The 55,810-nt window shown below is 69.1% G+C and carries 59 protein-coding genes and 1 pseudogene (1 of these 60 cut by a window edge); 46 read left to right on the top strand and 14 right to left on the bottom strand.

Annotated elements, in window-relative coordinates; all coding sequences use genetic code 11:
• From rpoB to tuf, 6 genes are all read left to right on the top strand, one after another.
• On the top strand, window positions 1–3,295 hold the 3' portion of the coding sequence (gene rpoB / locus AC1DV7_RS09135; RefSeq protein ID WP_477596737.1) for a DNA-directed RNA polymerase subunit beta. It extends 182 nt beyond the left edge of the window; 3,295 of the gene's 3,477 nt are visible here — the last part of the coding sequence; its start codon lies beyond the left edge, outside the window; the stop codon is at window positions 3,293–3,295.
• 111 nt (window positions 3,296–3,406) lie between these two features.
• Window positions 3,407–7,294 (top strand): DNA-directed RNA polymerase subunit beta', encoded by a 3,888-nt coding sequence (locus tag AC1DV7_RS09130; RefSeq protein WP_477596735.1) that lies wholly within the window; start codon window positions 3,407–3,409, stop codon window positions 7,292–7,294.
• 420 nt (window positions 7,295–7,714) lie between these two features.
• Window positions 7,715–8,089 carry a 30S ribosomal protein S12 gene (rpsL, locus tag AC1DV7_RS09125; RefSeq protein ID WP_056883290.1) on the top strand — a complete coding sequence of 125 codons (375 nt, stop codon included), beginning with the start codon at window positions 7,715–7,717 and terminating at the stop codon, window positions 8,087–8,089.
• Complete coding sequence (gene rpsG, locus AC1DV7_RS09120; RefSeq protein WP_477596733.1) at window positions 8,089–8,559, top strand: 30S ribosomal protein S7; 471 nt, start codon at window positions 8,089–8,091, stop codon at window positions 8,557–8,559. The genes rpsL and rpsG overlap by 1 nt, the downstream gene beginning before the upstream one ends.
• Before the next feature lie 105 nt (window positions 8,560–8,664).
• Window positions 8,665–10,782: an elongation factor G gene (gene fusA / locus AC1DV7_RS09115; RefSeq protein WP_477596791.1), complete on the top strand. Its 2,118-nt coding sequence runs from the start codon at window positions 8,665–8,667 to the stop codon at window positions 10,780–10,782.
• A gap of 128 nt (window positions 10,783–10,910) precedes the next feature.
• Entirely contained in the window at window positions 10,911–12,107 is a 1,197-nt protein-coding gene (tuf, locus tag AC1DV7_RS09110; protein WP_477596731.1) for an elongation factor Tu, read from the top strand.
• Window positions 12,108–12,215: 108 nt separating this feature from the next.
• Here the strand turns inward: tuf and AC1DV7_RS09105 are convergent, their stop codons facing one another.
• Complete coding sequence (locus tag AC1DV7_RS09105) at window positions 12,216–13,520, bottom strand: alpha-hydroxy-acid oxidizing protein (protein WP_477596729.1); 1,305 nt, start codon at window positions 13,518–13,520, stop codon at window positions 12,216–12,218.
• Between the two features lie 449 nt (window positions 13,521–13,969).
• On the opposite strand from AC1DV7_RS09105, the gene rpsJ reads away from it, so the two are divergent.
• The 31 genes and pseudogenes from rpsJ to rplQ all read left to right on the top strand — a co-directional run bounded on the left by rpsJ (window position 13,970) and on the right by rplQ (window position 31,169).
• The gene (rpsJ, locus tag AC1DV7_RS09100; protein WP_009775966.1) at window positions 13,970–14,278 is read left to right on the top strand and encodes a 30S ribosomal protein S10; all 309 of its coding nucleotides are present in this window, start codon (window positions 13,970–13,972) and stop codon (window positions 14,276–14,278) included.
• A gap of 10 nt (window positions 14,279–14,288) precedes the next feature.
• Window positions 14,289–14,939 (top strand): 50S ribosomal protein L3, encoded by a 651-nt coding sequence (gene rplC, locus AC1DV7_RS09095; protein ID WP_477596726.1) that lies wholly within the window; start codon window positions 14,289–14,291, stop codon window positions 14,937–14,939.
• On the top strand, window positions 14,939–16,000 hold the full coding sequence (gene rplD, locus AC1DV7_RS09090) for a 50S ribosomal protein L4, sunset domain variant (RefSeq protein ID WP_477596724.1): 1,062 nt from the start codon (window positions 14,939–14,941) through the stop codon (window positions 15,998–16,000). Before rplC ends, rplD begins: the two co-directional genes overlap by 1 nt.
• The gene (gene rplW / locus AC1DV7_RS09085) at window positions 15,997–16,302 is read left to right on the top strand and encodes a 50S ribosomal protein L23 (RefSeq protein WP_477596723.1); all 306 of its coding nucleotides are present in this window, start codon (window positions 15,997–15,999) and stop codon (window positions 16,300–16,302) included. Before rplD ends, rplW begins: the two co-directional genes overlap by 4 nt.
• 34 nt (window positions 16,303–16,336) lie before the next feature.
• The gene (gene rplB, locus AC1DV7_RS09080; RefSeq protein ID WP_477596721.1) at window positions 16,337–17,173 is read left to right on the top strand and encodes a 50S ribosomal protein L2; all 837 of its coding nucleotides are present in this window, start codon (window positions 16,337–16,339) and stop codon (window positions 17,171–17,173) included.
• A gap of 15 nt (window positions 17,174–17,188) precedes the next feature.
• Window positions 17,189–17,470 (top strand): 30S ribosomal protein S19, encoded by a 282-nt coding sequence (gene rpsS, locus AC1DV7_RS09075; RefSeq protein WP_477596719.1) that lies wholly within the window; start codon window positions 17,189–17,191, stop codon window positions 17,468–17,470.
• 32 nt (window positions 17,471–17,502) lie between these two features.
• A complete protein-coding gene (gene rplV, locus AC1DV7_RS09070; protein WP_477596789.1) occupies window positions 17,503–17,871 on the top strand; it encodes a 50S ribosomal protein L22 in 369 nt (122 codons plus the stop codon).
• Window positions 17,871–18,689 carry a 30S ribosomal protein S3 gene (gene rpsC / locus AC1DV7_RS09065; RefSeq protein ID WP_477596717.1) on the top strand — a complete coding sequence of 273 codons (819 nt, stop codon included), beginning with the start codon at window positions 17,871–17,873 and terminating at the stop codon, window positions 18,687–18,689. Before rplV ends, rpsC begins: the two co-directional genes overlap by 1 nt.
• 1 nt (window position 18,690) lies before the next feature.
• Window positions 18,691–19,110: a 50S ribosomal protein L16 gene (gene rplP / locus AC1DV7_RS09060; RefSeq protein ID WP_056883301.1), complete on the top strand. Its 420-nt coding sequence runs from the start codon at window positions 18,691–18,693 to the stop codon at window positions 19,108–19,110.
• A pseudogene (rpmC, locus tag AC1DV7_RS09055) lies at window positions 19,110–19,322 on the top strand (50S ribosomal protein L29); the annotation flags it as partial. The gene rplP and the pseudogene rpmC, both read left to right, overlap by 1 nt.
• 32 nt (window positions 19,323–19,354) lie before the next feature.
• Window positions 19,355–19,645, top strand: coding sequence for a 30S ribosomal protein S17 (gene rpsQ, locus AC1DV7_RS09050; RefSeq protein WP_477596715.1), 291 nt, complete (start codon window positions 19,355–19,357; stop codon window positions 19,643–19,645).
• Window positions 19,646–19,743: 98 nt separating this feature from the next.
• Window positions 19,744–20,112: a 50S ribosomal protein L14 gene (rplN, locus tag AC1DV7_RS09045; protein WP_477596713.1), complete on the top strand. Its 369-nt coding sequence runs from the start codon at window positions 19,744–19,746 to the stop codon at window positions 20,110–20,112.
• 3 nt (window positions 20,113–20,115) lie between these two features.
• Window positions 20,116–20,469 carry a 50S ribosomal protein L24 gene (gene rplX / locus AC1DV7_RS09040; protein ID WP_477596711.1) on the top strand — a complete coding sequence of 118 codons (354 nt, stop codon included), beginning with the start codon at window positions 20,116–20,118 and terminating at the stop codon, window positions 20,467–20,469.
• Window positions 20,470–20,474: 5 nt separating this feature from the next.
• Complete coding sequence (gene rplE, locus AC1DV7_RS09035; protein WP_477596709.1) at window positions 20,475–21,044, top strand: 50S ribosomal protein L5; 570 nt, start codon at window positions 20,475–20,477, stop codon at window positions 21,042–21,044.
• Between the two features lies 1 nt (window position 21,045).
• Window positions 21,046–21,231, top strand: a complete 186-nt coding sequence (locus tag AC1DV7_RS09030; RefSeq protein WP_477596707.1) for a type Z 30S ribosomal protein S14 — start codon at window positions 21,046–21,048, stop codon at window positions 21,229–21,231.
• Window positions 21,232–21,324: 93 nt separating this feature from the next.
• Window positions 21,325–21,723 (top strand): 30S ribosomal protein S8, encoded by a 399-nt coding sequence (gene rpsH / locus AC1DV7_RS09025; protein WP_327443782.1) that lies wholly within the window; start codon window positions 21,325–21,327, stop codon window positions 21,721–21,723.
• An 11-nt stretch (window positions 21,724–21,734) separates the two neighbouring features.
• On the top strand, window positions 21,735–22,271 hold the full coding sequence (rplF, locus tag AC1DV7_RS09020) for a 50S ribosomal protein L6 (RefSeq protein ID WP_477596705.1): 537 nt from the start codon (window positions 21,735–21,737) through the stop codon (window positions 22,269–22,271).
• A 3-nt stretch (window positions 22,272–22,274) separates the two neighbouring features.
• Entirely contained in the window at window positions 22,275–22,649 is a 375-nt protein-coding gene (rplR, locus tag AC1DV7_RS09015; RefSeq protein WP_477596703.1) for a 50S ribosomal protein L18, read from the top strand.
• Between the two features lie 34 nt (window positions 22,650–22,683).
• The gene (gene rpsE / locus AC1DV7_RS09010; RefSeq protein WP_477596702.1) at window positions 22,684–23,337 is read left to right on the top strand and encodes a 30S ribosomal protein S5; all 654 of its coding nucleotides are present in this window, start codon (window positions 22,684–22,686) and stop codon (window positions 23,335–23,337) included.
• On the top strand, window positions 23,337–23,519 hold the full coding sequence (rpmD, locus tag AC1DV7_RS09005; RefSeq protein WP_035902503.1) for a 50S ribosomal protein L30: 183 nt from the start codon (window positions 23,337–23,339) through the stop codon (window positions 23,517–23,519). Before rpsE ends, rpmD begins: the two co-directional genes overlap by 1 nt.
• 2 nt (window positions 23,520–23,521) lie before the next feature.
• A complete protein-coding gene (gene rplO, locus AC1DV7_RS09000) occupies window positions 23,522–24,007 on the top strand; it encodes a 50S ribosomal protein L15 (RefSeq protein WP_477596700.1) in 486 nt (161 codons plus the stop codon).
• 234 nt (window positions 24,008–24,241) lie between these two features.
• Complete coding sequence (gene secY / locus AC1DV7_RS08995) at window positions 24,242–25,555, top strand: preprotein translocase subunit SecY (protein ID WP_477596698.1); 1,314 nt, start codon at window positions 24,242–24,244, stop codon at window positions 25,553–25,555.
• Window positions 25,555–26,130 (top strand): adenylate kinase, encoded by a 576-nt coding sequence (locus AC1DV7_RS08990; protein WP_477596696.1) that lies wholly within the window; start codon window positions 25,555–25,557, stop codon window positions 26,128–26,130. The genes secY and AC1DV7_RS08990 overlap by 1 nt, the downstream gene beginning before the upstream one ends.
• Window positions 26,130–26,972: a type I methionyl aminopeptidase gene (gene map, locus AC1DV7_RS08985; protein ID WP_477596694.1), complete on the top strand. Its 843-nt coding sequence runs from the start codon at window positions 26,130–26,132 to the stop codon at window positions 26,970–26,972. The genes AC1DV7_RS08990 and map overlap by 1 nt, the downstream gene beginning before the upstream one ends.
• Window positions 26,973–27,145: 173 nt before the next feature.
• A complete protein-coding gene (infA, locus tag AC1DV7_RS08980; RefSeq protein WP_006946284.1) occupies window positions 27,146–27,367 on the top strand; it encodes a translation initiation factor IF-1 in 222 nt (73 codons plus the stop codon).
• A 54-nt stretch (window positions 27,368–27,421) separates the two neighbouring features.
• Window positions 27,422–27,535 carry a 50S ribosomal protein L36 gene (gene rpmJ / locus AC1DV7_RS08975; protein WP_010148647.1) on the top strand — a complete coding sequence of 38 codons (114 nt, stop codon included), beginning with the start codon at window positions 27,422–27,424 and terminating at the stop codon, window positions 27,533–27,535.
• 215 nt (window positions 27,536–27,750) lie between these two features.
• Window positions 27,751–28,128: a 30S ribosomal protein S13 gene (gene rpsM, locus AC1DV7_RS08970; RefSeq protein ID WP_477596691.1), complete on the top strand. Its 378-nt coding sequence runs from the start codon at window positions 27,751–27,753 to the stop codon at window positions 28,126–28,128.
• Window positions 28,128–28,532, top strand: a complete 405-nt coding sequence (rpsK, locus tag AC1DV7_RS08965; RefSeq protein ID WP_477596689.1) for a 30S ribosomal protein S11 — start codon at window positions 28,128–28,130, stop codon at window positions 28,530–28,532. Before rpsM ends, rpsK begins: the two co-directional genes overlap by 1 nt.
• 25 nt (window positions 28,533–28,557) lie before the next feature.
• Window positions 28,558–29,166, top strand: a complete 609-nt coding sequence (rpsD, locus tag AC1DV7_RS08960; protein WP_477596687.1) for a 30S ribosomal protein S4 — start codon at window positions 28,558–28,560, stop codon at window positions 29,164–29,166.
• Between the two features lie 155 nt (window positions 29,167–29,321).
• Window positions 29,322–30,371 carry a DNA-directed RNA polymerase subunit alpha gene (locus AC1DV7_RS08955; protein ID WP_477596685.1) on the top strand — a complete coding sequence of 350 codons (1,050 nt, stop codon included), beginning with the start codon at window positions 29,322–29,324 and terminating at the stop codon, window positions 30,369–30,371.
• Window positions 30,372–30,440: 69 nt separating this feature from the next.
• Complete coding sequence (gene rplQ, locus AC1DV7_RS08950) at window positions 30,441–31,169, top strand: 50S ribosomal protein L17, sunset domain variant (protein ID WP_477596683.1); 729 nt, start codon at window positions 30,441–30,443, stop codon at window positions 31,167–31,169.
• 196 nt (window positions 31,170–31,365) lie between these two features.
• Here the strand turns inward: rplQ and AC1DV7_RS08945 are convergent, their stop codons facing one another.
• Complete coding sequence (locus AC1DV7_RS08945) at window positions 31,366–32,598, bottom strand: MFS transporter (protein WP_477596681.1); 1,233 nt, start codon at window positions 32,596–32,598, stop codon at window positions 31,366–31,368.
• A gap of 61 nt (window positions 32,599–32,659) precedes the next feature.
• On the opposite strand from AC1DV7_RS08945, the gene truA reads away from it, so the two are divergent.
• Complete coding sequence (gene truA / locus AC1DV7_RS08940) at window positions 32,660–33,544, top strand: tRNA pseudouridine(38-40) synthase TruA (RefSeq protein WP_477596679.1); 885 nt, start codon at window positions 32,660–32,662, stop codon at window positions 33,542–33,544.
• A 98-nt stretch (window positions 33,545–33,642) separates the two neighbouring features.
• On the opposite strand, the gene AC1DV7_RS08935 is transcribed toward truA, so the two are convergent.
• On the bottom strand, window positions 33,643–34,563 hold the full coding sequence (locus AC1DV7_RS08935; protein WP_477596677.1) for a hypothetical protein: 921 nt from the start codon (window positions 34,561–34,563) through the stop codon (window positions 33,643–33,645).
• A 171-nt stretch (window positions 34,564–34,734) separates the two neighbouring features.
• Between AC1DV7_RS08935 and AC1DV7_RS08930 the strand changes: the two genes are divergently transcribed.
• A complete protein-coding gene (locus AC1DV7_RS08930) occupies window positions 34,735–36,417 on the top strand; it encodes an ABC-F family ATP-binding cassette domain-containing protein (protein WP_477596675.1) in 1,683 nt (560 codons plus the stop codon).
• Window positions 36,418–36,532: 115 nt separating this feature from the next.
• Window positions 36,533–39,619, top strand: coding sequence for a pullulanase X25 domain-containing protein (locus AC1DV7_RS08925; RefSeq protein ID WP_477596673.1), 3,087 nt, complete (start codon window positions 36,533–36,535; stop codon window positions 39,617–39,619).
• Window positions 39,620–39,779: 160 nt separating this feature from the next.
• On the opposite strand, the gene AC1DV7_RS08920 is transcribed toward AC1DV7_RS08925, so the two are convergent.
• Genes AC1DV7_RS08920 through AC1DV7_RS08910 form a run of 3 tightly spaced genes read right to left on the bottom strand, consistent with a single transcriptional unit; the run spans window position 39,780 to window position 42,375 of the window.
• Window positions 39,780–40,439: an LmeA family phospholipid-binding protein gene (locus AC1DV7_RS08920; protein ID WP_477596671.1), complete on the bottom strand. Its 660-nt coding sequence runs from the start codon at window positions 40,437–40,439 to the stop codon at window positions 39,780–39,782.
• 23 nt (window positions 40,440–40,462) lie between these two features.
• Window positions 40,463–41,767, bottom strand: a complete 1,305-nt coding sequence (locus AC1DV7_RS08915; protein ID WP_477596669.1) for an MFS transporter — start codon at window positions 41,765–41,767, stop codon at window positions 40,463–40,465.
• On the bottom strand, window positions 41,764–42,375 hold the full coding sequence (locus tag AC1DV7_RS08910) for an ArsR/SmtB family transcription factor (RefSeq protein ID WP_477596667.1): 612 nt from the start codon (window positions 42,373–42,375) through the stop codon (window positions 41,764–41,766). The genes AC1DV7_RS08915 and AC1DV7_RS08910 overlap by 4 nt, the downstream gene beginning before the upstream one ends.
• A gap of 269 nt (window positions 42,376–42,644) precedes the next feature.
• Between AC1DV7_RS08910 and rplM the strand changes: the two genes are divergently transcribed.
• From rplM to glmM, 3 genes are all read left to right on the top strand, one after another.
• Window positions 42,645–43,088: a 50S ribosomal protein L13 gene (rplM, locus tag AC1DV7_RS08905; protein ID WP_477596665.1), complete on the top strand. Its 444-nt coding sequence runs from the start codon at window positions 42,645–42,647 to the stop codon at window positions 43,086–43,088.
• A 10-nt stretch (window positions 43,089–43,098) separates the two neighbouring features.
• Window positions 43,099–43,611, top strand: a complete 513-nt coding sequence (rpsI, locus tag AC1DV7_RS08900; protein WP_477596664.1) for a 30S ribosomal protein S9 — start codon at window positions 43,099–43,101, stop codon at window positions 43,609–43,611.
• 144 nt (window positions 43,612–43,755) lie between these two features.
• On the top strand, window positions 43,756–45,102 hold the full coding sequence (gene glmM, locus AC1DV7_RS08895) for a phosphoglucosamine mutase (RefSeq protein ID WP_477596662.1): 1,347 nt from the start codon (window positions 43,756–43,758) through the stop codon (window positions 45,100–45,102).
• 70 nt (window positions 45,103–45,172) lie between these two features.
• On the opposite strand, the gene lhgO is transcribed toward glmM, so the two are convergent.
• Window positions 45,173–46,372 (bottom strand): L-2-hydroxyglutarate oxidase, encoded by a 1,200-nt coding sequence (gene lhgO / locus AC1DV7_RS08890; protein WP_477596660.1) that lies wholly within the window; start codon window positions 46,370–46,372, stop codon window positions 45,173–45,175.
• A 128-nt stretch (window positions 46,373–46,500) separates the two neighbouring features.
• Between lhgO and AC1DV7_RS08885 the strand changes: the two genes are divergently transcribed.
• Window positions 46,501–46,923 carry an Ohr family peroxiredoxin gene (locus tag AC1DV7_RS08885; protein ID WP_477596658.1) on the top strand — a complete coding sequence of 141 codons (423 nt, stop codon included), beginning with the start codon at window positions 46,501–46,503 and terminating at the stop codon, window positions 46,921–46,923.
• A gap of 6 nt (window positions 46,924–46,929) precedes the next feature.
• On the opposite strand, the gene AC1DV7_RS08880 is transcribed toward AC1DV7_RS08885, so the two are convergent.
• Genes AC1DV7_RS08880 through glpX form a run of 4 tightly spaced genes read right to left on the bottom strand, consistent with a single transcriptional unit; the run spans window position 46,930 to window position 51,148 of the window.
• Window positions 46,930–47,448 (bottom strand): beta-class carbonic anhydrase, encoded by a 519-nt coding sequence (locus tag AC1DV7_RS08880; protein WP_477596656.1) that lies wholly within the window; start codon window positions 47,446–47,448, stop codon window positions 46,930–46,932.
• Between the two features lie 14 nt (window positions 47,449–47,462).
• Window positions 47,463–49,160 (bottom strand): fumarate hydratase, encoded by a 1,698-nt coding sequence (locus tag AC1DV7_RS08875; protein WP_477596654.1) that lies wholly within the window; start codon window positions 49,158–49,160, stop codon window positions 47,463–47,465.
• A 27-nt stretch (window positions 49,161–49,187) separates the two neighbouring features.
• Window positions 49,188–50,105, bottom strand: coding sequence for a carbohydrate kinase family protein (locus tag AC1DV7_RS08870; RefSeq protein ID WP_477596652.1), 918 nt, complete (start codon window positions 50,103–50,105; stop codon window positions 49,188–49,190).
• Window positions 50,102–51,148, bottom strand: a complete 1,047-nt coding sequence (gene glpX / locus AC1DV7_RS08865) for a class II fructose-bisphosphatase (protein WP_477596650.1) — start codon at window positions 51,146–51,148, stop codon at window positions 50,102–50,104. Before glpX ends, AC1DV7_RS08870 begins: the two co-directional genes overlap by 4 nt.
• A 96-nt stretch (window positions 51,149–51,244) precedes the next feature.
• Between glpX and AC1DV7_RS08860 the strand changes: the two genes are divergently transcribed.
• Window positions 51,245–51,802 carry a DUF4245 domain-containing protein gene (locus AC1DV7_RS08860; RefSeq protein ID WP_477596648.1) on the top strand — a complete coding sequence of 186 codons (558 nt, stop codon included), beginning with the start codon at window positions 51,245–51,247 and terminating at the stop codon, window positions 51,800–51,802.
• Between the two features lie 39 nt (window positions 51,803–51,841).
• On the opposite strand, the gene AC1DV7_RS08855 is transcribed toward AC1DV7_RS08860, so the two are convergent.
• Together AC1DV7_RS08855 and xseA are read right to left on the bottom strand one after the other, a co-directional pair.
• Window positions 51,842–52,090 (bottom strand): exodeoxyribonuclease VII small subunit, encoded by a 249-nt coding sequence (locus AC1DV7_RS08855; RefSeq protein WP_477596646.1) that lies wholly within the window; start codon window positions 52,088–52,090, stop codon window positions 51,842–51,844.
• Between the two features lie 10 nt (window positions 52,091–52,100).
• Window positions 52,101–53,351: an exodeoxyribonuclease VII large subunit gene (gene xseA, locus AC1DV7_RS08850; RefSeq protein WP_477596644.1), complete on the bottom strand. Its 1,251-nt coding sequence runs from the start codon at window positions 53,349–53,351 to the stop codon at window positions 52,101–52,103.
• A 107-nt stretch (window positions 53,352–53,458) separates the two neighbouring features.
• Here xseA and AC1DV7_RS08845 point away from each other — a divergent pair, with 107 nt between their 5' ends.
• Window positions 53,459–54,484 (top strand): 4-hydroxy-3-methylbut-2-enyl diphosphate reductase, encoded by a 1,026-nt coding sequence (locus AC1DV7_RS08845; protein ID WP_477596642.1) that lies wholly within the window; start codon window positions 53,459–53,461, stop codon window positions 54,482–54,484.
• Between the two features lie 11 nt (window positions 54,485–54,495).
• On the opposite strand, the gene AC1DV7_RS08840 is transcribed toward AC1DV7_RS08845, so the two are convergent.
• Window positions 54,496–55,689 (bottom strand): DNA recombination protein RmuC, encoded by a 1,194-nt coding sequence (locus tag AC1DV7_RS08840; RefSeq protein ID WP_477596640.1) that lies wholly within the window; start codon window positions 55,687–55,689, stop codon window positions 54,496–54,498.
• Window positions 55,690–55,810: the final 121 nt, after the last annotated feature.

Raw genomic sequence — 55,810 nt, 5'->3', positions numbered from 1 at the left:
CGAGGGCCGTGGAGACGTGCCGGATCGCTCCGGCCTCGAGGAGATCTTCGAGGAGATCTCCCCGATCGAGGACTTCAGCGGCTCGATGTCGCTATCGTTCCGTGACCACCGCTTCGAGGACGTCAAGTACTCCATCGAGGACTGCAAGGAGCGCGACCAGACCTACTCCGCGCCCCTGTTCGTCACCGCGGAGTTCATGAACACCACGACTGGCGAGATCAAGAGCCAGACGGTGTTCATGGGTGACTTCCCGCTCATGACCGAGCGCGGCACCTTCGTGATCAACGGCACCGAGCGTGTCGTCGTGTCGCAGCTGGTCCGCAGCCCCGGCGTCTACTTCGAGCGCACCCCCGACAAGACGTCCGACAAGGACATCTACACCGCCAAGGTCATCCCCAGCCGCGGTGCCTGGCTCGAGTTCGAGATCGACAAGCGCGACATGGTCGGCGTCCGCGTCGACCGCAAGCGCAAGCAGTCCGTCACGGTGCTGCTCAAGGCCCTCGGCATGTCCGAGGCGCAGATCCTCGAGGAGTTCGGCGACTACGAGTCGATGCGCCTCACCCTGGAGAAGGACCACACGGCCGGCCAGGACGACGCGCTGCTCGACATCTACCGCAAGCTGCGCCCGGGCGAACCGCCCACCCGCGAGGCCGCCCAGACCCTCCTGGACAACCTCTACTTCAACCCCAAGCGCTACGACCTCGCCAAGGTCGGCCGCTACAAGATCGACCGCAAGCTGGGCGTCGCCGCCGAGCTGAGCGCCTCGGTCCTGTCGGTGGACGACATCGTCGCGACCATCAAGTACATCGTGTCGCTGCACGCCGGTGAGTCCACCCTCAAGGGCAAGAACGGCGACGACGTGCCGGTCGAGGTCGACGACATCGACCACTTCGGCAACCGTCGCCTGCGCAACGTCGGCGAGCTCATCCAGAACCAGGTCCGCACGGGCCTGTCCCGCATGGAGCGCGTCGTCCGAGAGCGCATGACCACGCAGGACGTCGAGGCGATCACGCCGCAGACCCTGATCAACATCCGCCCCGTGGTGGCCTCGATCAAGGAGTTCTTCGGCACCTCGCAGCTGTCGCAGTTCATGGACCAGAACAACCCGCTCGCCGGACTGACGCACAAGCGTCGCCTGTCCGCGCTGGGCCCGGGTGGTCTGTCCCGTGACCGTGCCGGCATGGAGGTCCGTGACGTCCACCCGTCGCACTACGGCCGCATGTGCCCGATCGAGACCCCTGAGGGCCCGAACATCGGCCTCATCGGCTCGCTGGCCTCCTACGGTCGGATCAACGCGTTCGGCTTCATCGAGACCCCCTACCGCAAGGTCATCAAGGGTCAGGTCACCGACGAGATCCACTACCTGTCGGCTGACGAGGAGGACCGTCACGTCATCGCCCAGGCGAACGCCGTGATCGACGCCAAGGGCAACTTCACCGACGAGCGCGTCCTGGTCCGCACCAAGGGCGGCGAGGTCGACTACATCCCCGGTGAGGACGTCGACTTCATGGACGTCTCGGCCCGGCAGATGGTCTCCGCGGCCACCGCGCTGATCCCGTTCCTCGAGCACGACGACGCCAACCGTGCGCTCATGGGCTCCAACATGCAGCGCCAGGCGGTGCCGCTGGTCAAGTCCGAGGCGCCGCTGGTCGGCACCGGCATGGAGTACCGCGCCGCGCTCGACTCCGGTGACGTCGTGCGCGCCGAGACCGCTGGTGTGGTCACCGAGGTCTCCGCCGACCTCGTGACCGTCGCCGGTGACGACGGCTCGACGCGCACCTACCGGATCGCCAAGTTCGCGCGCTCCAACCAGGGCACCTCCTACAACCAGGTCGTCCTGGTCAACGAGGGCGACCGGGTCGAGGCCGGCGGCGTGATCGCCGACGGTCCCGCGACGGACGGTGGCGAGATGGCCCTGGGCCGCAACCTGCTCGTGGCGTTCATGCCGTGGGAGGGCCACAACTACGAGGACGCGATCATCCTCAGCCAGCGCCTGGTGCAGGACGACGTCCTCTCCTCGATCCACATCGAGGAGCACGAGGTCGACGCCCGCGACACCAAGCTCGGCCCCGAGGAGATCACCCGGGACATCCCGAACGTCTCCGAGGAGGTCCTGGCCGACCTCGACGAGCGCGGCATCATCCGCATCGGCGCAGAGGTCCGCGACGGCGACCTGCTCGTCGGCAAGGTCACGCCCAAGGGTGAGACCGAGCTGACCCCGGAGGAGCGCCTGCTGCGCGCCATCTTCGGTGAGAAGGCCCGCGAGGTCCGCGACACGTCGCTCAAGGTGCCCCACGGCGAGACCGGCACGGTCATCGGCGTCAAGGTGTTCGACAAGGACGAAGGCGACGACCTGCCCCCGGGCGTCAACCAGCTGGTCCGCGTGTACGTCGCCAACAAGCGCAAGATCACCGACGGTGACAAGCTCGCCGGCCGTCACGGCAACAAGGGCGTCATCTCCAAGATCCTGCCCGTCGAGGACATGCCGTTCCTCGAGGACGGCACCCCCGTGGACGTCGTGCTCAACCCGCTCGGTGTCCCCGGCCGCATGAACGTCGGCCAGATCCTCGAGCTCCACCTGGGCTGGGCCGCCTCCCGCGGTTGGGAGATCGCGGGCAACCCGGACTGGGCCAAGCTCATCCCCGAGGACGCCCGCACGGCTCCGGCCGGCACGCGCGTCGCCTCGCCGGTGTTCGACGGTGTGCGCGAGGACGAGATCGTGGGTCTGCTGGACTCCACGACCAAGACCCGCGACGACGTCCGCCTCATCGACGGCACCGGCAAGTCCCGGCTCTTCGACGGCCGCTCCGGCGAGCCGTTCCCCGAGCCGGTGTCGGTGGGCTACATGTACATCCTCAAGCTGCACCACCTCGTGGACGACAAGATCCACGCGCGCAGCACCGGCCCCTACTCGATGATCACCCAGCAGCCGCTCGGCGGTAAGGCCCAGTTCGGTGGCCAGCGCTTCGGTGAGATGGAGGTCTGGGCCCTCGAGGCGTACGGCGCGGCCTACGCGCTGCAGGAGCTGCTCACGATCAAGTCCGACGACGTCCAGGGCCGGGTCAAGGTCTACGAGGCGATCGTCAAGGGCGACAACATCCCCGAGCCCGGCATCCCCGAGTCCTTCAAGGTGCTCATCAAGGAGATGCAGTCGCTGTGCCTCAACGTCGAGGTGCTCAACAGCGAGGGCACCTCCATCGAGCTGAAGGAGTCCGACGAGGACGTCTTCCGCGCGGCGGAGGAGCTCGGCATCGACCTGTCCCGGCGCGAGCCCAGTTCGGTCGAAGAGGTCTGAGGCATGGGTGTGCCGCGTGGCCAGCACCGGGCAACCGGCGGACACGCGGACACCTCCTCTCCTCACGACCCACCCCTTAGTTCTAGCTAGAGACACGGAAGAAGGAACCACGTGCTCGACGTCAACTTCTTTGACGAACTGCGCATCGGCCTGGCCACGGCGGAAGACATCCGCCAGTGGAGCCACGGCGAGGTGAAGAAGCCCGAGACGATCAACTACCGCACGCTCAAGCCCGAGAAGGAGGGCCTGTTCTGCGAGCGCATCTTCGGCCCCACCCGGGACTGGGAGTGCAACTGCGGCAAATACAAGCGCGTCCGCTTCAAGGGCATCATCTGTGAGCGCTGTGGCGTCGAGGTCACCCGCGCCAAGGTGCGCCGCGAGCGCATGGGCCACATCGAGCTCGCCGCTCCGGTCACCCACATCTGGTACTTCAAGGGCGTCCCGTCGCGCCTGGGCTACCTGCTCGACCTCGCCCCGAAGGACCTCGAGAAGGTCATCTACTTCGCGGCCTACATGATCACGTCCGTCGACGACGAGCAGCGCCACAAGGACCTGCCGTCGCTCGAGGCGCAGATCGAGGTCGAGAAGAAGGAGTTCGAGAACCAGCGCGACTCCGCCATCGACACCCGCGCCAAGCGGCTCGAGGCCGACATCGCCGAGCTCGAGGCCGAGGGTGCCAAGGCCGACGCGCGCCGCAAGGTCCGCGAGTCCGCCGAGCGCGAGATGAACCAGATCCGCAAGCGCGCCGACCAGCAGATCGAGCGGCTCGAGCAGGTCTGGGACCGCTTCAAGAACCTCAAGGTCCAGGACCTCGAGGGCGACGAGATCCTCTACCGCGAGATGCGTGACCGCTTCGGTCTGTACTTCGAGGGTGRCATGGGCGCCGCGGCGATCCAGAAGCGCCTGCAGACGTTCGACCTCGAGGCCGAGTCCGAGCTGCTGCGCGAGATCATCGCCACCGGCAAGGGCCAGAAGAAGACCCGTGCGCTCAAGCGGCTCAAGGTCGTCACCGCCTTCCAGGCGACGACCAACAAGCCCGAGGGCATGGTCCTCGACGCCGTCCCGGTCATCCCGCCGGACCTGCGCCCGATGGTGCAGCTCGACGGTGGCCGCTTCGCGACCTCCGACCTCAACGACCTCTACCGCCGGGTGATCAACCGCAACAACCGCCTCAAGCGGCTGCTCGACCTCGGTGCGCCGGAGATCATCGTCAACAACGAGAAGCGCATGCTGCAGGAGGCCGTCGACAGCCTCTTCGACAACGGCCGTCGTGGTCGCCCGGTCACGGGCCCCGGCAACCGTCCGCTCAAGTCGCTGTCCGACATGCTCAAGGGCAAGCAGGGTCGCTTCCGCCAGAACCTCCTCGGCAAGCGCGTCGACTACTCCGGCCGTTCGGTCATCGTCGTCGGCCCCCAGCTCAAGCTGCACCAGTGCGGTCTGCCCAAGCAGATGGCGCTCGAGCTGTTCAAGCCGTTCGTGATGAAGCGCCTGGTCGACCTCGACCACGCACAGAACATCAAGTCGGCCAAGCGCATGGTCGAGCGCGCCCGTCCGGTCGTGTGGGACGTCCTCGAAGAGGTCATCACCGAGCACCCCGTGCTGCTCAACCGCGCACCCACGCTGCACCGCCTCGGCATCCAGGCCTTCGAGCCGCAGCTCGTCGAGGGCAAGGCCATCCAGATCCACCCGCTCGTCTGCTCGGCCTTCAACGCCGACTTCGACGGTGACCAGATGGCCGTGCACGTGCCGCTGAGCACCGAGGCGCAGGCCGAGGCCCGCATCCTCATGCTCTCGAGCAACAACATCCTCAAGCCGGCCGACGGCCGCCCCGTGACCATGCCCACCCAGGACATGATCATCGGGCTCTACCACCTCACCTCCGAGGTCGAGAACGGCAAGGGCTCCGGCCGCGCGTTCTCGTCGGTCTCCGAGGCCCGCATGGCGTTCGACGCCGGCGAGCTCGAGCTCGGCAGCCGGGTCAAGATCCGCCTGCTCGACCTCGTGCCCGTCCCCGGCACCGAGCTGCCCGAGGACGCCGAGGTGGCCGAGGACGGCCGCGTCGCGTCCCTCACGGTCGAGACCAGCCTCGGTCGCGCGCTGTTCAACCAGACGCTGCCGGTGGACTACCCGTTCGTGGACGCCGTCGTCGACAAGAAGCGGCTCTCCACGATCGTCAACGACCTGGCCGAGCGCTACAGCAAGGTCCAGGTGGCCGCGTCCCTCGACGCGCTCAAGGAGTACGGCTTCCACTGGGCGACCCGCTCGGGCACCACGGTCGCCATCTCCGACGTCGTGACCCCGCCGCGCAAGCTCGAGATCCTCGAGGGCTACGAGACCAAGGCCACCAAGGTCCAGGTCCAGTACGAGCGCGGTCTGATCACCGACGACGAGCGTCGCCAGGAGCTCATCGAGATCTGGACCCAGGCCACCAACGAGGTCGCCAAGGAGATGGAGGCCAACCTCCCGAAGACCAACACCATCTACAAGATGGTGTCCTCGGGTGCGCGTGGTAACTGGATGCAGCTGCGGCAGATCGCCGGTATGCGTGGTCTGGTGTCCAACCCGAAGGGTGACATCATCCCGCGACCGATCCGCGCGAACTTCCGCGAGGGTCTGTCGGTGCTCGAGTTCTTCATATCTACGCACGGTTCGCGTAAGGGTCTTGCCGACACCGCGCTGCGTACCGCCGACTCGGGTTACCTGACCCGTCGTCTGGTGGACGTGTCGCAGGACGTCATCATCCGCGAGGACGACTGTGGCACCGAGCGTGGCCTGACCATGCCGATCGCCCAGAAGACCGCCGACGGTGCGCTGGTCGAGCACGACGACGTCGAGACCTCGGTCTACGCCCGCACCCTGGCCGCTGACGTGGTCAAGGACGGCACCGTCCTCGCCGAGGCCGGCATCGACCTCGGTGACGTGGTCATCGACGCGCTCGTCGCCGCCGGGGTCGAGGAGGTCAAGGTCCGCTCGGTCCTCACCTGCGAGTCGCACGTCGGCACCTGTGCCGCCTGCTACGGCCGTTCGCTGGCCACCGGCAAGCTCGTCGACATCGGCGAGGCCGTCGGCATCATCGCGGCCCAGTCGATCGGTGAGCCCGGCACCCAGCTGACGATGCGTACCTTCCACACCGGTGGTGTGGCCGGTGACGACATCACGCAGGGTCTGCCGCGTGTCGTCGAGCTGTTCGAGGCCCGCACCCCCAAGGGTGTGGCCCCGATCGCCGAGGCGACCGGTCGGGTCAGCATCGAGGACACCGACAAGACGCGTCGCATCATGCTGACGCCGGACGACGGCTCCGAGGAGCACGCCTACCCGGTGAGCAAGCGCGCCCGTCTGCTGGTCGCCGACGGCGACCACGTCGAGGTCGGGCACCGCCTGACGCAGGGTTCGATCGACCCCAAGCAGGTCCTTCGCATCCTCGGCCCGCGCGCCGTGCAGATGCACCTGGTCGACGAGGTCCAGCACGTCTACCGCCAGCAGGGTGTGTCGATCCACGACAAGCACATCGAGGTCATCGTCCGCCAGATGCTGCGACGCATCACGATCATCGAGTCCGCCGATGCCGACCTGCTCCCGGGTGAGCTGGCCGAGCGTGGCCGGTTCGAGACCGAGAACCGTCGCGTCGTCTCCGAGGGTGGTCGCCCGGCCTCGGGTCGTCCCGAGCTGATGGGCATCACCAAGGCCTCGCTGGCCACGGACTCGTGGCTGTCGGCCGCCTCCTTCCAGGAGACGACCCGCGTGCTGACCGAGGCTGCGATGAACGCCAAGAGCGACCCGCTGCTGGGCCTCAAGGAGAACGTCATCCTCGGAAAGCTCATCCCGGCCGGCACGGGTCTCCCGCGCTACCGCAACATCAAGGTCGAGCCCACCGAAGAGGCGAAGGCCGCGATGTACACCATGCCGAGCTACGAGTACGACTACCCGGTGTTCGGCCCGGGCTCCGGCGAGGCCATCCGCCTCGACGACGCCGAGCTCGGTCTGGACCGCATGGACTGAGCCCCGGGGCAACCCGGGCTCGGCCCACACCGCTCACAGGGCGGGTATGCCGCGTGGTCACCACGCGGCCTACCCGCCCTGTGGCGTCGGCCGGGGGGTGGTCGGGCGGTCATGGCCGGTCCGCACCGATTTGGTGGGCCACCACGCAGGCGGTATCTTTGAACACTGTGTCTGAGGTCCGCTCAGGCATGCCCGCTGGAGTGGGCGACCGAGACGGTCCGCCAGCACCAGCACCACCTCTCGCCGGGCAATCCACCACGAACCTCCGGGTCTTGACCCAGGGTCTGTGCGTGGAGAGTGCAGGGGAGAGCGCCGAGCACGACACACCCGAGTGCGGGGGTCGGCGGAGCGACCACACCAAGGAGTGCCCGAGGACTGCGGTCCGACGGTGCAGAACATCAACTACGTACGGAGAACAGGTTGCCTACGATCAACCAGCTTGTGCGCAAGGGGCGTCAGGACAAGGTCACCAAGACCAAGACTCCTGCCCTCAAGGGCTCGCCCCAGCGCCGTGGCGTGTGCACGCGTGTGTACACCACCACCCCCAAGAAGCCGAACTCTGCCCTGCGCAAGGTCGCCCGTGTGCGCCTCACCAGCGGCATCGAGGTCACGGCCTACATCCCCGGCGTCGGCCACAACCTGCAGGAGCACTCCATCGTGCTCGTGCGTGGCGGTCGTGTGAAGGACCTCCCCGGCGTGCGCTACAAGATCGTGCGCGGCTCGCTCGACACCCAGGGTGTCAAGAACCGCAAGCAGGCCCGTTCCCGCTACGGCGCGAAGATGGAGAAGAAGTAATGCCTCGCAAGGGACCCGCGCCGAAGCGCCCCCTCGTCGTCGACCCGGTCTACCAGTCCCCGCTGGTGACCCAGCTGGTCAACAAGATCCTCCTCGATGGCAAGAAGTCCATCGCCGAGACCATCGTCTACGGCGCCCTCGAGGGCTGCCGCGAAAAGACGGGCACCGACCCGGTGGCCACCCTCAAGCGCGCGCTCGACAACATCCGTCCGACGCTCGAGGTCAAGTCCCGCCGCGTCGGCGGTGCGACCTACCAGGTCCCGGTCGAGGTCAAGCCCAACCGCGCCACGACCCTGGCCCTGCGCTGGATGGTCGGCTACTCGCGTCAGCGTCGTGAGAAGACCATGACCGAGCGCCTCATGAACGAGATCCTCGACGCGTCCAACGGCCTCGGCGCCGCGGTGAAGCGTCGCGAGGACACCCACAAGATGGCCGAGTCCAACAAGGCCTTCGCGCACTACCGCTGGTGACAGCGAGGTGTGCCGTCCGCTCGCTCGAGCGGACGGCATACCCCCTCGCGGTCGGAACGACCGCAACGCAGTACTTCCGCAACGAGCGAGATGAGAGCAATTACATTGGCACTCGACGTCCTGACGGACCTGACCAAGGTCCGCAACATCGGCATCATGGCGCACATCGACGCCGGCAAGACGACGACGACGGAGCGCATCCTCTTCTACACCGGTGTCAACCACAAGATCGGTGAGACCCACGACGGTGCCTCGACCACCGACTGGATGGAGCAGGAGAAGGAGCGCGGCATCACGATCACGTCTGCCGCCGTGACCTCCTTCTGGGAGGGCACCCAGATCAACATCATCGACACCCCCGGTCACGTGGACTTCACGGTCGAGGTCGAGCGCTCGCTGCGCGTCCTCGACGGTGCCGTCGCCGTGTTCGACGGCAAGGAGGGCGTCGAGCCCCAGTCCGAGACCGTGTGGCGTCAGGCCGACAAGTACGACGTCCCCCGCATCGCGTTCGTCAACAAGATGGACAAGCTGGGCGCGGACTTCTACTTCACCGTCGACACCATCAAGGACCGCCTCGGCGCCGAGCCCCTCGTGCTCCAGCTGCCGATCGGCTCCGAGAACGACTTCGTCGGTGTCGTCGACCTCATCTACCGTCGCGCGCTCGTGTGGCCCGGTGACGCCAAGGGTGACGTCACCATGGGTGCCAAGTACGAGATCCAGGAGATCCCGGCCGACATGCTCGAGAAGGTGGAGGAGTACCGCCACCACCTCGTCGAGCGCGTCGCCGAGTCCGACGACGTCCTCATGGAGAAGTACCTCGGTGGCGAGGAGCTGACGCCGGAGGAGATCAAGGGCGCGATCCGCAAGCTCACGGTCAACTCCGAGCTCTACCCGATCCTGTGCGGCTCCGCGTTCAAGAACCGCGGTGTGCAGCCGATGCTCGACGCTGTCGTCGACTACCTGCCGTCGCCGCTCGACGTCCCCCCGATGGTCGGCCACAAGCCGGGCAACGAGGAGGTCGAGATGACGCGCAAGCCGAGCAAGGACGAGCCGTTCTCGGCCCTGGCCTTCAAGGTCGCCTCGCACCCGTTCTTCGGCACGCTGACCTTCATCCGCGTCTACTCCGGCCAGATCTCCGCCGGCTCCGCCGTCGTCAACACGACCAAGGGCCGCAAGGAGCGCATCGGCAAGCTGTTCCAGATGCACGCCAACAAGGAGAACCCCGTCGACGAGGCCCTCGCGGGTCACATCTACGCGGCGATCGGCCTCAAGGACACCACCACCGGCGACACCCTGAGCGACCCGAACGAGCAGATCGTGCTCGAGTCGATGACGTTCCCGGACCCGGTCATCCAGGTGGCCATCGAGCCCAAGACCAAGGGTGACCAGGAGAAGCTCTCCACGGCCATCCAGAAGCTCTCCGCCGAGGACCCGACCTTCCAGGTCCACCACGACGAGGAGACCGGCCAGACGATCATCGCCGGCATGGGCGAGCTCCACCTGGACATCCTCGTGGACCGCATGAAGCGCGAGTTCAAGGTCGAGGCCAACGTCGGCAAGCCGCAGGTGGCCTACCGCGAGACGATCCGCCGCACCGTGGAGAAGTACGACTACACCCACAAGAAGCAGACCGGTGGCTCCGGCCAGTTCGCGAAGGTGCAGATCAGCATCGAGCCGCTGGACACCACCGAGTCGGGCGAGCTGTACGAGTTCGAGAACAAGGTCACTGGTGGCCGTATCCCGCGCGAGTACATCCCGTCGGTCGACGCCGGTATCCAGGACGCCATGCAGTACGGCGTGCTCGCCGGCTACCCGCTGGTGGGGATCAAGGCCTCGCTGCTCGACGGCGCCTACCACGACGTCGACTCCTCGGAGATGGCGTTCAAGATCGCCGGTTCCATGGCGCTCAAGGAGGCCGTCCGCAAGGCCGACCCCGTGCTGCTCGAGCCGATGATGGCCGTCGAGGTGCGGACGCCCGAGGACTACATGGGCGACGTCATCGGCGACATCAACTCCCGCCGTGGCCAGATCCAGGCCATGGAGGACATCAGTGGCGCCAAGGTCGTGCGCGGCCTGGTCCCGCTCTCGGAGATGTTCGGCTACGTCGGCGACCTGCGGTCGAAGACCCAGGGCCGGGCCAACTACTCGATGGAGTTTGACTCCTACGCCGAGGTCCCCAAGGCTGTGGCCGAGGAGATCATCAAGAAGACCCGTGGTGAGTGACCGGTAGCATTACCGGTCGGCACCGCGAGCAGCACGACAAGCACCACCCAGCACCACCCCCACAATCCGCGCCACGCCCGTCAGGTCGTAAGGCGTTTCACCAAGAAGAGTCCTGAGGAGGACATCAAGTGGCGAAGGCAAAGTTCGAGCGGACTAAGCCGCACGTCAACATCGGCACCATTGGTCACATCGACCACGGTAAGACGACGCTGACGGCTGCGATTTCCAAGGTCCTGCACGACAAGTACCCGGACCTGAACCCGCAGTTCGCGTTCGACGACATCGACAAGGCGCCCGAGGAGAAGCAGCGCGGTATCACCATCTCCATCGCGCACATCGAGTACCAGACCGAGGGCCGTCACTACGCCCACGTCGACTGCCCCGGGCACGCGGACTACGTGAAGAACATGATCACGGGTGCGGCGCAGATGGACGGCGCCATCCTCGTGGTCGCGGCCACGGACGGCCCCATGCCGCAGACGAAGGAGCACGTCCTCCTGGCCCGCCAGGTCGGCGTTCCCTACATCGTCGTGGCGCTCAACAAGGCCGACATGGTCGACGACGAGGAGATCCTCGAGCTCGTCGAGATGGAGGTCCGCGAGCTGCTGTCCTCCTACGAGTTCCCCGGTGACGACCTGCCGGTCGTCAAGGTCTCGGCGCTGAAGGCGCTCGAGGGCGACGAGGAGTGGGGCAAGTCGGTCCTCGAGCTCATGGACGCCGTCGACACCGCGATCCCCGAGCCGGAGCGCGAGATCGACAAGCCGTTCCTCATGCCCGTGGAGGACGTGTTCACGATCACCGGTCGTGGCACCGTCGTCACCGGTCGCATCGAGCGCGGTGTCCTCAAGGTCAACGAGGAGGTCGAGATCGTCGGCATCCACACCGGCCCGCCGGCCAAGACCACCGTCACCGGTGTCGAGATGTTCCGCAAGCTCCTCGACGAGGGTCGCGCTGGCGAGAACGTCGGCCTGCTCCTTCGTGGCACCAAGCGCGAGGACGTCGAGCGTGGCCAGGTCATCGTGAAGCCGGGTTCCATCACCCCGCACACGAACTTCGAGGCCAACGTCTACATCCTGTCCAAGGATGAGGGCGGCCGTCACACGCCGTTCTACGACAACTACCGCCCGCAGTTCTACTTCCGCACCACGGACGTGACCGGCGTCGTCTCGCTGCCCGAGGGCACCGAGATGGTCATGCCCGGTGACAACACCGAGATGAACGTCGAGCTCATCCAGCCGATCGCGATGGAGGAGGGCCTCAAGTTCGCCATCCGCGAGGGAGGCCGCACCGTCGGCGCCGGCCGCGTCACCAAGATCACCAAGTAACATTCGGCGACTTCGTCACCGGTGATCTGACACACCAGCATCACCAGGAGGGCCCCACAGCTTCGGCTGTGGGGCCCTCCTGCTTGTCCGGTATGCCGCGTGGCCGGGTCAGCGGGGCGTGGGCTGCAGCAGGTCGGGGGACAGGGCTGCCACCGAGGTCACCCCGGACAGCCCCAGGGTGAGGTCGAGCTCGGCGAGGACGTTGGCGATGACGTCGCGGACGCCCTCGGCCCCCGCGAGGGCGAGTCCGTAGACGTAGGGCCGCCCGAGGGCGACGGCGTCGGCCCCGAGCGCGAGGGCCTTGACGACGTCGGACCCCGTGCGCACGCCGCTGTCGAGGATCACGGTGGTGTCCGGGCCCACGGCCGAGCGGACGCCCGGCAGCGCGTCCAGCGAGGCCACGGCTCCGTCGACCTGCCGTCCGCCGTGGTTGCTCACGACGATGCCCGACGCCCCGGCGTCGACCGCCCGCTGGGCGTCCTCGGGGTGCAGGATCCCCTTGATGACGATCGGCAGCTCGGTGCGGTCGCGCAGGGTGCCCAGCTGCTCCCACGTGAGCCCCGGGTTGGAGTAGATGTCGAGGAACGTCTCGACGGCGGCTCTGGGTTCGGGTGAGCGCAGGTTGGAGCGCAGGTCACCGGGGTGCTCCCGGCTGATCGACAGCAGCGACCGGATCGCGGCGAGGGTCACCTTCACGTCGTCGCGGCCCTCGAGCGCCGCCTTCTCGGCCACCCGCTCAGCCACGATCTCGCGGAAGCGTGGGTCGGAGGTGTACTGCGCGATCCCGACGCCCTGCGAGAACGGCAGGCTGCCCAGGTTGAGGTCCTGCGGCCGCCAGCCGAGCATCGTCGTGTCCAGCGTGACGACCACGGCCCCCGCGTCGATGGCGGCAGCCCGGGCGAGCAGGCTGTCGACCAGCCGCTCGTCGGTCGACCAGTACAGCTGGAACCAGCGGGGCGCGTCGCCCATGGCTTCGGCGACCTCCTCCATCGGCGCGCAGCCCTGGTTGGAGATGACGTACGGCACGCCGGCCTGCGCGGCGGCCCGCCCGATGAGCACGTCGCTGTCGGCGTGGGCCAGGCCGGCCGCGCCGATGGGGGCGAGCAGCAGCGGGGTGGGCAGCGGCTGCCCCAGCACGGTGGCGGCGAGGTCGCGCCGGGTCGCCCCGGGGAGCATCCGGGGGACGATCTGCCACCGCTCGAAGGCCGCACGGTTGGCCCGCATCGTCGCGCCCTCGCCGGCGCCGCCCGCGACGTAGGCCCACGCCCTGGGAGACATGCACTGCTCGGCCCGGCGCTCGAGCTCGGCGAAGTCGGTGGGCACCTGGGGTCGGTGTCCCAGGACCCCCGCCCGGTAGATGAGTCCCTGCCGGGCGCGGCCGGGGCCGGCCGGAGTGGTCGACGGCGTCGTCATGCCGCGATCCTGCCACCGCGGCTCTGCCCGTGGGGGAGCGTCGGGGACCGGGGTCTCCCGCGTCCGGGGCCGCGCCGTGGCACGGCATACGGGCTGCTCGCGGCAGGCGCGACGCGCCACCTGCGCGGGTATGCCGGGTGCCCCGGCCTCGATTTGGTAGGTCGCCACCGCCTCTGGCACACTGGAGCGGTTGCTTGACGCGCGGCGACGACCCATGTCGTCTCCGCCACCCCCGGTGCCACACCTCGAACCGTGCTCCCACGCACGGGGCGACACTCCAGGGAAGCGCAAGCCCCGGCTCTGCCGGACTTCCGAATGATCCGCACGATCTGCGTGGAAACGCATGTCGTCGGGCCGCGAAGCGGGTGCGACACACCCGACCGCGGGGGTCGGAGGTCAGCAGAGGCGGCCACATGCTAGATGTTCGGCGAGAGAGAGACGTAACGGAGATGGCGGGACAGAAGATCCGCATCCGACTGAAGTCGTATGACCACGAGGTCATCGACAACTCGGCGCGCAAGATTGTCGACACGGTGACCCGTGCCGGTGCGACGGTGGTTGGCCCCGTGCCGCTGCCCACGGAGAAGAACGTCTTCGTGGTCATCCGTTCGCCCCACAAGTACAAGGACAGCCGCGAGCACTTCGAGATGCGCACCCACAAGCGCCTCATCGACATCATCGACCCGACGCCCAAGGCCGTCGACTCGCTGATGCGTCTCGACCTGCCGGCTGACGTCAACATCGAGATCAAGCTCTGAGGCTGACGAAATGACTGCTACCAAGACTGTGAAGGGTGTGCTGGGCAAGAAGCTCGGCATGACCCAGGTGTGGGACGCCGACAACCGGCTCGTCCCCGTCACCGTCATCGAGGCGGGCCCCTGCGTCGTCACGCAGGTTCGCGCCGCCGAGACCGACGGATATGCCGCTGTGCAGATCGCGTTCGGCGCGATCGACCCGCGCAAGGTGACCAAGCCCCTCACCGGCCACTTCGAGAAGGCTGGCGTGACTCCTCGCCGCCACCTCGTCGAGCTGCGCACCGCTGACGCCACCGAGTACGCGCTCGGCCAGGAGATCACCGTGGAGGCCTTCGAGGCCGGCCAGGAGATCGACGTCACGGGCACCACCAAGGGCAAGGGCTTCGCCGGTGTCATGAAGCGTCACGGCTTCCACGGCGTCTCGTCCTCGCACGGTGCGCACAAGAACCACCGCAAGCCGGGCTCGATCGGTGGCTGCGCCACCCCGGGTCGCGTCTTCAAGGGAATGAAGATGGCCGGCCGCATGGGCGGCGTGCGCCAGACCACCCAGAACCTCGAGATCCACGCCGTGGACACCGACAAGGGTCTGCTGCTCGTCAAGGGTGCCGTTCCCGGCCCCCGCGGCGGCACCGTCCTCGTCCGCACGGCCGCGAAGGGACGCTGATGTCTACGCGTACTGAAGCCACGCTGCCCGCCGAGATCTTCGACGTGCAGGTCAACGTGCCGCTGATCCACCAGGTCGTCGTGGCCCAGCTGGCCGCTGCGCGTCAGGGCACGCACTCCACCAAGACCCGCGGCGAGGTCCGCGGTGGTGGCCGCAAGCCCTACCGCCAGAAGGGCACCGGCCGCGCCCGTCAGGGCTCGACCCGTGCGCCGCAGTTCGCCGGTGGTGGCGTCGTCCACGGCCCGCAGCCGCGTGACTACGCCCAGCGCACCCCCAAGAAGATGAAGGCCGCCGCCCTGCGTGGCGCCCTCTCCGACCGGGCCCGTCACGACCGCGTCCACGTGGTCGACTCGCTCGTCACCGGTGACGCCCCGTCCACCAAGGACGCGCTGGCCATCCTCGCCGGTCTGACCGACCGTCCGAACCTGCTCGTGGTGCTCGACCGCAGCGACCTCGTGTCGATGAAGTCGGTCCGCAACCTCGACGGCGTGCACGTGCTCGCCGCCGACCAGCTCAACACCTACGACGTGCTCTGCGCCGACGACGTGGTCTTCACGACCTCCGCGCTCGACGCGTTCGTCAACAAGGTGCAGCCGGTGGGTGGGGCCGTCGTCGCCGCCGAGACCGAGGTCGTCGTGGACGCCCCAGCCAAGGTCGCCAAGGCTGACAAGCCTGCGAAGGCCGACAAGCCTGCGAAGGCCGAGAAGGTCGCCAAGGCGGACAAGCCGGCCAAGGCCGACAAGGTCGCGAAGGCGGACAAGCCCGCCAAGGCCGACAAGCCCGCGAAGGCTGCCGAGCCGGCCACCCTGGTCGACACGGACGCTGCCGACGGTGGCTTCGGCCCCGACTCGGCCGCTGCGCTCGAAGACGGCTCGGCCCCCGAGGGCTTCGACGTCAAGGGCAACAAGGACTCGATGAAGTACCACGTTCCCGGCTCCCGCTGGTACGACGCGACCATCGCCGAGGTCTGGTTCCGCACTGCGGATGCCGCCGCGGCTGCTGGTTTCGTCCCTGCCGGTGGCGAAGCCGCCCAGGACGTGGCTGAGGAGGAGACGAAGTGAGCACCCTCGCTGCTGGCAAGGACCCGCGCGACATCCTGATCGCGCCCGTCGTGTCGGAGAAGTCGTACTCGCTGCTCGACCAGGGCAAGTACACCTTCATCGTCGACCCCCGCGCCAACAAGACCGAGATCAAGATCGCGATCGAGCGCATCTTCGACGTCAAGGTCGACTCCGTCCACACCCTCAACCGTGTCGGCAAGACCCGCCGCACCCGGTTCGGCATCGGCAAGCGCAAGGACACCAAGCGTGCGATCGTCACCCTCCGCGAGGGCACGATCGACATCTTCGGTGCCGGCGCCTGACGCGAACGCTGAAGAGACGTAAGGGATTACGAACATGGGTATCCGCAAGTACAAGCCGACGACGCCTGGCCGTCGTGGCTCCAGCGTTGCCGACTTCGTCGAGGTCACGCGCTCCACGCCGGAGAAGTCGCTGGTCCGTCCACTGACCAAGTCCGGCGGGCGCAACAGCAACGGCCGCATCACGACGCGTCACATCGGTGGTGGCCACAAGCGCGCCTACCGCGTGATCGACTTCCGTCGTCACGACAAGGACGGCGTGCCGGCCAAGGTCGCTCACATCGAGTACGACCCCAACCGCACCGCCCGTATCGCGCTGCTGCACTACGCCGACGGCGAGAAGCGCTACATCCTGGCCCCCAAGGGCCTGGAGCAGGGCGCCAACATCGAGAACGGCCCGGCCGCCGACATCAAGCCCGGCAACAGCCTGCCGCTGCGCAACATCCCGACCGGTACGGTCATCCACGCCGTCGAGCTCAAGCCCGGTGGCGGCGCGAAGATCGCCCGTTCGGCTGGTGTCCGTGTGCAGCTCGTCGCCAAGGACGGCCCCTACGCCCAGCTGCGCATGCCGTCCGGTGAGATCCGCAACGTCGACCTGCGCTGCCGCGCCACGGTCGGTGAGGTGGGCAACGCCGAGCAGTCCAACATCAACTGGGGCAAGGCCGGCCGCATGCGCTGGAAGGGCAAGCGCCCGACCGTCCGTGGTGTCGCCATGAACCCGGTCGACCACCCGCACGGTGGTGGCGAGGGCAAGACCTCCGGTGGTCGTCACCCGGTCAGCCCGTGGGGTCAGGCCGAGGGCCGCACCCGTCGCCCCGGCAAGCCCAGCGACAAGCTCATCGTTCGTCGCCGCCGCACTGGCAAGAAGCGCTGATAGGAGCCTGGAAACATGCCTCGCAGTCTGAAGAAGGGCCCCTTCATCGACGACCACCTCCAGAAGAAGGTGGACGTCCAGAACGAAGCGGGTTCGAAGAACGTCATCAAGACGTGGTCGCGCCGTTCGGTCATCAGTCCGGACATGCTCGGTCACACCCTCGCCGTGCACGACGGCCGCAAGCACGTCCCGGTGTTCGTCACCGAGTCGATGGTCGGCCACAAGCTCGGTGAGTTCGCGCCGACCCGCACGTTCAAGGGTCACGTGAAGGACGACAAGAAGGGGCGTCGTCGCTGATGGCCGCCTCCACCGAGAACAAGGACAACGTGATGGAAGCCAAGGCGAGCGCGCGGCACGTCCGCGTCACGCCCCAGAAGGCCCGGCGCATCGTGGACCTCATCCGCGGCAAGCAGGCCGTCGAGGCCGTTGCCGTGCTGCAGTTCGCGCCGCAGTCCGCGTCGGAGCCGATCCAGAAGGTGCTCGAGAGCGCCATCGCGAACGCCCGGGTCAAGGCCGACAAGGCCTCCGAGGCCTTCGACGAGCGCAACCTGGTCATCAGCGCTGCGTTCGTGGACGAGGGCCCGACGATGAAGCGGTTCCGCCCGCGTGCCCAGGGCCGCGCGGCCCGCATCAACAAGCGCACCAGCCACATCACCGTGGTCGTCACGCCGAAGACCACCAAGGGAGGCACCCGCTAATGGGTCAGAAGGTCAACCCGCACGGCTTCCGCCTCGGTATCACCACCGAGCACAAGAGCCGCTGGTTCGCTGACTCCACCAAGGAGGGTCAGCGCTACCGAGATTACGTCAAGGAAGACGTCGCCATCCGCAAGCTCATGTCCGAGGGCATGGAGCGGGCCGGCATCTCCCGCGTCGAGATCGAGCGCACCCGTGACCGCGTCCGTGTGGACATCCACACCGCGCGTCCCGGCATCGTCATCGGTCGTCGCGGCGCCGAGGCCGACCGCATCCGTGGCGAGCTCGAGAAGCTCACGGGCAAGCAGGTGCAGCTGAACATCCTCGAGGTCAAGAACCCCGAGATCGACAGCCAGCTGGTCGCCCAGGGCATCGCCGAGCAGCTCTCGGCGCGTGTGTCGTTCCGTCGCGCCATGCGCAAGGGCATGCAGTCCGCCACCCGCGCCGGCGCCAAGGGCATCCGTGTCCAGGTGTCCGGTCGCCTCGGCGGCGCGGAGATGTCCCGCACCGAGTTCTACCGCGAGGGTCGCGTCCCCCTGCACACGCTGCGTGCGCAGATCGACTACGGCTTCTACGAGGCCCGCACCACCTTCGGCCGCATCGGCGTCAAGGTGTGGATCTACAAGGGTGACGTCACCGCTCGCGAGCTGGCCCAGCAGCAGGCTGCTGCGCCGCGCCCGAGCCGTGGCCCGCGTCGTGACGGCGCCGACCGTCCCGCCCGCGCTCGTCGCGAGCGTCCGGAGGCCGCCACCGAGACCGTTGCTGCTGAGGCGCCCGCCGTGGAGGCCACCGCCGCCAGCACTGAGGGAGAGCAGTCCTGACATGTTGATTCCTCGTCGAGTCAAGCACCGCAAGCAGCACCACCCGGGTCGCTCCGGGGCTGCCAAGGGTGGCACCAAGATCGCGTTCGGCGACTACGGCATCCAGGCCCTCGAGCCCGCCTACGTCACCAACCGTCAGATCGAGTCCGCTCGTATTGCGATGACGCGTTACATGAAGCGTGGCGGAAAGGTGTGGATCAACATCTACCCCGACCGCCCGCTGACCAAGAAGCCCGCCGAGACCCGCATGGGTTCCGGTAAGGGTTCCCCCGAGTGGTGGATCGCCAACATCAAGCCTGGTCGCGTGATGTTCGAGGTGTCCGGTGTGTCCGAAGAGGTCGCCCGTGAGGCCATGCGTCTGGCGATGCACAAGCTCCCCATGAAGTGCCGCTTCGTTCGGCGTGAGGGTGGTGACATCTGATGGCAGTCGGATCCAAGGACCTGACCTCGGAGAGCCTGCGTGGCTTCGACGAGGACCGCCTGGTCGACGAGCTCCGCAAGGCCAAGGAGGAGCTGTTCAACCTCCGGTTCCAGTCCGCCACCGGTCAGCTGGACAACCACGGCCGGCTGCGCGCGGTCCGCAAGGACATCGCCCGCATCTACACCGAGCTGCGCGAGCGTGAGCTCGGCATCGGTGGGCCCACCACGAGCACGGAGAAGTCGGCATGAGCAAGCACGTGAAGGAAGAGGCCGTGACGGCTGCAGACCGCAACTACCGCAAGACCCGTCAGGGGTACGTGGTGAGCGACAAGATGGACAAGACCGTCGTGGTCGAGGTCGAGGACCGCGTCAAGCACGCGCTCTACGGCAAGGTCATCCGTCGTTCCAGCAAGGTCAAGGCCCACGACGAGCAGAACGCCGCCGGTGTCGGCGACCGCGTGCTGATCATGGAGACCCGTCCGCTGTCCGCCACGAAGCGCTGGCGTGTGGTCGAGATCCTCGAGAAGGCCAAGTAAGCCACTGCCGTCAGGCAATCCCATCTGCCAACCAGGCAGTCAGTTCGGCAAGGCTCGCCCGCGAGGGTGAGAACCAGCACGACGAGTAGGAGTGAGAAGTGATCCAGCAGGAGTCGCGACTGCGCGTCGCCGACAACACTGGTGCCAAGGAAATCCTGTGCATCCGTGTTCTCGGTGGCTCGGGTCGTCGTTACGCCGGCATCGGTGACGTCATCGTCGCCGCCGTCAAGGACGCCATCCCCGGCGGCAACGTCAAGAAGGGCGATGTCGTCAAGGCTGTCATCGTGCGCACCACCAAGGAGCGTCGTCGCGCCGACGGCAGCTACATCAAGTTCGACGAGAACGCCGCGGTCATCCTCAAGGGCGACGGCGACCCTCGTGGCACCCGCATCTTCGGCCCGGTGGGTCGTGAGCTGCGTGAGAAGAAGTTCATGAAGATCATTTCGCTCGCGCCGGAGGTGCTCTGAGCCATGGCTGCGAAGAAGATGAAGATCAAGAAGGGCGACCTCGTCCAGGTCCTCACGGGCAAGGACAAGGCCAAGCAGGGCAAGGTCATCGCCGTCTACACCGAGACCGAGCGCGTGCTCGTCGAGGGTGTCAACCGCGTGACCCGCCACACCAAGGCCGGCCAGACCGCTCGCGGCAGCCGTACCGGTGGGCTCGTTGTCCAGGAGGCCCCGATCCACGTGAGCAACGTGGCGATCGTCGACCCGTCCGAGAAGAAGCCGACCCGGATCAAGACCCGGGTCGAGACCGTCGAGCGCAACGGCCGCGACAAGGCCACCCGCACCCGCGTTGCGGTGCGCTCGGGCAAGGACCTGTGAAAGACATGACTGAAACCGCAACCGTCACCTCGTCGCCGCGCCTCAAGACGCGCTACGCCGACGAGATCAAGGGTCAGCTGCGCGAGCAGTTCGGCTACGAGAACGTCATGCAGGTGCCCGGCGTCGTCAAGGTCGTCGTCAACATGGGTGTTGGTGACGCCGCCAAGGACGCCAAGCTCATCGAGGGCGCGATCAAGGACCTCTCGGCCATCACCGGTCAGAAGCCCCTGGTCACCAAGGCCCGCAAGTCCATCGCGCAGTTCAAGCTGCGCGAGGGCATGCCGATCGGTGCGCACACCACGCTGCGCGGCGACCGCATGTGGGAGTTCCTCGACCGTCTGGTGTCGGTGGCCCTGCCCCGTATCCGTGACTTCCGTGGTCTGTCGCCCAAGCAGTTCGACGGCAAGGGCAACTACACCTTCGGTCTCACCGAGCAGTCGATGTTCATCGAGATCGACCAGGACCGCATCGACCGCGTGCGTGGCATGGACATCACCGTGGTGACCACGGCCACCAACGACGACGAGGGCCGCGCCCTGCTCAAGGCGCTCGGCTTCCCCTTCAAGGAGAACTGACATGGCGAAGACCGCCCTGGTCAACAAGGCCAACAAGAAGCCGAAGTTCAAGGTTCGCGCCTACACGCGCTGCCAGCGCTGCGGCCGTCCCCACTCGGTCTACCGCAAGTTCGGCCTGTGCCGTATCTGCGTGCGCGAGATGGCTCACCGCGGCGAGCTGCCCGGTGTCACCAAGAGCTCCTGGTAAGACCCCCACACCCACCATTGAACTTTTCTACATCGCAGGTCGCCCCGCTCCCGCGGGCCAGCGAAACCACGGTGAGAGAGGGCGGAGAAGCCCATGACCATGACTGACCCGATTGCGGACATGTTGACCCGCGTCCGGAACGCCAACTCGGCGCACCACGACGCAGTCTCCATGCCGTTTTCCAAGCTGAAGTCCCACATCGCCGAGATCCTGCAGGCCGAGGGTTACATCGCCGGCTGGACCGTCGAGGACGCCGAGGTCGGCAAGACGCTGACCGTCGAGCTGAAGTACGGCCCCAACCGCGAGCGTTCCATCGCTGGCGTGCGCCGCGTCTCCAAGCCCGGTCTGCGTGTCTACGCCAAGTCGACCAACCTTCCCAAGGTGCTCGGCGGGCTCGGTGTGGCCATCATTTCCACCTCGTCTGGCCTCCTCACGGACCGCCAGGCCGCGACCAAGGGTGTGGGCGGGGAAGTCCTCGCCTACGTCTGGTAAGGGGATTCGACATGTCGCGAATCGGACGACTCCCGGTCGCCATCCCGAGTGGCGTCGACATCACCATCGACGGCCAGGCCGTCAAGGTGAAGGGCCCCAAGGGTGAGCTCTCCCACGTGGTGGCTGAGCCGATCACCGTTGAGAAGGGCGACGCCGGCCTCGAGGTCAAGCGCCCGAACGACGAGCGTCAGTCCCGTGCGCTGCACGGCCTGACCAGGTCGCTCATCAACAACATGGTCCTCGGTGTCACCGAGGGCTACGAGAAGAAGATGGAGATCCACGGCACGGGTTACCGCGTGGCCAACAAGGGCGGGAACCTCGAGTTCGCGCTGGGCTACTCGCACTCCATCACCGTGGAGGCCCCCGAGGGCATCTCCTTCGCTGTCGAGAACCCCACCCGCTTCGCGGTCCAGGGCATCGACAAGCAGCTGGTCGGCGAGGTCGCCGCGAACATCCGCAAGCTGCGCAAGCCCGACCCGTACAAGGGCAAGGGCGTTCGCTACGCGGGCGAGCAGATCCGTCGCAAGGTCGGAAAGGCTGGTAAGTAAGCCATGGCAATGATCGTCAAGCGCGCCAAGGGGAAGTCTGCTGCACGCGGACGTCGCCACCTGCGCCTGCGCAAGAAGGTCGCCGGTACCACCGCGCGTCCCCGTCTGGTCGTGTCGCGGTCGAGCCGCCACGTGTTCGTGCAGATCGTGGACGACACGATCGGCAAGACCGTGGCGTCGGCCTCCACCATGGAGGCGGACCTGCGTTCCTTCGACGGTGACAAGACCGCCAAGGCCCGCAAGGTCGGCGAGCTGCTCGCCGAGCGCGCCAAGAGTGCCGGTGTCGAGGCGGTCGTCTTCGACCGTGGCGGCAACAAGTACCACGGCCGCATCGCCGCGATCGCCGAAGGCGCCCGCGAGGGTGGTCTGGCCCTGTGACCACCATGACTGTTACTGAGATGAGGAACATCTGATGCCCGGACCCCAGCGTCGAGGCACTGGAGCCGTCGGTGGCGACAACGCCCGCGGCGAGCGTGGCGACCGCCGTGGCGGTCGTGACAACCGTCGCGACGGCGGTCGTGACCAGGCCGAGAAGAGCCAGTACGTCGAGCGCGTGGTGACCATCAACCGCGTCGCGAAGGTCGTCAAGGGTGGCCGCCGCTTCTCCTTCACCGCCCTCGTGGTGGTGGGTGACGGCGACGGCACCGTCGGCGTCGGCTACGGCAAGGCCAAGGAAGTCCCCGCGGCGATCGCCAAGGGTGTCGAGGAGGCCAAGAAGCAGTTCTTCAAGGTCCCGCGCATCCAGGGCACCATCCCGCACCCCATCCAGGGTGAGGCTGCCGCCGGTGTCGTCATGCTCCGTCCCGCCGCCCCCGGTACCGGTGTCATCGCCGGTGGCCCGGTGCGTGCGGTGCTCGAGTGCGCCGGCATCCACGACGTCCTGTCCAAGTCCCTGGGCTCGGACAACGCCATCAACATCGTCCACGCGACGGTCGCGGCCCTGCGTGGCCTCGAGCGTCCCGAGGCCGTGGCCGCGCGCCGTGGCCTGCCGGTCGACCAGGTCGCCCCGGCAGCCATGCTGCGCGCCCAGGCCGCTGGCCGCGAGGCCGCAAAGGCTGGTGCGTGATGGCACGTCTGAAGGTGACCCAGACCCGTTCCGAGATCGGCGGCAAGCAGAACCAGCGTGACACGCTGCGCAGCCTCGGTCTGAAGCGCATTGGCGACGTCGTCGTCAAGGAGGACCGTCCCGAGATCCGCGGGATGGTCAAGACGGTGACGCACCTCGTTGCCGTCGAGGAGGTTGACTGACCATGGCAGACAAGAAGGCCGCCAAGGCCGCTGCCGCGCCCGAGGGCACTGCCCTCAAGGTGCACCACCTGCGTCCCGCCCCGGGTGCCAAGACCGCCAAGACCCGCGTGGGTCGCGGTGAGGGCTCCAAGGGCAAGACCGCCGGTCGCGGCACCAAGGGCACGAAGGCCCGCTACCAGGTTCCGGAGCGCTTCGAGGGTGGCGCCATGCCGCTGCACATGCGCCTGCCGAAGCTGCGTGGCTTCAAGAACCCGTTCCGCGTGGAGTTCCAGGTCGTCAACCTGGACAAGCTGTCCACCCTGTTCCCCGAGGGTGGCGACGTGACCGTGGCCGACCTCGTGGCCAAGGGCGCGGTCCGCGACAACTCCCCGGTCAAGGTGCTCGGCACCGGCGAGATCACCGTCAAGGTCAACGTGACCGCTGACAAGTTCTCGGCCACCGCCAAGGAGAAGATCGAGGCCGCTGGCGGCTCGGTCACCTCCGCCTGAGGACCAGGAACCAAGCTCGGGGGTATGCCGCGGGCTCACCTCACCGGTGAGCCCGCGGCATACCTGTCGGGGGACCCTGAACCACCACCCCATCCAGCTCCACCGGGTGCTCCGGGCACGGCGACGGGCTCCCGCCCGTTGCACCCACCGGGTCGATGCCCGGGGTATCGTGCCTAGGATTGCCTGACCGTCATCACCGCGTGGCCACCTCGGCCCGCGTCACCAGGAGGACCTGTGCTCACCGCCTTCAGCCGCGCGTTCAAGACGCCGGACCTGCGCAGGAAGCTGCTGTTCACCCTCTTCATCGTCATCATCTTCCGGCTCGGCTCGCACGTGCCGGTGCCGGGTGTGAGCTACACCGCCGTGCAGGCCTGCATCAAGACCGCGGACTCCACGACGGGTGTGCTCGGCCTCGCCAACCTCTTCAGTGGTGGCGCGCTCCTGCAGCTGTCGATCTTCGCGCTCGGGATCATGCCGTACATCACTGCGAGCATCATCGTGCAGCTCCTCACCGTGGTCATCCCGCGGTTCGAGGCGCTGAAGAAGGAGGGCCAGCAGGGTCAGGCCAAGATGACGCAGTACACGCGTTACCTGACCATCGGCCTGGCGATCCTGCAGTCCTCCACGCTGATCACGTTCGCCCAGAACCCCTCGGCGCTCTTCGGCCCCCAGTGCACGAGCATCCTGCCCGACGACTCGATCCCGACGCTGGTCATCATGGTGCTCACCATGACCGCCGGCACCGGTGTCGTCATGTGGCTCGGCGAGCTCGTCACCGACAAGGGCATCGGCAACGGCATGTCGCTGCTGATCTTCACCTCGATCGCCAGCTCGTTCCCCAGTTCGCTGTGGGCCATCCAGCAGCAGGACGGCCGCTGGGACGTCTTCATCGGCGTGATCCTGCTCGGCTTCCTCATCATCGCGCTCGTCGTCTTCGTCGAGCAGAGCCAGCGGCGCATCCCCGTGCAGTACGCCAAGCGCCAGGTCGGCCGCCAGATGTATGGCGGCACCTCGACCTACATCCCGCTCAAGGTCAACATGGCCGGCGTCATCCCCGTGATCTTCGCCTCGTCGCTGCTCGCGCTGCCCTCCTTGCTGGCACAGTTCAACAGGTCGACCACCGGCGACCAGGCCGGCTGGGTGACGTGGATCGAGCAGCACCTCGTCCGAGGTGACCACCCGATCTACATGGTGGCCTACATCGGGCTGATCCTGTTCTTCACGTTCTTCTACGTGTCGATCACGTTCAACCCGACCGAGGTCGCCGACAACATGAAGCGCTACGGAGGCTTCATCCCAGGTATCCGCGCCGGGCGACCCACGGCCGAGTACCTCGACTACGTGCTCACCCGCATCACCGTTCCCGGGGCCATCTACCTCGGCCTCATCTCGCTGATCCCGCTCGTTGCACTGGTGCTCGTCGGCGCCAACCAGAACTTCCCGTTCGGTGGCACCTCCATCCTCATCATCGTCGGTGTGGGGCTGGAGACGGTGAAGCAGATCGAGTCCCAGCTCCAGCAGCGACACTACGAAGGGTTCCTTCGGTAATGCGCTTGATCATCCTCGGCCCACCCGGTGCCGGTAAGGGCACCCAGGCTGCCCAGATCGCCTCCTCGTTCGGGATCCCGGCGATCTCCACCGGCGACATCTTCCGCGCCAACATCAAGAACGAGACCCCCCTCGGCCTGCAGGTCAAGGAGGTGCTCGCGTCCGGTGGCTACGTCACCGACGACATCACCAACGCGATCGTCAAGGACCGGCTGTTCGAGGATGACGCCGAGCAGGGCTTCCTGCTCGACGGCTACCCGCGCACGGCGGCCCAGGTCGAGACCCTCGACCAGATCCTGGCCGAGCACGGGCACGAGCTCGACGCCGTGCTCGAGCTGACCGTCGACGAGGAGGCCGTGGTCGACCGCCTGCTCAAGCGAGCCCAGATCGAGGGCCGGGAGGACGACACCGAAGAGGTCATCCGCGAGCGGCRGGCCATCTACCGGCGCGAGACCGCCCCGCTCACCGACGTCTACTCCACGCGCGGGCTGCTCGTGCAGGTCGACGGCATGGGCTCGGTCGACGAGGTGTTCGACCGCATCTCCTCCGCCCTCGAAGGGGTTGCTGCTTCCTGATGTTCGGCAGGTCCCGCATCGACACGAAGTCGCCCGACCAGATCCTGCGCATGCGCAAGGCAGGACTGGTCGTCGGCCAGACCCTGCAGCTCATGGCGCAGACGGTCCGGCCGGGCATGACGACCAAGCAGCTCGACGAGCTGGCCGAGGAGCACATCCGGGGCAACGGTGCGACGCCGTCGTTCCTGGGCTACCACGGCTTCACTGGCACGCTCTGCACCTCCGTCAACCACGAGGTCGTGCACGGCATCCCCGGCTCGCGCGTGCTCGCCGAGGGTGACCTGATCTCGATCGACTGCGGTGCGATCGTCGACGGCTGGCACGGCGACGCCGCGATCTCCGTGATCGTGGGCGGCCGTGACGCCGGGCGGCCCGAGGACCTCGAGCTCATCGACGCCACCGAGGACTCCATGTGGGCCGGCATCGCGGCGCTCACCGCGGGCGACTCCCTGTATGCCGTGGGCGCGGCTGTCGAGGACAGCATCGTGGCCGCCCGGGAGCGGGACGGCCGGGACTACGGCATCGTCGAGGACTACGTCGGCCACGGGATCGGCACCGAGATGCACATGGACCCCCAGGTCCCGAACCACCGCGTCCGCGACAAGGGGCCGACCGTGCGCTCCGGCGTGACCGTGGCCATCGAGCCGATGGTGACCCTCGGCACCGCCGAGACGACCGTCCTCGCCGACGACTGGACCGTCGTCACCAACGACGAGTCGCGCGCGGCCCACTGGGAGAACACCGTGGCCGTGACGGACGCCGGCCTCTGGGTCCTCACCGCCCTCGACGGCGGCAAGGAGCGGTTGGAAGCCCTCGGCGCGGCATACGCCCCGCTGGGCTGAGCCGTACCCACCGCGGGGGGCTCCCACGTGGGTGCTGCCCGAGCACGATTTCGTGCTCACGGGGGGTCTGACGTAGACTGATCCGTCGGCATGCGTGTGTCTTCATTCGCGTGCTGGTTTCACGTGCGCCCGTTCCATCCTGGGAGGGGCCGACTCAGCAGATTGTGGAGGCTATGGCCAAGAAGGACGGTGTCATCGAGATCGAGGGCACGATCGTCGAGGCTCTCCCGAACGCCATGTTCCGGGTTGAGCTGACCAACGGTCACAAGGTTCTCGCTCACATCTCGGGCAAGATGCGCCAGCACTACATCCGGATCCTCCCCGAGGACCGCGTGGTGGTGGAGCTCAGCCCGTACGACCTGACCCGTGGCCGGATCGTCTTCCGCTACCGCTGATGCAGGACCCGCGGGCCGATCGGTCCGCGGCACAGATCGACTGAAGCAGAGGCTATGAAGGTTCAGCCGAGCGTCAAGAAGATCTGCGACAAGTGCAAGGTGATCCGCCGTCACGGTCGGGTCATGGTGATCTGCGAGAACCTGCGCCACAAGCAGCGCCAGGGCTGAGCAGAGCACCAACCCCGCACGACTCGCATCTCTTCGAGAAGCGCAGACAAGTGAATTGACCGCAGTACCCGGCCCCTGTGCGCGGCGTCATCGACGCAGCCCAGGACGTCACCCCCGGCCCGGAGGCCGAGGACCGGTGCCCCGAGGAAAGCTTCGGGAACCAGCCCGGAACGGTACTGCTCCAGACCTCCGGAGACATTAAGGAAACACACAAGATGGCACGTCTTGTCGGTGTCGACCTGCCGCGCGAAAAGCGCGTCGAGGTCGCTCTCACCTACATTTTCGGAGTGGGTCGCACCCGCTCCCAGCAGGCGCTGGCCGCCACGGGTGTCAGCCCTGACACCCGAGTCCGTGACCTCACGGACGCGGACCTGGTCAAGCTCCGTGACTACCTGGACGAGAACGTCAAGTACGAGGGTGACCTCCGTCGTGAGATCGCCGCTGACATCCGCCGCAAGGTCGAGATCGGCTCCTACGAGGGCCTTCGTCACCGTCGCGGTCTCCCGGTGCGCGGTCAGCGCACCAAGACCAATGCGCGCACCCGCAAGGGCCCCAAGCGCACCGTCGCCGGTAAGAAGAAGGTTGGTAAGTAATGCCCCCCAAGAGCCGTACTGCGGGCGCCAAGAAGGTGCGCCGCAAGGAGAAGAAGAACGTCGCCCACGGGCACGCTCACATCAAGAGCACGTTCAACAACACGATCATCTCGATCACCGACCCGACCGGTGCCGTCATCTCCTGGGCCTCCGCCGGCCAGGTGGGCTTCAAGGGTTCGCGCAAGTCGACCCCGTTCGCCGCCCAGATGGCTGCCGAGGCTGCCGCCCGCCGCGCGATGGAGCACGGCATGCGCAAGGTCGACGTCTTCGTCAAGGGTCCCGGCTCCGGTCGTGAGACCGCGATCCGCTCCCTCACCGCCACGGGCCTGGAGGTCGGCGCGATCAGCGACGTCACCCCCTCGCCGCACAACGGTGTCCGTCCGCCCAAGCGCCGTCGCGTCTGATTAACGGGAAAGGTAGATAAGAACAATGGCCCGTTACACCGGACCCATCACCAAGAAGTCGCGTCGCCTCAAGGTCGACCTGGTCGGCGGCGACAAGAACTTCGAGCTCCGTCCCTTCCCGCCCGGCCAGCACGGCCGTCGCCGGATGCAGGAGAAGGAGTACCTCACCCAGCTGCAGGAGAAGCAGAAGGCTCGCTTCACCTACGGCGTCATGGAGAAGCAGTTCCGCGGTTACTACGAGGAGGCCTCGCGCCGCTCGGGCAAGACCGGTGAGACCCTGCTGCAGATCCTCGAGTCCCGCCTGGACAACGTGGTCTACCGCGCCGGCCTGGCCCGCACCCGTCGTGCGGCTCGCCAGCTCGTCACGCACGGCCACTTCGAGGTCAACGGCGTGCGGGTGGACGTCCCGTCCTACCGCGTCGAGCAGTACGACATCATCACCGTTCGCGCCAAGTCCGTGAACACCTTCCCGATCGAGCTGGCTCGCCAGACCTTCGGCGAGCGCCCGACCCCGGCCTGGCTGCAGGTCGTCCCGGGTTCGCTGCAGATCCTGATCCACAGCCTGCCCGTCCGTGAGCAGATCGACACGATCCTCACCGAGCAGCTGATCGTCGAGCTCTACTCGAAGAACTGATGGTCTGAGGTATGCCGCGTGGCCCAGCCACGCGGCATACCTCACCGTCGTGCACATCCTTGGTCACGGCCCCGGACAGAGCGGGTCGCGACAGCCGATCGGATCGGCACTTCATCGGCGTCATATAGCGGTCGCCGACGGAAAGGAACACACCAGTGCTCATTGCACAGCGCCCCTCGCTCAGCGAAGAGGTCGTTGCGGACAACCGCAGCCGCTTCGTCATCGAGCCCCTCGAGCCCGGCTTCGGCTACACGCTCGGCAACTCCCTCCGCCGCACCCTGCTCTCGAGCATCCCGGGTGCCTCGGTCACCAGCATCCGCATCGACGGTGTGCTGCACGAGTTCTCCACGATCCCCGGGGTCAAGGAGGACGTCACCGAGATCATCCTCAACATCAAGGGCCTGGTCGTCTCCTCGGAGCACGACGAGCCGGTCGTGATGTACCTGCGCAAGCAGGGCTCCGGCCCGGTCACCGCCGCGGACATCGCGCCGCCGGCCGGCGTCGAGGTGCACAACCCCGACCTGCACATCGCCACGCTCAACGGCAAGGGCAAGGTCGAGATGGAGCTGACCGTCGAGCGCGGCCGTGGCTACGTCTCCGCCCAGCAGAACAAGTCCGGCGACCAGGAGATCGGCCGCATCCCGGTCGACTCCATCTACAGCCCGGTGCTCAACGTCACCTACAAGGTGGAGCTGACCCGTGTCGAGCAGCGCACCGACTTCAACAGCCTGGTGATCGACGTCGAGACCAAGAACTCGATGGCTCCCCGTGACGCCATGGCCTCTGCGGGCAAGACGCTCGTCGAGCTGTTCGGCCTGGCCCGTGAGCTCAACGTCGAGGCCGAGGGCATCGACATGGGCCCGTCGCCGACCGACGCCGCCCTGGCCGCCGACCTGGCGCTGCCGATCGAGGACCTCGACCTGACCGTCCGGTCCTACAACTGCCTCAAGCGCGAGGGCATCCACACCGTGGGTGAGCTCGTGGGACGCAGCGAGGCCGACCTGCTCGACATCCGCAACTTCGGTGCGAAGTCGATCGACGAGGTCAAGGCCAAGCTCGTCGGCATGGGTCTGGCACTCAAGGACAGCCCGCCCGGGTTCGACCCGTCCGCGATCGCCGACAACTACGGCGACTACGACGACGACTTCGTCGACGCCGACTCCGCTGACGACGGCCGTTCCCTGGCCGAGGACGAGCAGCTCTGACCAACCGCCGCTGAGGTGGCGGGTGGGCTCGCCCGCCCCGCCACCTCACAACCAAGGAGAACCTGAACCATGCCTACCCCCACCAAGGGTCCCCGTCTCGGGGGCGGTCCGGCTCACGAGCGGCTGATCCTGGCCAACCTGGCCACGTCGCTCTTCGAGCACGACTCGATCACCACCACCGAGGCCAAGGCCAAGCGCCTGCGTCCCCTGGCCGAGCGTCTCGTGACGTTCGCCAAGCGCGGTGACCTGCACGCGCGTCGTCGCGTCCTGTCGGTCGTGTCCGACAAGAGCGTCGTGCACCGCCTGTTCACCGAGATCGCGCCCGACATGGCCGAGCGCAACGGTGGCTACACGCGCATCACCAAGATCGGCGCCCGCAAGGGTGACAACGCCCCCATGGCCGTGATCGAGCTCGTCCGCGAGCCGCTGGCCAAGAAGGCGACCGTCAAGGAGGCCGAGGCCGCCACCAAGCGTTCCGCCAAGCAGGCCGAGGCCAAGGACGCTGCGGCTGCGACCAAGGCCGCCGAGGACGACGCCAAGGACGCCGAGGCTGCGACCCTGGTCGACGCCGAGGTCACCGAGACCACCGAGGCTGCGGCCGCGGAGGTCCCCGCCGGTGCGGTCGCTGCGAACGAGGACGGCTCGTCGCCCGACGAGGCCTACACGGTCAAGGGCAACGCCGACTCCGGCAAGTACCACGAGGCCGACGGTCAGTGGTACGACCAGACCGTTGCCGAGTTCTGGTTCAAGTCGGCCGAGGACGCCGAGGCTGCTGGCTTCACCAAGGCCGGCGCCTGAGGCTTCGCCACCCGGCACGACCTGGCACGACGCAGGGCCGTCCATCCCCTCGGGGGTGGGCGGCCCTTCGCCATGTCCAATGCCGTCGCCCCTAACCTCTGCTAGCAGGGCTTACCGAAATCAGGACAGCGTGCAACCTGTCCGGATCTAGCCAAACCCTGCTAGCAGAGGTTGGCGAGGCCGGCCTGTGGAAGCCTCACTCGGAGCGGAAGGCCCCTGCGAGCGGCACGATGGCGAGCACGAGGACCATCGGCACCGCGAACCCGATTCTCAGGTTGGACGAGCCCACCGCGCCGGTCAGCACCGCCCCAAGCAGGCCGCCGACGTAGTTGAACTGGTTGAACCTGGCGATGACCGCGTCGACCCGGGCGCGACGGGTCTGCTCGTCCACCCCGTGGCCGGCCACCGAGGCGGCTGCCGAGAAGCTGAGCGGCGCGATGACGGCCACCGCCCCGCCGACCACGGTGAAGCCGAGCACGGCCACCGGCCAACTCGGCGAGAACACGATCACGGCCAGGCCGACGCAGGCCACGACCGCGCCGACGCGCAGCAGCGGGACCGCGCCGACCCGTGCGACGGCCCGGTCGCCCGCCAGGCGGCTGACGCCGGTGGCCACGAGATAGGGCAACGTCGCGACGGGCAGCAGCCAGTCGGGGGTCTCGTGCGCCGACTTCAGGAAGACTGGCCCCCACGTCGTCGCCGCGGTGTCGACCATGTAGAAGAGCACCATCGCGGCACCGAGCAGCAGCAGCCTGCGCCACGGCACGTCGACGGGTGCCAGCGTCGGCACGTCGTCGGCCACGTCCGCCATGGCGCCGACGGGTGGGCCGGCCGCCGCCACGGATCCGACCGGCGGGCCGGCTCGATGGGGCAGCAGCGGCGCCGCGGTCACGAGCAGGGCAGTCACCGCCAGGGGCAGCAGCCCCGCCGTCAGGCTCACCCCCGTCACCGCGATGGCGACCAGCGTGGCGACGATGCCGCCGATGGTCCATGCGCCGTGGAACGACGGCAGGATGGTTCGGCCCCAGCGGTGCTCAAGGGCCACGGCCTGCATGTTGGTCGCGGCGTCCACGCCGCCCAGCCCTAGCCCGTAGACGGCCAGCCCGGCCACGAAGACGCCGCGGGAGGGCGCCACCGCCACCAGCGTGATGCCGACGGCCACCAGCGCGAAGGCGACCCGCAGCACGTGGGCGCTGCCGAGCCGCCGTGCTCCCGACTCGGTGACGGCCGACCCGGCGCCGGCGAGCAGCACGACCATGAGCAGCAGCCCGCTGACGAACAGCTCGGACAGGTCCCACCGCTCTTGGAAGCGCGGCAGCCGGGTCGTCACCGAGATGAACAGCAGGCCCTGCACCGCGAACCCGCCGGCGATGGCCAGGCGGTGACGGCGGAGGGTGGCGTCGACGGTGGTCGGGGGAGCGGACGTCACCGCGCCACTCTGGCAGAACCGGCCTCGATGGGGCGGGAGTTCGCGTCGCTACGCTGGCCACATGCCGCAGCCCAGCACCGAGTCGACCGCTGGGCAGGCGCAGTCCGTCCCCCTGCGGATCCGGCTCGACCTCGGCTACGACGGCACCGACTTCTCCGGCTGGGCTGCCCAGCCGGGGCTGCGCACGGTCGAGGGCGAGCTGTCGGCGGCCCTGACCACCATGCTGCGCAGTGCCGAGCCGGTGCGCCTCACGGTCGCCGGCCGCACCGACTCCGGCGTGCACGCGCGCGGGCAGGTGGCGCACGCCGACCCGGACCCGGCGGCGTGGGCAGCCCTGCCCGGCCGGTCGGACCGCACCCCCGAGGCCGCGGCACTGAGCCGGCTGCACGGCATACTCCCCGCGGACGTGGTGGTTCGGTCGGTGAGGGTGGCGGCTCCCGGTTTCGACGCGCGGTTCTCGGCGCTGCGGCGTCGCTACCTGTACCGGCTGTGCGACGACCCGGCGACGGCCGACCCGCTGCGGCGGCGCGACACGGTCGTGGTGAAGCGCGCGCTCGACGTCGAGGCGATGCACGCGGCCGCGCAGCGGCTGCTGGGGCTGCACGACTTCGGGGCGTTCTGCAAGCGGCGGGAGGGCGCCACGACGGTGCGGACCCTGCTCGACTACTCGTGGCGACGGGCCGGCGACGGCAGCCTCGAGGCCACGGTCGTGGCCGACGCGTTCTGCCACTCGATGGTGCGCTCGCTGGTGGGGGCGGTCGTGCCTGTGGGCGAGGGCCGTCGCCCGGTGGAGTGGCCGGCACAGGTGATGGCCGCGGCCGTCCGCGACCCCGCGGTCGCCGTCATGGCGCCGCACGGACTGTCGCTCGAGGAAGTCGTCTACCCGGCCGACGACCAGCTGGCAGCCCGGTCTGCGCAGGCGCGCGCGGTGCGCACCCTCGGCTGAGGCACGACCGCGAGACGTCGCGCCGCTGGCCGTGCCGCTGACCCGAAGATGTCGGGGCGAGCCGGCCGGGCGGGATCAGACCGGCTCGCCCCCGAGGCTCAGGGAGCCAGCGCCGCGTAGCCGCGGGAGTCGTGGATGGCCAGGCCCGCGAACCCCGGGTTGCCGCTGAACGCCGCGGTGACCGCGGCGAGCTGGACCTCCATCTGGGTCCGGGTCTGGCCGGCGAACGTCTGCTTCGTCTCGCTCGGGTCGGTGCCGAGGTGGTTGGTCTCCTGGCCGATGCGGACTGGCACCCCGAGGGCGGCCCCGGCAGCGACCTCCTTGGAGGCGAGGGCGATCGTGCCGTCAGGACCACTGGCCAGGTTGCGGTAGGCCATCACCGCGACGCCGTCGGTGCGGCGCATCACCTCGCGGTCCAGGGTGCTGCCGTTCGCGGGGATCTCGTCGAACCAGAACGGGATGTCTGCCTCGACGGGAGTCTGCCCCGCGGCGGCGGCGAGGGTGTCGTAGGTCGCGAGGTACTTCTTGACCACCTTCGCGCGCTGCGTCTGCCACGCCGCGGTCGTGTAGGGCTCGATGTCGACGTGGACCCCGCGGAACAGGCCGGTGGCGAGCGCGGGGCGCAGCCACTGGTCGACGACCCAGGTCTGGTTGTCGATCCAGCCCGGGTCGCCACCGAGCGCGTCCACGCGGATACCGGCGGACGCCGCCCGGTGGGACAGGTCGGTGAGCTCGGCGAGCTTCGGCGAGGACTGCACCTGCGGGGGCACGGCGGCATACAGCTGGGAGATGCCCCGGGCGACTGCGAGGTCGACGGTCGCCGCCGGGGTCGAGGTGTCCCACACCCACATGGCGCGGCCGGCCGGGGCGCTGCCCGCGGCGGCCACGGCGCCGGCGCCACCCACGGCGGCCACTGCCTCGGCGCGGACCGCGTCGGTCACGCCGACGACGGTCAGGCCGATGAGGGACACGACGGCGACCCTAGCCAGCAGGCGGGTGGCGCGGTGGGCGTGGGGCACTGAGGACCTCTGGGTCGATTCGGGCGGAAACACCATCGTGGGGGACCCGTCGACGTGCCCCTCGCCAACTTGGTGAACCCTTTACCTTTGAGGGGGCCGTTCGGACGATGGGGTCATCGGCCGCGAAAAGCGCGTGACGCAGGTGTCTGCCATGCCGGAGCATGGACCCCTGTGGGACACCTCGACGTCAACTCCGTGAGCTTCGTCCTGCCCGACGGCAGGCCGCTGCTCAGCGACGTCTCGCTGCGGGTGGGCGAGGGCGCGAAGATCGCGCTCATCGGGCCGAACGGCACGGGCAAGACCACCCTGGGCCGGATCATCGCCGGCGACCTCGTGGCACCCGAGGGCGCGGTCACCCGGTCGGGTGGACTCGGGGTGATGCGCCAGTTCGTCGGGTCGGTGCGTGACGAGTCGACGGTGCGCGACCTGCTGCTGTCGGTGGCGCCGGAGCCGGTGCGGCGGGCCGCGGCCGAGATCGATCGCACCGAGCTGCTGATGATGGAACGCGACAGCGAGGCCGACCAGATGGCCTATGCCCACGCCCTGGTCGCGTGGGGGGACGTGGGTGGTTACGACTACGAGACCCTGTGGGACGTCTGCACGGTGGCCGCACTCGGTATGCCGTTCGACAAGGCCCAGTGGCGCAAGGTCACCACCCTGTCGGGTGGGGAGCAGAAGCGCGTGGTCCTCGAGGCGCTGCTGCGCGGGCCGGAGGAGGTGCTACTGCTCGACGAGCCGGACAACTACCTCGACGTGCCGGCCAAGCGCTGGCTCGAGGACCAGCTGATCGCCTCGCCCAAGACCGTCCTGTTCGTGAGCCACGACCGCGAGCTCCTGCACCGCGTCGCCACCCGCGTCGCCACGCTCGAGCCGGGTGGGGCCGGGTCGACGCTGTGGGTCCACCCCGGCCGGTTCGCGACGTACCAGCAGGCGCGCGACGACCGGAACTCCAGGCTCGAGGAGCTGCGCCGGCGCTGGGACGAGGAGCACGCCAAGCTCAAGGCGCTCGTCGTGATGTACCGCCAGAAGGCGGCCTACAACTCCGACATGGCACCCAAGCTCCAGGCAGCCGAGACACGGCTTCGGCGGTTCGAGGACGCCGGGCCGCCCGAGGCCGTCCCCCCGCGCCAGAACGTCCGGATGCGGCTCACCGGCGGCCGCACCGCCAAGCGCGCCGTGATCGCCGAGCAGGTCGAGCTGACCGGCTTGATGAAGCCGTTCGACCTCGAGATCTGGTTCGGAGAACGCGTCGCGGTCCTCGGCAGCAACGGCTCCGGCAAGTCCCACTTCCTGCGCCTGGTCGCTGCTGGCGGGTCCGATCCCGATGCCGAGCACCGGCCGGTGGGCGACGTGCGCCCGGAGCCGGTGGCCCACACCGGTCGGCTGCGGCTCGGCTCGCGGGTGCGGCCCGGCTGGTTCGCCCAGACCCACGACCAGCCCGCCCTCGTGGGCCGGACCCTGCTCGAGATCCTCCACCGGGGCGACGAGCACCGAACCGGTCGTCCACGCGAGGAGGCGGCGCGCGTCCTCGACCGCTACGGCTTGGCGAGGGCGAGCGAGCAGACCTTCGACTCGCTGTCCGGCGGGCAGCAGGCGCGGTTCCAGATCCTGCTGCTGGAGCTGTCCGGCGCGACCTGCCTGTTGCTCGACGAGCCCACCGACAACCTCGACCTGCACTCGGCCGAGGCGCTCGAGGACGGCATCGCGGCCTTCGAGGGCAGCGTCATCGCGGTGACCCACGACCGGTGGTTCGCGAGGGGGTTCGACCGTTTCCTGGTGTTCGGTGCCGACGGCCGCCTCTACGAGTCCGACGAGCCGGTCTGGGACGAGGGACGGGTGGCTCGCGCGCGCTGAGCCGCCGGCCCGGCGGCGCTCCGCTGGGGATGCATGTAAAGGTTTTCGCAACTATCGTGCCGAGAAGCACGCTGCGCGCCGCCGGAGTCGCGCCGTGTTTCTCGGAGGAGCAGTCATGCGAGGTGCACGCCGTCTGTACGCCGTTCTGCTGGGGGTGGCCCTCGCCACCGGTACGGGGGTGGTGACGGGGTTGCCCGCGGTGGCGGCGACCGAGACGGTGACCCTCGCCGGTGACCTGCAGTTCGAGCTCGGCTGCTCCGAGGACTGGCAGCCCTCGTGCGACAGCTCGAAGCTCGCCCGTGTGGGGACGAGCGACACATACCAGAGCACCTTCACCGTCCCGGCCGGAACGTGGGCGTTCAAGGTGGCCATCAACGACTCCTGGGCCGTCAACTACGGCGTGGGCGGTGCGCCCGACGGCGCAAACTACTCCCTCAAGCTCATCCAGCCCCTCAGGCTCCAGTTCACGTACGACGACACCAGCCACCTGGTCACCTACACCCCCGCGGACCTGGCCGGCGGCACCACAGCCGCCGACGCGGCATACGCGAAGGACTCGCTGCGCGAGTCGTCGACGAGGGAGCGCTTCTACTTCGTCATGGCTGACCGGTTCGCCAACGGCTCGACGGCCAACGACGTCGGCGGGCTCACGGGTGGACCGCTGACGACGGGCTTCGACCCCACCCACAAGGGCTTCTACCACGGTGGTGACCTCAAGGGCATTCAGGGCAAGCTCGACTACATCAAGGGGCTCGGCACGACAGCCATCTGGCTGACCCCGAGCTTCAAGAACAAGGCCGTCCAGGGCCCGGAGGGCAAGCAGGATGCCGGGTACCACGGCTACTGGGTCACCGACTTCACCCAGATCGACCCGCACCTGGGCACCAACGCCGACATGGCGGCCCTCATCGACGCGGCGCACCAGAAGGGCATGAAGGTCTTCTTCGACATCATCACCAACCACACGGCTGATGTCATCGACTACCGCGACCCGGGGCTGTACGCGTACCGGTCCAAGAGCAGGTACCCGTACAAGGACGCCTCAGGTGTCGCCTTCAACGACCGCGACTACATCGACAAGCCCTTCCCCGCGATGGACCCGGCGACCTCGTTCCCCTACACCCCGTTCTTCCACCCCGGCGGAGAGACGGCCAAGGTCCCGGCCTGGCTCAACGACCCGTTGATGTACCACAACCGCGGCAACTCGACGTTCGCCGGCGAGTCCTCGACCTACGGCGACTTCTCCGGTCTCGACGACCTGTTCACTGAGCGGCCCGAGGTCGTCAAGGGCATGGGCGACATCTACAAGACCTGGGTCGACTTCGGCATCGACGGGTTCCGCATCGACACCGTCAAGCACGTCAACCTCGAGTTCTGGCAGAAGTTCATCCCCGACATCCTCGGCGCCGCCAAGAAGGCCGGCAACGACGACTTCTTCGCGTTCGGCGAGGTCTTCGACGGCAACCCCGCCGTCATGTCGGAGTACACGACTGCGGGCAAGCTCCAGGCGACGCTCGACTTCGGCTTCCAGCAGCAGGGGGTCGACTTCGCCAAGGGCAACCCGGCCAACGTCCTGGCCGACTTCTTCGCCAAGGACGACTGGTACACCGACGCCGACAGCAACGCCTACCAGCTGCCGACGTTCCTCGGGAACCACGACATGGGCCGAGTCGCGATGTTCCTCAAGGACTCGGCGGCCAACGAGGCAGAGCACCTCAAGAGGGTGCAGTTCGCTGACTCGCTGATGTTCACGACGCGCGGCAACCCGGTCACCTACTACGGAGACGAGCAGGGGTTCGTCAGCACCGGCGGCGACCAGGCGGCCCGCGAGGACATGTTCGCGAGCAAGGTCGGCCTGTACAACACGGAGACGGTCCTCGGTGGTCCGGACGGGTCGATGGACCGCTACGGCACCACGAACCCGCTCTATCAGCACATCAAGACGCTCTCGGCTGTGCGGGCCAAGCACCCCGCGCTCGCCGACGGCGCCCAGGTCAGCCGGTATGCCGCGAACGGGGCCGGCATCTTCGCCGTCTCCCGGGTCGACGCCCGGCAGAAGGTCGAGTACGTCGTCGCGGCCAACAACGACACCAAGAGCGCCACGGCGACCTTCCCCACGTGGAGCAAGGGCAAGGGCGTCGTCTTCACCCCGGTCTACGGCACCGACACGGCGGTGAAGCCGGCGGCCGACGGCGCGGTCAAGGTCACCGTCCCGCCGCTGTCGGTCTCGGTGTGGCGGGCGAACAAGCCGATCAGCACCTCCGGCGCCGCCCCGACCGTCGAGACCGTCGTGGGCGCCGAGGGTGGGCACGGGATCCTGGGCCGCGCCGAGATCAGGGCGAACGTGCAGGCCAGCACGTTCGCGCAGACCACGTTCCTCTACCGCCCGGTCGGGACGTCCGCGTGGACGACGCTCGGCACTGACGACAACGCGCCGTACCGCGTGTTCCACGACGTCTCCGGGTTCCCGGTGGACACCTACCTCGAGTACCGCGCCGTCACCAAGGACGCAGCGGGCCGGGTTGCCGCGGACTCCACGTGGGGCGTCGTGGCGGCGCCACCCAAGCCGGTGATCGACAACGGCGACCGGCCGGCAACCCAGCCTGGCGGCGTCGCGGTCGCGGGGACGCACAACTCCGAGATGGGCTGTCCCGACGACTGGATGCCCGCCTGCGCCCAGGCCGGGCTGGTGCTGGACACCAACGACGGCATCTGGAAGAAGGCCTTCACCCTGCCGGCCGGCTCGTACTCCTACAAGGCAGCTCTCAACGGCACCTGGACGGAGAACTACGGCGACAAGGGAGTTCGCGACGGTGCGAACATCTCGTACGACACCGACGACGGCACCGTGGCCTTCTACTACGACCCCACGACGCACTGGGCGACCTCGAACGAGCAGGTGCTCATAGTCACGGCGCCGGGGTCGTTCCAGTCCGAGCTCGGCTGCTCGGCCGACTGGGACCCCGCCTGCATGCGCCCGTGGCTGCAGGACAAGGACGGCGACGGCGTGTTCACCTGGTCGACGACGAAGATCCCTGCCGGCGACTACGAGTTCAAGGTGGCCTACGGGCTGTCGTGGACGGACAGCTTCGGCGACGGCGGCGGAGCGAACAACATCCCGCTGACCGTCCCGGCGGCGGGTGCGACGACGACGTTCAGCTTCGACTCGGCGACGCACCTGACGACGGTGAYCAGCGAGTGAGGACCTGAGGGCCGGCGCTGCCGACCCGCCCACCCCGGAGGCTCAGCAGAGGTTGCCGAAATGGGGACAGGTTGCAACCTGTCCCATTTCGGCAAACCCTGCTAACAGAGGTTGCGGACAGGGAGGGGTGGCTGGCGAAGGGGGAGGAGAGGAGCTCGGGTCAGCTGACGAGGGAGATGCGTCGGCCCTCGAGGTGCACCCGGAACCCATCGGCGACCACCTCGACGCGGGTCAGGCGCATCCCCTGCGGCAGGCCCTCGACCTGCTGGCGGACCGTCACGAGCTGTCGGACAGCGGCGGAGGCGGCCGCGTTCAGCAGGTCCGGGCCGCCCAGGTCGACCGTCTCCGGTTCGATGACCAGCAGGCCGTCCTCCGCCCGGACGGTGCCGGTCGCCGTCACGGGCACGTCGCGGCCCAGCAGGGTCAGCGTCCGGCGCAGACCCGCGCGACCCGACCCCGCGTCATACAGGACGACCCCGTCGCCGACCTGCGACGCCGCGGCGGAGAAGGGGAGGACGGCGTCGATGGCCAGGCTCCCGGCGGTGAGGCCGTCCTTCGTGAGGCTCACCTCGCGCCCGGTCGCACGCACCTGCGTGAGCGGGCCGTCACCGGTGAGGACGGCGGCGCTGTCGAGGGTGACCTGCGAGAGCCAGGTCTGTCCCTGCTCGACCCTGGTCGGCGCCCCGGGGATCGCCACCGGCGGCGGACCGGCCGGCGGTGGGTCCTGCGGGACGGACAGGACCAGGGCCGCGACACCGCCACCGAGGAGGAGGGCCGCGGCCAGCAGGCCGGTCAGGAGGCCGAGGAGGAACCTGCGCATGCCCCATCCTCTCCCGGCGGCTCCTAGGCCGCGGTGGTGGCGTCCTCGACCTCGACCACTCCCTCCTCCAGCCGGGTGCGCTCGCGGCGCCACGCGGGCAGGAAACAGACGAAGCCCATGGTGCTGATGGCTCCGGCGACGACCATGGCGGTCGCGATCGAGGTGTGCGCAGCCAGCAGACCGAGCAGAGGACCTGCGATCGCGCCACCCGCCTGCATGACCAGCGAGCCCAGCGACAGGATCGTCGCACGGTTCCTCGCACTCGCCTCGCGGTGCATCAGTCCCATGAAGGCCGGACTGGCAGCCCCGTGCAGCGAGTAGGTCACCAGGTAGGCCGCGACCAGGGCCACAGGTCCGAGGACCAGGCCCATGGCGACGACGCCCAGCCCGTTGAGCACACGTCCGAGCACGGCGGCCCGCACCAGGCCGAGGCGGTCGCCCGCGCGCCCGCCGAGCCACGAGCCCACCGAGAACAGCGCCCAGCCACCTGCCGCGGCCGGGCCCATCCACACGCCGGCCCTGGCCTCCGACCCGAGCAGGTCGGACAGCCGAAGGGGCATCAAGGTCTCGTAGGCCACCATCCCGATGACCCAGAAGAGCTCGACGAGGACCAGTCCGGCCAGCACCCGGTTGCGCGTCACGAGGCGCAACCCGTCGCGCACGACCACCGGGGTCTCACGGACGGAGTCGGCCAGTCGGGCGCGCAGCCGGGCGTCGGTGCGCGAGGGCTCGCGCAGCAGCACGATGGTGGCGACGAGGTGCACCACGCACAGGGCCACGAACACTTGGACCGGCAGGAGCAGGGCGCTCGACTCGCGGAAGGGGTGCCAGGCGACGAGGCCTCCGGAGACGAGGGCGCCCCCACCCATGCCGACGCCGACCAGGACGCCCTGAGCCGACATGGCGCGGTGGACGTCGGCGCCGGGCTCCCGCTCGTGCACCGTGTCGACGTACCAGGCCTCCAGCGGGCCGGAGTCGAGCGCGCGGTAGACGCCCATCAGACCCGCCGCCAGGGCGAACTGCCAGAACGACTGGGCGAAGAGGAAGGCCACGCCGGCGCCGATGTTGATCGCGCCGGCCAGGAGCAGCAGTGGACGCCGGCCGAGGGCGTCGGCGAACCCGCTGGTCGGGAGCTCGAGCAGGAACACCATGATCCCCTGCGCGGTCATGTAGAGGGTGATCTGCTGGATCGTGAGACCCCGCTCGCGCGCCACGAGGGTGAAGAGGCCGACGACGAAGCCGACGGGCAGCCAGCGGGTCGTGCTGAGGATGAGGAAGACGCGCTTGGCGGCAGTGGGGGAGAGGGTGGTCACGGTGGCGGGTGTCATGCCGGCTCCTCGGCGGTCGGGACCCGGTCGAGGTCCAGCGGGTAGATGGCCGAGTAGACGGCGAGGCGGCGGGCCTTGGGGTTGCCCTGGCCGACGCGGCGGTACTTCACGAGCAGCTCGTCGATCTCGGCCTTGAGCGACTCGACCTGCTCGGGGGTGGCGATGACGAAGGCGTCACTCATGCCGGCGGCGTCGCGCCAGGCCACCGGCCAGGTCCCCTCGACGTCGAGCCACCGGTCGAACTGCTCGCCGAAGTGCCGCGAGTAGTCGCGCACCAGCCAGTTGAGCGCGGTCTCGGAGTCCTCGTCGCCGTCGAAGTCGCTCACATCCCACGTGTGGAAGTCGGTGGACGCCTGCCAGAGGCGCCGCTTGCCCTCGCCGTCGCCGGTGTCGGAGACGAGGCCGACCGCCTCCAGCTTGCGCAGGTGGTATGACGTGGCGCCGGAGTTCGTGCTCAGCCTGGTCGCGAGGTCGGTCGCCGTGGCGGGGCCGTCGATGCGCAGGGCGCTGAGCAGGCGGGAGCGCAGCGGGTGGGCGAGGACCTTGAGCGCCGCGGCATCCAGGCGGAGCCCGGTCATGTCGCCGAGCTGGGTGCGTGAGGTGGCCATGTGTGCAGAATACCTTTGCACACTGTGTTTGCACAATAGTTGTGCATGAGAAGTCTGCATGCCTATCGCTGCAGGTCAGGGGCTGTTTCGGGGGGACGGCGGCGTGATTTGGGCGCCAGCCGTCCCACCCGTAGACTTGATCACTGTTGTGCCGTGCGCCTTCGTCAGGCGACACACCACCGGTCCGTCAGGGTCGGGCGCCTCGGGCGCACACGGCATACCGAACCATCGCATTCCTTCATGTACGCCTGATGTAAAGGTTCAGAACTTTGCGCACCTTCACCCCCAAGCCGGCCGAGGTCACTCGCACCTGGCACGTCATCGACGCCACGGACATCGTCCTGGGTCGCCTGGCGAGCCAGACCGCGATCCTCCTGCGCGGCAAGCACAAGACCACCTTCGCCCCGCACGTCGACGGTGGTGACTTCGTCATCATCATCAACGCCGAGAAGGTCGCCCTCACCGGCGCCAAGCTCGAGCAGAAGAAGGCCTACCGCCACTCCGGCTTCCCGGGCGGTCTGCGGAGCACGTCCTACACCGAGCTGCTCGCCAAGAGCCCGGCCAAGGCCGTCGAGAAGGCCGTCCGCGGCATGCTGCCGCACACCACGCTCGGCCGTGAGCAGCTGACCCACCTCAAGGTCTACGCCGGCCCCGAGCACCCGCACAGCGCCCAGAAGCCCGTCCCGTTCGAGATCACCCAGGTCTCCCAGTAAGGATTTGTCAGTGACTGAGAACACCACCGCAGACCTCGAGACCGTGCTCGACGAGAACGAGCCCGAGCTGTCCGAGTACACCTCCGAGTCCGAGGGCGCCGTCTCCGGCGAGCCCGTGCGTCGTCCGAGCGCCTCCGCGCCGGGAGCCGCCACCGGCCGTCGCAAGCAGGCCATCGCGCGCGTGCGCATCGTCCCCGGCACCGGCGAGTGGAAGATCAACGGCCGCACCCTGGAGCAGTACTTCCCCAACAAGGTGCACCAGCAGATCGTCAACGAGCCGCTGGCCCTGCTCGAGCTCGACGGCGCCTACGACGTGCTCGTCCGCGTGCACGGTGGCGGCCCCTCGGGCCAGGCCGGCGCGGTCCGTCTCGGCGTCGCCCGTTCGCTGAACGGTGTCGACGAGGAGCTCAACCGCCCCGCCCTCAAGAAGGCAGGCTTCCTCACCCGTGACGCCCGCGTCCCGGAGCGCAAGAAGGCCGGTCTCAAGAAGGCCCGCAAGGCTCCGCAGTACAGCAAGCGCTGACCTGCGACGCAGCATCTCCTCCGGAGGCGGCACCCATCACGGGTGCCGCCTCCGGCGCGTTGAGGGAGTAGGTTCACACAGATGCTCCTGCGGGTTCCCGGCGTGCGCCGGGGACCTGTCTGATGACTCGAAAGGTTCACCTCCATGGCTCGACTGTTCGGGACCGACGGCGTGCGCGGCTTGGCGAACGTCGACATCACCGCTGAGCTCGCCCTGCGGCTGAGCGTCGCCGCAGCCCACGTCCTCGGCGACGAGGCCCGGCGCAGCGGCAGGCGCCCGAAGGCCGTCGTCGGCCGAGACCCCCGCGCCTCGGGGGAGTTCCTCTCGGCTGCGGTCATCGCGGGCCTCGCCTCGGCGGGCGTCGACGTCTACCACGCCAACGTCCTGCCGACCCCGGCCATCGCGTTCCTGACCGACGACACCCACGCCGACTTCGGCGTGATGCTCTCGGCCTCGCACAACGCCATGCCCGACAACGGCATCAAGTTCTTCGCCGCCGGGGGGCACAAGCTCGACGACGCGGTGGAGGACGAGATCGCCGCACGGCTCGACCAGGAGTGGGACCGGCCGACCGGTGCGGGCGTCGGACGCGTGGTGACCATGCAGGACGGCCACACCCGCTACATCTCGCACCTGCTCGCCGTGCTGCCCAACCGGCTCGACGGCATCACCGTCGTCATCGACGGGGCGCAYGGTGCGGCCAGCTCCGTCTCGCCCGAGATCTTCCGCCTGGCCGGCGCGACGGTCCACGAGATCGGCACCGAGCCCGACGGCCTCAACATCAACGACGGCTACGGCTCGACCCACCTGGACCACCTCAAGGCCGCCGTGGTCGCCAAGGGCGCGCACCTCGGCATCGCGCACGACGGCGACGCCGACCGGTGCCTGGCGGTCGACGCCGACGGCAACGAGGTCGACGGCGACCAGATCATGGCGATCCTCGCGGTCGCGATGAAGTCGCGCGGGGCTCTCGCCAAGGACACCCTGGTCGCCACCGTGATGAGCAACCTCGGGCTGCTCCAGGCGATGGAGCGCGAGGGGATCACGGTCCGGCAGACCGGGGTCGGTGACCGCTACGTGCTCGAGGACATGCGTGCGGCCGACTACTCGCTCGGGGGCGAGCAGAGCGGCCACGTCATCTTCCTCGACCACGGCACGACGGGCGACGGGGTGCTGACCGGCCTCATGCTCGCGGCGCGCGTGGCCGAGACCGGGTCGACGCTGGCCGAGCTCGCCACCGTCATGCGGCGCCTGCCGCAGGTCCTCATCAACGTCAAGGGCGTCGACAAGTCGCGCGTCGAGTCAGACGAGGAGCTGCAGTCCGCGGTCAAGGCCGAGGAGGAGGCACTCGCCGGCAGCGGTCGCGTGCTGCTGCGCAAGTCGGGCACCGAGCCCGTGGTCCGGGTCATGGTCGAGGCTGCCGAGCAGCACGAGGCGCAGGCCGTGGCCGACCGCCTCGTCGAGGTCGTCAAGGCGCGACTCACCCTCTGACCCCCTGCACGAGGTGCGGGTATGCCGGGTGGTGACCACCCGGCATACGTGAGCCGAAAGGCGTTGTGGCTCAGGCGGACTCGTCGAGCAGGCCGACGATGTGGCGCGCGATCTCGAGCGCGCTGGTGGCGGCGGGGGAGGGGGCGTTGAGGACGTGCACGACCGACCCGGACCGCTCGATCAGGAAGTCGTCCACCAGCGAGCCGTCGCGCTTCATGGCCTGGGCACGGACGCCTGCCGGGGCGGGGACGAGGTGCTCGTCGCGGACGTCGGGGACCAGCCGGCGCAGGCTCTCGGCGAACCGGTGGCGCGACAGGGAGCGGGCGACCTCGGCCGACCCCGCCCGGTAGTGGCGGCGGGCCAGCCGCCAGAAGCCCGGGTAGGTGAGGGTGTCCCGCAGCTCCCCAGCCCTGATGGTGCGCCAGTCGTAGCCCTCCCGGGCGAAGGCGAGGACGGCGTTGGGCCCCGCGTGGATGTGACCGCCGATGCCGCGGGTGAGGTGGACTCCGAGGAACGGGAAGTCCGGGTCGGGCACGGGGTAGATGAGGTTGCGCACCAGGTGGGTCGCCTCCGGTCGCAGCTCGAAGTACTCACCGCGGAACGGCACGATGCGTGCCGAGGGCTGGTGACCCAGACGGCGGGCGACCTCGTCGCAGTGCAGTCCGGCGCACGCGACGACGTGGTCGGCCGCGATGTCGCCCGCGGTCGTCCGCACGATTGTGGTCGTCCCCGACCTCACCGCGGCCAGGACCTCGGCGCCGAGCAGGAGGGTCGCCCCGGCACGCTCGAGGCGGCGGACGAGGGCCCGGCAGACGGCGCCGTAGTCGATGATGCCCGTCGCGGGGACGTGCAGCGCCGCCACCGCGCTGACGTGCGGTTCGTGCTCGCGGGCCTGCTCGCCGGTGAGCCGGGTGACCTCGAGGCCGTTCGCGAGGCCGCGCTGGTGCAACCGGTCGAGCCCCGGCAGCTCGTCGGCGCGCGTGGCGACCACGAGCTTGCCGCAGATCTCGTGGGGGATGTCCTCCGCTTCCGCGAACGCGACCATCGAGGCGGCGCCGGCCCGGCACATCAGCGCCTTCTTCGAGCCCGGTGGGTAGTACAGCCCCGAGTGGATCACGCCACTGTTGCGCCCGGTCTGGTGCTGCGCCCAGTCCTGCTCCTTCTCGACCAGCGTCACGTGCGCGTCGGGGTGCTCCAGGCACAGCCGCTCGGCGACGGCGAGCCCGATGATGCCCCCGCCGATGACCAGGTGGCGCACCTGCGTCGGCATGCGCCCAGCGTAGGGTGCCTCGTCCGCGGGCGTGGGCGCTTTGGGTCCTGCCTGCTCGACCCGGTTGCGTGCCCGAGGCGGGGCCATGGCCTCGCCTCAGGCACACGACCTGGTGCGAGGATGTCCCCATGCCCCACGAGTCCCTGACCGAACCGCTGTACTCCATCGCCGCCACCGCCCAGGGCGGCAGGGCCGGCCACGTCACCAGCGCCGACGGCGTCGTCCACCTCAAGCTGGGCAAGCCCGGGAGCAAGGCGAACCCCAAGGCCAACCCCGAGACGCTGTTCGCCGCCGGCTACGCAGCCTGCTTCGGCAACGCCCTCAACTCGGTTGCGACGGCCATGGGTCTGGACACCTCTGACTCCACCGTCACCGCCACGGTGACGCTCGGCAAGACCGACACGGGCGTCGGCCTCGCCGTGGAGCTGGTCGCCGAGGTGCCCGGCCTCGACCGCGGCACCGCGCAGCAGCTGGTCGACGCCGCGCACGAGCGGTGCCCCTACTCCAAGGCCACGCGCGGCAACATCGACGTCACCGTCGCGCTCGCCTGAGGTTGTTCAGACGAGCTGGGTGATCAGCCCGGTGTCGACGTCGTAGAGGAAGCCCCCGACCGCGACCTGGTCGCCGATGAGCGGGTGGGAGCGCACGGCGCGCACGTCGGCGAGCAGCGCCTCACGCTGGTCGCCGATGACGTGGAACCCCTGCCACGACGCGTCCTGACCGGCCGAGGCACCCACGCGCTCGCGCAGCTCGGACTCGGTGTTGCTGGCCATCGCGCAGCGGGTGTGCGGGACGATGAGGATGCGCGAGACGCCGAGGAGGTGGACGCCGAGGACCAGCGCCTCGAGGGCGTTGCTCGTGACACGGCCACCCGGGTTGCGGAAGATCTTGGCGTCGCCGGGTGACAGGCCGAGCATCCGCAGGGGGTCGATCCGCGAGTCCATGCAGGTGACGATGGCGACGCCGGCATGGGCGATGCCGTCGAAGCCGCCCGTGGCGAAGTCGGTCGTGGCATAGACGCGGTTGGCTTCGAGCAGGTCGTCGAAACCGGTTGCGGCGGAAGGGTTCTCGTTCACAGCAGCGTTGTCGCTCACAGCAGCCCCGGTCGCTTCGGGATGGTCGTGGCCATCGGTTTGATCGTGGAGGCGAAGAAGTCGTTGCCCTTGTCGTCGACGACGATGAAGGCGGGGAAGTCCTGGACCTCGATCTTCCACACCGCCTCCATGCCGAGCTCGGCGTACTCCAGCACCTCGACCGAGGTGATGCAGTCCTGGGCGAGGCGGGCGGCGGGGCCACCGATCGACCCGAGGTAGAAGCCGCCGTGGGCGTCGCACGCGTCGGTGACCTGCTTGTTGCGGTTGCCCTTGGCCAGCATGACCATCGAGCCGCCCGCGGCCTGGAACTGGTCGACGTACGAGTCCATCCGTCCGGCCGTCGTCGGGCCGAACGAACCGCTGGCGTAGCCCTCGGGTGTCTTGGCGGGACCGGCGTAGTAGACGGCGTGGTCCTTGAGGTACTGCGGCATGCCCTGGCCGGCGTCGAGCCGCTCCTTGATCTTGGCGTGGGCGATGTCCCTGGCCACGACGAGCGGTCCGGTCAGGGACAGCCGGGTCTTGACCGGGTACTTGGTGAGCTCGGCGCGGATCTGGTCCATCGGCTGGTTGAGGTCGATGCGCACCACGTCGTCGCCCTCGTCCTCGAGGTGCTCGTCGGTCGTCTCGGGCAAGAACCGCGCCGGGTCCCGCTCCAGCACCTCGATGAAGACCCCCTCGGGCGTGATCTTGCCCAGCGCCTGCCGGTCGGCGGAGCACGAGACGGCGATGGCGACCGGCAGCGAGGCCCCGTGCCGGGGGAGCCGGACGACGCGGACGTCGTGGCAGAAGTACTTGCCACCGAACTGCGCCCCGATGCCGAAGTTCCGGGTCAGCTCGAGCACCTGCTCCTCGAGCTCGGTGTCACGGAACCCGTGCGCGGCCAGTGACCCCTCGCGCGGCAGGTCGTCGAGGTACTTGGCCGAGGCGTACTTGGCGGTCTTGAGGGCGAACTCCGCGCTCGTGCCGCCGATGACGATGGCGAGGTGGTAGGGCGGGCAGGCCGAGGTGCCGAGGCTGCGCAGCTTGTCGTCGAGGAAGGCCAGCATGCGTTCGGGGTTCAGGACGGCCTTGGTCTCCTGGTACAGGAATGACTTGTTGGCACTGCCGCCGCCCTTGGCCATGAACAGGAACTTGTATGACGTCTCGTGCCCCTTGGCCGTGTCGGCGTAGAGCTCGATCTGGGCGGGGAGGTTGGAGCCGGTGTTCTTCTCCTCCCACGTCGTGATCGGCGCCATCTGCGAGTACCGCAGGTTGAGCCGCGTGTAGGCGTCGTAGACACCACCGGCGATGGCACGCTCGTCGCTGCCCGACGTGAGCACGTGCTGGCCGCGCTTGCCCATGACGATGGCGGTGCCGGTGTCCTGGCACATCGGCAGCACGCCCCCGGCGGCGATGTTGGCGTTCTTGAGCAGGTCGAGCGCCACGAACTTGTCGTTGTTGCTGGCGTCCGGGTCGTCGATGATGCGCCGCAGCTGGGCCAGGTGCGCAGGCCGCAGGTAGTGCGCGATGTCGTGCATCGCTGTCTCGGTCAGCGTCCGCAGGGCCTCGGGCTCCACCTGGAGGAAGGTCCGGCCGCCGGGGCCCTCGACCGTCGAGACGCCGTCGGTGGTGAGCAGGCGGTACTCGGTCTGGTCCTCTCCGATCGGCAGCAGGTCCACGTAGGTGAAGTCGGACTCAGGCTCGGTATCGGCCATCGGGTGCGTGTACTCCTTCGTGTTCGGCTAGAGCTCGTCGAGGCTGGGCGCGTAGGCGCCGGCCTTGCCGACCGTGACCCCGCTCGTGGCGAGGCCGCGCTGGACAGCAGGCTGGACGTCCTCCAGTGTCGCGCCCCGCAGGCGCTCGCGCGCAGCCGGGCTGCCCAGCAGGCCTGCGGCGACGAGCCCGGAGATGATGCCGGCCATGAACGAGTCGCCGGCGCCGACCGTGTCGACCACCTGTCCGGCTCGGGTCGGTTGGGTGCGTGCGGCCGGGTCGGAGCTGACCCGGAAGGTCACGCCGTCGGCGCCCAGGGTGACCACGGTCATCGCCGCCCCGAGGCCCACCCAGTGGGCCATGACCTCGTCCACCGACCACTCGGCATACAGCAGGGCGAGGTCGTCCTCGCTCGCCTTGACGAGGTCGCTGAGGGCGACGAGCTCCTCGACGCGGGCGCGCACCTGGTCGAGGTCGCCCATGATCCCGGGCCGCACGTTGGGGTCGTAGGACACGGTGCCCACGGCGCGAGCGGCGCGCAGCGCCTCGGTGACGTTCGCTGCTCCGGGTTGGAGCACCGCGCCGATCGAGCCGGTGTGCAGGTGACCAGTGGCCCTGTTGAGCGGGACGGGCGGCACGTTCCAGTGCAGGTCGAACTCGTAGGTGGCCGCCCCGGAGTCGTCGAGCGTGGCCACCGCGGTCGACGTCGGGTCGTCGCCCCAGCTCTCGGGCAGGACGGTGACGCCGTGCCGGGAGAGGTGGGCGGCGATCCGCTCGCCCCGGTCGTCGTGGCCGAGGCTGCCCACGAAGTCGACCGGGTGGTCGAGTCGGGCCAGGCCGACGGCGACGTTGGCCGGGCTGCCGCCGACGTGCTCGCGCCGCTCACCCGAGGAGTCCCTGACGATGTCGACCAGGGCCTCGCCCACCACCAGCACCCGGGGGCTCATGACTGCCGGGCCGAGGCGGCGTGGTCGAAGTCGATCGCCGAGTAGGCGCGCAGCTTGTCGAGCTGGTGATGGCTCTCGATGAGGCGGATCGTCCCCGACTTCGAGCGCATGACCAGCGAGTGCGTCGTGACGCCACCGGCGCGGTAGCGGACGCCCTTGAGCAGCTCGCCGTCGGTGATGCCGGTCGCGACGAAGAAGCAGTTCTCGCCCCGCACGAGGTCGTCGGTCGACAGGACGCGGTCGAGGTCGTGGCCGGCATCGAGGGCGCGCTGGCGCTCGTCGTCGTCCTGGGGCCACAGACGACCCTGGATCACTCCGCCGAGGCACTTGATGGCGCAGGCGGTGATGATGCCCTCGGGCGTGCCGCCGACGCCCAGCAGCAGGTCGATGCCGGTCTCGTCGCGGGCCGCCATGATGGCGCCGGCGACGTCGCCGTCGGAGATGAACCGCAGTCGGGCGCCGGCCTCGCGGACCTCGGCCGCAAGTTGCTGGTGACGGGGTCGGTCGAGCATGACCACGGTCACGTCCTCGACGGTCTCGCGCTTGGCCTTGGCGATCCGCTTGATGTTCTCGGCAACGGGCAGGCGGATGTCGACGACGTCGGCGGCCTCGGGTCCGGTGACCAGCTTGTCCATGTAGAACACCGCGCTGGGGTCGTACATCGAGCCGCGCTCGGCCACGGCCAGCACGGACACCGCGTTGGACTGGCCCTTGGCCGTCAGCGTCGTGCCGTCGATGGGGTCGACCGCGACATCGCACTCGGGGCCGTTGCCGTCGCCGACCTCCTCGCCGTTGTAGAGCATGGGGGCGTCGTCCTTCTCGCCCTCGCCGATGACCACGACGCCCTTCATCGACACGGTGGAGATGAGGGTGCGCATGGCCTCGACGGCGGCACCGTCAGCGCCGTTCTTGTCGCCACGCCCCACCCAGCGCCCGCCTGCCATGGCGGCGGCTTCGGTGACCCGCACGAGCTCGAGGGCGAGGTTGCGGTCTGGCGCCTCGACTCCCACTCGCAGGGCAGAGGGCAGGTGCTGCTCAGACATCCGTGGTTCCTTCACGCGGCGGCGGGTGAGTGCCCCGAGCCTATCGGGGGTGGGGGCGGTTGGCGCCGCCCAGCCCCCGTCGTGGACGATGGGGGCGTGAGCACGCCCGCACCCCGCAGTTCCTACGCCAACGGCTCCGTGGCCAACATGCTCCGGTCGCTGCTGGTGATCGGGGCCCTCGTGGCGCTGCTGATCGCGATCGTGCCCCGGGTCAACACGGTGTCGCAGCCGCCGGTCGACGTCGCCGCCGCCTCGGTCGAGATCGCCAAGGAGAGCGGGCTGCCGATCGAGCGGCCCGAGGGTCTGCCCGACGGGTGGAAGGCCTCCAGCGTCCGCTACGTGCGGTCCACCGACGGCGTGATGACCTGGCACGCGGGCTACACCGCACCGAGTGGCAACTACGTCGCGCTCGAGCAGGCGGCGAACGCCACCGAGGGGTGGATCGCGGCCCAGGTCAACCGGGCCAGGGACACCGGCGAGCGGCAGGTGGCCGGAAAGACGTGGACGGCTTACGTGCGGGGCGTCAAGATCCAGAACAGCCTGGTCAACCGACCGGCCTCAGCCGACCAGCTCACCACGATCATCACCGGGACCGGCACCTTCGAGGAGCTGGCGGAGTTCGCCGAGGCGCTCAAGCCGGCGCCCTCCAGCTAGCACCCTGCCTGCGCGCGGCGTGACCCCGGGCGCGACCCGTCAGGGCTGGTCGTCCTCGGACAGCGCGGCCTCGGCACCGTCGAGCCAGGTGCTGCAGTGCGTGGCCAGGGCCTCGCCGCGCCTCCACAGGCGCATGCTCTCCTCGAGGCCGAGCTGGCCACCCTCGAGCTGGGCCACGATGCCGATGAGCTCGTCACGGGCCTGCTCGTAGGAGAGCTCGGGCACGTCGGCGAACTCGTCGGGGTCGCTCGCCCCGGTGTCCGCTGGCTTGGTGTCTGCCTTGGCCATGGGTGCCACCCTAGGGCAGGCCACTGACGCGGGCCGCGAAGTCCCCGCGGGCGACGCGCACCCGCAACAGCTCGTCGACCTCGACCTCCGCACGGTCGGTGACGACCCGGCCGTCACGGTGCTGCACCACGGCATACCCGCGCTCGAGGGTGGACTGCGGCGAGAGGGCGCGCACCTGCGCGCGCAGGTGACCGATCTGGTCGGAGGCCCGGTGCACCGCCGAGAGCACCCGGCGCCGGGAGCGGTCGGTGAGGGCGTCGAGCTCGGCGCGGCGCGCCTCGATCATGGCGGCCGGGTTGACCATGACCGGTCGTGAGCGCAGGGCCACGAGGTGGCGCCGCTCGGTGTCGAGGCGCGCGTGCAGCGAGCGCCTGGCCCTGGCCCCCAGCTGCTGTATGCCGTGACGCTCCTGCGCGGCGTCCGGCACCACCCGCTTGCCCGCGTCGGTGGGTGTCGAGGCACGCCAGTCGGCGACGTGGTCGAGCAGGGGGGTGTCGACGTCGTGGCCGATGGCCGACACGACAGGGGTGCGGGCCGCGGCGACGGCACGGACGAGGGCCTCGTTGCTGAACGGCAGGAGGTCCTCGACCGAGCCGCCACCGCGGGCGATGACGATGACGTCGACCTCGGGGGACTCGTCGAGCTCACGCAGCGCTGCCGACACCTCGGTCACGGCGCCCGCACCCTGCACCGCGACCTCGCGGATCTCGAACCGCACGGCCGGCCACCGCCGGCGCGCGTTCTCGACGACGTCCTTCTCGGCGGCACCGGCCCGGCCGCAGATCAGCCCGACGGTGCGGGGCAGGAACGGCAGGGGTCGTTTGCGGTCGGCGTCGAACAGCCCCTCGGACGCCAGCAGCCGCTTGAGGTGCTCGACCCGGGCGAGCAGCTCGCCCACCCCGACCGGACGGATCTGGCGGGCGTCGAGCATGAGCGAGCCGCGCTGGGTCCAGAACACCGGCTTGGCCTGGAGGACGACCCTCGATCCCTGCGTGAGGGGCACCGGCATCGCGTCGAGCGCGTTGGTCTGGATGGCGACCGAGAGGGACATGTCGACATCCGGGTCGCGCAGCGTGAGGTAGGCCGTGCGCTGACCGGGCCGTCGGGTGAGCTGGACGACCTGGCCCTCGACCCACAGCACCGACATCTTCTCGACGTACTCGGCGATCTTCATGCTGAGCAGACGCACGGGCCAGGGCTGCTCGGCTGTGGTGTCCGAGGCGCGCTCGGGCAGCGGCGCGCGCTGGTCGGGGCTGCTCACGGAGCCACTGTAGGAGGTCGGGCCGTCAGGGCCGGTCTGGTCCAGCACGCCAGGGACGCCTCGTGCGCGGATTGGGGTGGTCCGCGGGGGCGACCTACGATGGGGGCATGACTGCGACGACCGACCAGGCCACCAAGCGCGTGCTGCTCGCGGCGCCGCGCGGCTACTGCGCAGGCGTCGACCGTGCGGTCGTCACCGTCGAGAAGGCCCTCGAGCTCTACGGCCCGCCGGTTTACGTCCGCAAGGAGATCGTGCACAACAAGCACGTCGTGACGACGCTGGAGAAGCGCGGGGCGATCTTCGTCGAGGAGACCGACGAGGTGCCCGAGGGCGCCACGGTGATCTTCTCCGCCCACGGCGTCGCGCCGGTGGTGCACGAGGAGGCCAAGGCGCTGAACCTCAAGACGATCGACGCCACCTGTCCCCTCGTGACCAAGGTGCACCGTGAGGCGGTGCGGTTCGCGGGCGACGACTTCGACATCCTGCTCATCGGCCACGAGGGGCACGAGGAGGTCGTCGGCACCTCGGGCGAGGCGCCCGACCACATCACCCTCGTCGACGGCCCCGACGACGTCGCGAACGTCACGGTCCGCGACCCCGACAAGGTCGTCTGGCTGTCCCAGACCACGCTGTCGGTCGACGAGACGATGGAGACCGTCCGCCGGCTCCGGGAGCGCTTCCCGGCCCTGCAGGACCCGCCGAGCGACGACATCTGCTACGCCACCCAGAACCGCCAGCTCGCGGTCAAGCAGATGGCCCCCGACTGCGACCTCATGATCGTCGTGGGCTCGCGGAACTCCTCGAACTCCGTGCGGCTCGTCGAGGTGGCGCTCGAGCACGGCTCCAAGGCCGGGCACCTGGTCGACTACGCCGACGAGATCGACGAGGCGTGGCTCGAGGGAGTGGCGACGGTGGGGGTCACGTCCGGGGCCTCCGTGCCCGAGCTGCTCGTGCGGGACGTGCTGACCTACCTCGCCGAGCGCGGCTACGAGGACGTCGCCCCGGTGGTGGCGGCCGAGGAGAGCCTGCTCTTCTCGCTGCCCAACGAGATCCGTCGTGACCTCAAGGCGCGTGGCATGAGCGACAAGATGCGTCATGACGCGGCCTTCGAAGAGGCTGGCTCGCTGCACTGAGGCACTCGGCCCTAGCCGGCGGCCTCGTCCCGGCCGGTCACGGCAGGGGCTCGGAGGCCGAGGTCGAGCTCTGGACGTGAGTCCTCGGCGGTCGCCGCCTCGATGAGCTCCATCGCGGTCAGCACGCGTGGCCCGGACTCGAGGGGTGCAGGAGTGGCAAGCGGCTGCTCGACGACTCCCGCCTCGTGCATGCGCCGGGCGCTCACGAGCACGCGGGACTCCAGCGCCCCCACCATCTGGTTGTAGGCCTCGACCGAGCGCTGYAGGGCCGTGCCCATGCGCGCGGTGTGGCTGCCGAGGGTGYCGAGCCGGTCGTAGAGGTCGCGCCCCAGACGCATCACCTCCTGGGCGTGCGCCGTCAGGGCGGCCTGCTGCCAGGTGAAGGCGACCGTGCGCAGCAGCGCGAGCAGGGAGCCGGGCCCCACGAGGACGACGCGCCGGGCCATGGCGTCCTCGTGCAGCGCCGGGTCGCTCGCGAGGGCCGCGGCAAGCATCGCGTCGGACGGCACGAAGCACACGACCATCTCGGGGGAGTTGTCGAAGGCGGACCAGTAGTCCTTGGCGGCCAGCGCCGTCACGTGGGACTTGAGCGAGGCCGCGTGCTCGCGCAGCAGCCGGGTGCGGTCGGCGGCGGGGAGCTCGTCGCCCTGGGCCTGGAGGAACGCGCGCATCGGGGCCTTCGAGTCGACCACGAGGAACTTGTCGCCGGGCAGCCGCACCACGACGTCGGGACGCACCTGACGCTGGTGGCGGCTGACCCGTGACACCTGCTCGTCGAAGTCGCACCGCGCGAGCAGCCCCGAGTGCTCGAGGACGCGGCGCAGCTGCACCTCGCCCCAGGCGCCCCGGACGGTCGAGGAGTTGAGCGACCCGGCCAGCGACTGCGTCTGACGGCCTAGGGCGGCCGTGGACTCCCGGACCGCCGCGATCGTCGTCTCCAGGGCAGCGAACTGGCTGGTGCGGTCGCGCTCGAGCGTGCCCACCTGGCGCTCGACCCGGCCGAGGGCATCGCGCAGCGGCGCCAGCGCGGCGGCGGTCTGGGCGTCGTCGGCAACGGCCGCCTCGAGGTCGACGACCCGCTCCCGGAGCAGCTCGGTCTCGGTGCGGGAGGCGGCCACGGTCGCCGCGGAGGCCGTGCGGCCCAGCCACCAGCCCACCAGGGAGCCGACCGCGAGACCGACCAGCAGGGTCAGCACGAGTTCCATGCGATGACCATCCCAGCAACCCCCGACAGGCGTGTCTAGGCTGGCCGGGTGCCGCCCCACCCCGTGCCCACCCCGTCGCTCCGCGACGGCGGCGACCTCGTGCTGCGCGCCGTGACCGCCC

The sequence above is a fragment of the Pedococcus sp. P2_E4 genome, assembly GCF_056403935.1.
This window is presented reverse-complemented; position numbering and strand designations above follow the sequence as displayed.

What these genes read in the sequence shown, in the direction of transcription:
- rplC (WP_477596726.1), top strand. Translation starts at nt 14,289, where the DNA reads ATGACTGCTACCAAGACTGTGAAGGGTGTGCTGGGCAAGAAGCTCGGC.
- AC1DV7_RS08915 (WP_477596669.1), bottom strand. Translation starts at nt 41,767, where the DNA reads ATGACACCCGCCACCGTGACCACCCTCTCCCCCACTGCCGCCAAGCGC.
- rpsJ (WP_009775966.1), top strand. Translation starts at nt 13,970, where the DNA reads ATGGCGGGACAGAAGATCCGCATCCGACTGAAGTCGTATGACCACGAG.
- AC1DV7_RS08875 (WP_477596654.1), bottom strand. Translation starts at nt 49,160, where the DNA reads ATGGCCGATACCGAGCCTGAGTCCGACTTCACCTACGTGGACCTGCTG.
- truA (WP_477596679.1), top strand. Translation starts at nt 32,660, where the DNA reads ATGCCGCAGCCCAGCACCGAGTCGACCGCTGGGCAGGCGCAGTCCGTC.
- AC1DV7_RS08855 (WP_477596646.1), bottom strand. Translation starts at nt 52,090, where the DNA reads ATGGCCAAGGCAGACACCAAGCCAGCGGACACCGGGGCGAGCGACCCC.
- AC1DV7_RS08845 (WP_477596642.1), top strand. Translation starts at nt 53,459, where the DNA reads ATGACTGCGACGACCGACCAGGCCACCAAGCGCGTGCTGCTCGCGGCG.
- rpsK (WP_477596689.1), top strand. Translation starts at nt 28,128, where the DNA reads ATGCCCCCCAAGAGCCGTACTGCGGGCGCCAAGAAGGTGCGCCGCAAG.
- rpsM (WP_477596691.1), top strand. Translation starts at nt 27,751, where the DNA reads ATGGCACGTCTTGTCGGTGTCGACCTGCCGCGCGAAAAGCGCGTCGAG.
- rplV (WP_477596789.1), top strand. Translation starts at nt 17,503, where the DNA reads ATGGAAGCCAAGGCGAGCGCGCGGCACGTCCGCGTCACGCCCCAGAAG.
- AC1DV7_RS08870 (WP_477596652.1), bottom strand. Translation starts at nt 50,105, where the DNA reads ATGAGCCCCCGGGTGCTGGTGGTGGGCGAGGCCCTGGTCGACATCGTC.
- rpsS (WP_477596719.1), top strand. Translation starts at nt 17,189, where the DNA reads ATGCCTCGCAGTCTGAAGAAGGGCCCCTTCATCGACGACCACCTCCAG.
- rplO (WP_477596700.1), top strand. Translation starts at nt 23,522, where the DNA reads ATGGCAGACAAGAAGGCCGCCAAGGCCGCTGCCGCGCCCGAGGGCACT.
- rplQ (WP_477596683.1), top strand. Translation starts at nt 30,441, where the DNA reads ATGCCTACCCCCACCAAGGGTCCCCGTCTCGGGGGCGGTCCGGCTCAC.
- rpsH (WP_327443782.1), top strand. Translation starts at nt 21,325, where the DNA reads ATGACCATGACTGACCCGATTGCGGACATGTTGACCCGCGTCCGGAAC.
- rpsC (WP_477596717.1), top strand. Translation starts at nt 17,871, where the DNA reads ATGGGTCAGAAGGTCAACCCGCACGGCTTCCGCCTCGGTATCACCACC.
- rplR (WP_477596703.1), top strand. Translation starts at nt 22,275, where the DNA reads ATGGCAATGATCGTCAAGCGCGCCAAGGGGAAGTCTGCTGCACGCGGA.
- rplF (WP_477596705.1), top strand. Translation starts at nt 21,735, where the DNA reads ATGTCGCGAATCGGACGACTCCCGGTCGCCATCCCGAGTGGCGTCGAC.
- rpsD (WP_477596687.1), top strand. Translation starts at nt 28,558, where the DNA reads ATGGCCCGTTACACCGGACCCATCACCAAGAAGTCGCGTCGCCTCAAG.
- rplP (WP_056883301.1), top strand. Translation starts at nt 18,691, where the DNA reads ATGTTGATTCCTCGTCGAGTCAAGCACCGCAAGCAGCACCACCCGGGT.
- rplD (WP_477596724.1), top strand. Translation starts at nt 14,939, where the DNA reads ATGTCTACGCGTACTGAAGCCACGCTGCCCGCCGAGATCTTCGACGTG.
- rpmJ (WP_010148647.1), top strand. Translation starts at nt 27,422, where the DNA reads ATGAAGGTTCAGCCGAGCGTCAAGAAGATCTGCGACAAGTGCAAGGTG.
- AC1DV7_RS09105 (WP_477596729.1), bottom strand. Translation starts at nt 13,520, where the DNA reads ATGACGACGCCGTCGACCACTCCGGCCGGCCCCGGCCGCGCCCGGCAG.
- rpsE (WP_477596702.1), top strand. Translation starts at nt 22,684, where the DNA reads ATGCCCGGACCCCAGCGTCGAGGCACTGGAGCCGTCGGTGGCGACAAC.
- rplX (WP_477596711.1), top strand. Translation starts at nt 20,116, where the DNA reads ATGGCTGCGAAGAAGATGAAGATCAAGAAGGGCGACCTCGTCCAGGTC.
- rplB (WP_477596721.1), top strand. Translation starts at nt 16,337, where the DNA reads ATGGGTATCCGCAAGTACAAGCCGACGACGCCTGGCCGTCGTGGCTCC.
- rpmD (WP_035902503.1), top strand. Translation starts at nt 23,337, where the DNA reads ATGGCACGTCTGAAGGTGACCCAGACCCGTTCCGAGATCGGCGGCAAG.
- map (WP_477596694.1), top strand. Translation starts at nt 26,130, where the DNA reads ATGTTCGGCAGGTCCCGCATCGACACGAAGTCGCCCGACCAGATCCTG.
- rplE (WP_477596709.1), top strand. Translation starts at nt 20,475, where the DNA reads ATGACTGAAACCGCAACCGTCACCTCGTCGCCGCGCCTCAAGACGCGC.
- lhgO (WP_477596660.1), bottom strand. Translation starts at nt 46,372, where the DNA reads ATGCCGACGCAGGTGCGCCACCTGGTCATCGGCGGGGGCATCATCGGG.
- glpX (WP_477596650.1), bottom strand. Translation starts at nt 51,148, where the DNA reads ATGTCTGAGCAGCACCTGCCCTCTGCCCTGCGAGTGGGAGTCGAGGCG.
- AC1DV7_RS08920 (WP_477596671.1), bottom strand. Translation starts at nt 40,439, where the DNA reads ATGCGCAGGTTCCTCCTCGGCCTCCTGACCGGCCTGCTGGCCGCGGCC.
- rpsG (WP_477596733.1), top strand. Translation starts at nt 8,089, where the DNA reads ATGCCTCGCAAGGGACCCGCGCCGAAGCGCCCCCTCGTCGTCGACCCG.
- AC1DV7_RS08885 (WP_477596658.1), top strand. Translation starts at nt 46,501, where the DNA reads ATGCCCCACGAGTCCCTGACCGAACCGCTGTACTCCATCGCCGCCACC.
- AC1DV7_RS09030 (WP_477596707.1), top strand. Translation starts at nt 21,046, where the DNA reads ATGGCGAAGACCGCCCTGGTCAACAAGGCCAACAAGAAGCCGAAGTTC.
- AC1DV7_RS08910 (WP_477596667.1), bottom strand. Translation starts at nt 42,375, where the DNA reads ATGGCCACCTCACGCACCCAGCTCGGCGACATGACCGGGCTCCGCCTG.
- rpsQ (WP_477596715.1), top strand. Translation starts at nt 19,355, where the DNA reads ATGAGCAAGCACGTGAAGGAAGAGGCCGTGACGGCTGCAGACCGCAAC.
- infA (WP_006946284.1), top strand. Translation starts at nt 27,146, where the DNA reads ATGGCCAAGAAGGACGGTGTCATCGAGATCGAGGGCACGATCGTCGAG.